This window comes from Kitasatospora sp. NPDC001683, from assembly GCF_053596495.1.
Genome location: NZ_JBSFGK010000017.1, coordinates 54,423 through 111,769, shown reverse-complemented (window position 1 = coordinate 111,769; position 57,347 = coordinate 54,423). Strand labels below are relative to the sequence as shown.

At 73.4% G+C, this 57,347-nt stretch carries 46 protein-coding genes, 5 pseudogenes and 2 riboswitches (1 of these 53 only partly in view); of the genes and pseudogenes, 30 read left to right on the top strand and 21 right to left on the bottom strand.

What is annotated here, in order from left to right; genetic code table 11:
- The 7 genes from ACWCYO_RS12340 to ACWCYO_RS12310 form a co-directional block, all read left to right on the top strand.
- On the top strand, positions 1-972 hold the 3' portion of the coding sequence (locus tag ACWCYO_RS12340) for a DUF881 domain-containing protein (protein WP_449784195.1). 168 nt of this gene lie to the left of the window's left edge; the window shows 972 of its 1,140 coding nt (coding positions 169-1,140); its start codon lies beyond the left edge, outside the window; the stop codon is at positions 970-972.
- Between the two features lie 226 nt (positions 973-1,198).
- A complete protein-coding gene (locus tag ACWCYO_RS12335; RefSeq protein ID WP_270141798.1) occupies positions 1,199-2,080 on the top strand; it encodes an FHA domain-containing protein in 882 nt (293 codons plus the stop codon).
- A gap of 182 nt (positions 2,081-2,262) precedes the next feature.
- Positions 2,263-2,958, top strand: coding sequence for a transcriptional regulator FtsR (ftsR, locus tag ACWCYO_RS12330; protein WP_270150807.1), 696 nt, complete (start codon positions 2,263-2,265; stop codon positions 2,956-2,958).
- A gap of 97 nt (positions 2,959-3,055) precedes the next feature.
- Positions 3,056-3,535, top strand: a complete 480-nt coding sequence (locus ACWCYO_RS12325) for a bifunctional nuclease family protein (RefSeq protein ID WP_449784194.1) — start codon at positions 3,056-3,058, stop codon at positions 3,533-3,535.
- A 224-nt stretch (positions 3,536-3,759) separates the two neighbouring features.
- The gene (locus tag ACWCYO_RS12320) at positions 3,760-4,404 is read left to right on the top strand and encodes a MerR family transcriptional regulator (protein WP_270141794.1); all 645 of its coding nucleotides are present in this window, start codon (positions 3,760-3,762) and stop codon (positions 4,402-4,404) included.
- Between the two features lie 96 nt (positions 4,405-4,500).
- Complete coding sequence (locus ACWCYO_RS12315; protein WP_449784193.1) at positions 4,501-5,223, top strand: SanA/YdcF family protein; 723 nt, start codon at positions 4,501-4,503, stop codon at positions 5,221-5,223.
- A 58-nt stretch (positions 5,224-5,281) separates the two neighbouring features.
- A complete protein-coding gene (locus ACWCYO_RS12310) occupies positions 5,282-6,667 on the top strand; it encodes a DNA polymerase IV (RefSeq protein ID WP_449784192.1) in 1,386 nt (461 codons plus the stop codon).
- Between the two features lie 162 nt (positions 6,668-6,829).
- Here ACWCYO_RS12310 and ACWCYO_RS12305 read toward each other — a convergent pair whose 3' ends face one another.
- The 3 genes and pseudogenes from ACWCYO_RS12305 to ACWCYO_RS12295 all read right to left on the bottom strand — a co-directional run.
- The gene (locus ACWCYO_RS12305) at positions 6,830-8,320 is read right to left on the bottom strand and encodes an MFS transporter (protein WP_270141790.1); all 1,491 of its coding nucleotides are present in this window, start codon (positions 8,318-8,320) and stop codon (positions 6,830-6,832) included.
- Positions 8,321-8,498: 178 nt separating this feature from the next.
- Positions 8,499-8,915 (bottom strand): annotated as a pseudogene (locus tag ACWCYO_RS12300) (DUF2382 domain-containing protein); the annotation flags it as partial.
- 399 nt (positions 8,916-9,314) lie between these two features.
- Positions 9,315-9,689, bottom strand: a pseudogene (locus ACWCYO_RS12295) (PRC-barrel domain-containing protein); the annotation flags it as partial.
- 223 nt (positions 9,690-9,912) lie between these two features.
- Positions 9,913-10,016: riboswitch (glycine riboswitch) on the top strand.
- A 238-nt stretch (positions 10,017-10,254) separates the two neighbouring features.
- On the opposite strand from ACWCYO_RS12295, the gene gcvP reads away from it, so the two are divergent.
- Complete coding sequence (gcvP, locus tag ACWCYO_RS12290; protein WP_270141787.1) at positions 10,255-13,155, top strand: aminomethyl-transferring glycine dehydrogenase; 2,901 nt, start codon at positions 10,255-10,257, stop codon at positions 13,153-13,155.
- Between the two features lie 157 nt (positions 13,156-13,312).
- On the opposite strand, the gene ACWCYO_RS12285 is transcribed toward gcvP, so the two are convergent.
- Both ACWCYO_RS12285 and ACWCYO_RS12280 read right to left on the bottom strand, forming a co-directional pair.
- Positions 13,313-13,504: a DUF5999 family protein gene (locus ACWCYO_RS12285; protein ID WP_270141785.1), complete on the bottom strand. Its 192-nt coding sequence runs from the start codon at positions 13,502-13,504 to the stop codon at positions 13,313-13,315.
- Between the two features lie 473 nt (positions 13,505-13,977).
- The gene (locus tag ACWCYO_RS12280) at positions 13,978-14,553 is read right to left on the bottom strand and encodes a hypothetical protein (protein ID WP_449784191.1); all 576 of its coding nucleotides are present in this window, start codon (positions 14,551-14,553) and stop codon (positions 13,978-13,980) included.
- Between the two features lie 378 nt (positions 14,554-14,931).
- On the opposite strand from ACWCYO_RS12280, the gene ACWCYO_RS12275 reads away from it, so the two are divergent.
- Positions 14,932-16,437 carry a glutamate--cysteine ligase gene (locus ACWCYO_RS12275; protein WP_449784190.1) on the top strand — a complete coding sequence of 502 codons (1,506 nt, stop codon included), beginning with the start codon at positions 14,932-14,934 and terminating at the stop codon, positions 16,435-16,437.
- Between the two features lie 80 nt (positions 16,438-16,517).
- Positions 16,518-17,306, top strand: coding sequence for a CPBP family intramembrane glutamic endopeptidase (locus ACWCYO_RS12270; RefSeq protein ID WP_449784189.1), 789 nt, complete (start codon positions 16,518-16,520; stop codon positions 17,304-17,306).
- Here the strand turns inward: ACWCYO_RS12270 and ACWCYO_RS12265 are convergent.
- The 6 genes from ACWCYO_RS12265 to ACWCYO_RS12240 form a co-directional block, all read right to left on the bottom strand.
- Positions 17,284-17,820: an HAD domain-containing protein gene (locus ACWCYO_RS12265; protein ID WP_449784188.1), complete on the bottom strand. Its 537-nt coding sequence runs from the start codon at positions 17,818-17,820 to the stop codon at positions 17,284-17,286. The two genes, ACWCYO_RS12270 and ACWCYO_RS12265, sit on opposite strands and share 23 nt — an antisense overlap.
- A 100-nt stretch (positions 17,821-17,920) precedes the next feature.
- On the bottom strand, positions 17,921-19,195 hold the full coding sequence (locus ACWCYO_RS12260) for an MFS transporter (RefSeq protein ID WP_449784187.1): 1,275 nt from the start codon (positions 19,193-19,195) through the stop codon (positions 17,921-17,923).
- A 69-nt stretch (positions 19,196-19,264) separates the two neighbouring features.
- A complete protein-coding gene (locus ACWCYO_RS12255; protein WP_270141774.1) occupies positions 19,265-19,966 on the bottom strand; it encodes a dienelactone hydrolase family protein in 702 nt (233 codons plus the stop codon).
- A gap of 54 nt (positions 19,967-20,020) precedes the next feature.
- Positions 20,021-21,433, bottom strand: coding sequence for a sugar porter family MFS transporter (locus tag ACWCYO_RS12250; RefSeq protein ID WP_449784186.1), 1,413 nt, complete (start codon positions 21,431-21,433; stop codon positions 20,021-20,023).
- A gap of 114 nt (positions 21,434-21,547) precedes the next feature.
- Entirely contained in the window at positions 21,548-22,252 is a 705-nt protein-coding gene (locus ACWCYO_RS12245) for an FMN-binding negative transcriptional regulator (RefSeq protein ID WP_449784185.1), read from the bottom strand.
- A 12-nt stretch (positions 22,253-22,264) separates the two neighbouring features.
- Positions 22,265-22,939: a pyridoxamine 5'-phosphate oxidase family protein gene (locus ACWCYO_RS12240; protein ID WP_270141766.1), complete on the bottom strand. Its 675-nt coding sequence runs from the start codon at positions 22,937-22,939 to the stop codon at positions 22,265-22,267.
- 34 nt (positions 22,940-22,973) lie between these two features.
- On the opposite strand from ACWCYO_RS12240, the gene ACWCYO_RS12235 reads away from it, so the two are divergent.
- Together ACWCYO_RS12235 and ACWCYO_RS12230 are read left to right on the top strand one after the other, a co-directional pair.
- Positions 22,974-24,308: an aminotransferase class I/II-fold pyridoxal phosphate-dependent enzyme gene (locus ACWCYO_RS12235; protein ID WP_449784184.1), complete on the top strand. Its 1,335-nt coding sequence runs from the start codon at positions 22,974-22,976 to the stop codon at positions 24,306-24,308.
- Between the two features lie 217 nt (positions 24,309-24,525).
- Entirely contained in the window at positions 24,526-25,728 is a 1,203-nt protein-coding gene (locus tag ACWCYO_RS12230; protein ID WP_270141763.1) for a GDSL-type esterase/lipase family protein, read from the top strand.
- 71 nt (positions 25,729-25,799) lie between these two features.
- Here ACWCYO_RS12230 and ACWCYO_RS12225 read toward each other — a convergent pair whose 3' ends face one another.
- Entirely contained in the window at positions 25,800-27,158 is a 1,359-nt protein-coding gene (locus ACWCYO_RS12225; protein ID WP_270141760.1) for an NAD(P)/FAD-dependent oxidoreductase, read from the bottom strand.
- A 308-nt stretch (positions 27,159-27,466) separates the two neighbouring features.
- On the opposite strand from ACWCYO_RS12225, the gene ACWCYO_RS12220 reads away from it, so the two are divergent.
- The 3 genes from ACWCYO_RS12220 to ACWCYO_RS12210 all read left to right on the top strand — a co-directional run bounded on the left by ACWCYO_RS12220 (position 27,467) and on the right by ACWCYO_RS12210 (position 29,191).
- A complete protein-coding gene (locus ACWCYO_RS12220; protein ID WP_449784183.1) occupies positions 27,467-28,222 on the top strand; it encodes a HipA family kinase in 756 nt (251 codons plus the stop codon).
- Entirely contained in the window at positions 28,219-28,635 is a 417-nt protein-coding gene (locus tag ACWCYO_RS12215; RefSeq protein WP_270141754.1) for a DUF3037 domain-containing protein, read from the top strand. The genes ACWCYO_RS12220 and ACWCYO_RS12215 overlap by 4 nt, the downstream gene beginning before the upstream one ends.
- 97 nt (positions 28,636-28,732) lie before the next feature.
- Entirely contained in the window at positions 28,733-29,191 is a 459-nt protein-coding gene (locus tag ACWCYO_RS12210) for a MarR family winged helix-turn-helix transcriptional regulator (RefSeq protein ID WP_270141752.1), read from the top strand.
- Between the two features lie 45 nt (positions 29,192-29,236).
- Here the strand turns inward: ACWCYO_RS12210 and ACWCYO_RS12205 are convergent, their stop codons facing one another.
- A complete protein-coding gene (locus ACWCYO_RS12205; protein ID WP_449784182.1) occupies positions 29,237-31,354 on the bottom strand; it encodes a HelD family protein in 2,118 nt (705 codons plus the stop codon).
- 109 nt (positions 31,355-31,463) lie between these two features.
- On the opposite strand from ACWCYO_RS12205, the gene purB reads away from it, so the two are divergent.
- Positions 31,464-32,903, top strand: coding sequence for an adenylosuccinate lyase (gene purB, locus ACWCYO_RS12200; RefSeq protein ID WP_270141748.1), 1,440 nt, complete (start codon positions 31,464-31,466; stop codon positions 32,901-32,903).
- 24 nt (positions 32,904-32,927) lie between these two features.
- On the opposite strand, the gene ACWCYO_RS12195 is transcribed toward purB, so the two are convergent.
- Positions 32,928-34,466, bottom strand: a complete 1,539-nt coding sequence (locus tag ACWCYO_RS12195) for an MFS transporter (RefSeq protein WP_270141747.1) — start codon at positions 34,464-34,466, stop codon at positions 32,928-32,930.
- Positions 34,467-34,784: 318 nt separating this feature from the next.
- A riboswitch (cyclic di-AMP (ydaO/yuaA leader) is annotated at positions 34,785-34,959 on the top strand.
- A gap of 265 nt (positions 34,960-35,224) precedes the next feature.
- Between ACWCYO_RS12195 and ACWCYO_RS12190 the strand changes: the two are divergent.
- Positions 35,225-35,590: pseudogene (locus ACWCYO_RS12190) on the top strand (M23 family metallopeptidase); the annotation flags it as partial.
- A 205-nt stretch (positions 35,591-35,795) separates the two neighbouring features.
- On the top strand, positions 35,796-35,936 hold the full coding sequence (locus ACWCYO_RS12185; protein WP_449784200.1) for a hypothetical protein: 141 nt from the start codon (positions 35,796-35,798) through the stop codon (positions 35,934-35,936).
- 61 nt (positions 35,937-35,997) lie between these two features.
- Here ACWCYO_RS12185 and ACWCYO_RS12180 read toward each other — a convergent pair.
- Positions 35,998-36,660 (bottom strand): annotated as a pseudogene (locus ACWCYO_RS12180) (hypothetical protein); the annotation flags it as partial.
- Between the two features lie 263 nt (positions 36,661-36,923).
- Here ACWCYO_RS12180 and ACWCYO_RS12175 point away from each other — a divergent pair.
- The 5 genes and pseudogenes from ACWCYO_RS12175 to ACWCYO_RS12155 all read left to right on the top strand — a co-directional run bounded on the left by ACWCYO_RS12175 (position 36,924) and on the right by ACWCYO_RS12155 (position 42,745).
- A complete protein-coding gene (locus tag ACWCYO_RS12175; RefSeq protein WP_449784181.1) occupies positions 36,924-38,261 on the top strand; it encodes an amino acid deaminase in 1,338 nt (445 codons plus the stop codon).
- Between the two features lie 70 nt (positions 38,262-38,331).
- A pseudogene (locus ACWCYO_RS12170) lies at positions 38,332-39,129 on the top strand (N-acyl-D-amino-acid deacylase family protein); the annotation flags it as partial.
- Between the two features lie 116 nt (positions 39,130-39,245).
- Positions 39,246-39,671 (top strand): bifunctional 4-hydroxy-2-oxoglutarate aldolase/2-dehydro-3-deoxy-phosphogluconate aldolase, encoded by a 426-nt coding sequence (locus ACWCYO_RS12165; protein ID WP_449784180.1) that lies wholly within the window; start codon positions 39,246-39,248, stop codon positions 39,669-39,671.
- 174 nt (positions 39,672-39,845) lie between these two features.
- Positions 39,846-41,465, top strand: a complete 1,620-nt coding sequence (locus ACWCYO_RS12160) for an alpha-amylase family glycosyl hydrolase (RefSeq protein WP_449784179.1) — start codon at positions 39,846-39,848, stop codon at positions 41,463-41,465.
- Between the two features lie 227 nt (positions 41,466-41,692).
- A complete protein-coding gene (locus tag ACWCYO_RS12155) occupies positions 41,693-42,745 on the top strand; it encodes a hypothetical protein (RefSeq protein ID WP_449784178.1) in 1,053 nt (350 codons plus the stop codon).
- A gap of 131 nt (positions 42,746-42,876) precedes the next feature.
- Here ACWCYO_RS12155 and ACWCYO_RS12150 read toward each other — a convergent pair whose 3' ends face one another.
- Positions 42,877-43,635: a (2Fe-2S)-binding protein gene (locus tag ACWCYO_RS12150; RefSeq protein ID WP_449784177.1), complete on the bottom strand. Its 759-nt coding sequence runs from the start codon at positions 43,633-43,635 to the stop codon at positions 42,877-42,879.
- Positions 43,636-43,796: 161 nt separating this feature from the next.
- Entirely contained in the window at positions 43,797-44,393 is a 597-nt protein-coding gene (locus ACWCYO_RS12145; RefSeq protein ID WP_449784176.1) for a hypothetical protein, read from the bottom strand.
- A gap of 151 nt (positions 44,394-44,544) precedes the next feature.
- Between ACWCYO_RS12145 and ACWCYO_RS12140 the strand changes: the two genes are divergently transcribed.
- From ACWCYO_RS12140 to ACWCYO_RS12130, 3 genes are all read left to right on the top strand, one after another.
- Complete coding sequence (locus ACWCYO_RS12140) at positions 44,545-45,798, top strand: sensor histidine kinase (protein WP_449784175.1); 1,254 nt, start codon at positions 44,545-44,547, stop codon at positions 45,796-45,798.
- A 54-nt stretch (positions 45,799-45,852) separates the two neighbouring features.
- Positions 45,853-46,335: a hypothetical protein gene (locus tag ACWCYO_RS12135; RefSeq protein ID WP_449784174.1), complete on the top strand. Its 483-nt coding sequence runs from the start codon at positions 45,853-45,855 to the stop codon at positions 46,333-46,335.
- A gap of 182 nt (positions 46,336-46,517) precedes the next feature.
- Positions 46,518-47,189 carry a response regulator gene (locus ACWCYO_RS12130; RefSeq protein WP_270141732.1) on the top strand — a complete coding sequence of 224 codons (672 nt, stop codon included), beginning with the start codon at positions 46,518-46,520 and terminating at the stop codon, positions 47,187-47,189.
- Between the two features lie 339 nt (positions 47,190-47,528).
- Here the strand turns inward: ACWCYO_RS12130 and ACWCYO_RS12125 are convergent, their stop codons facing one another.
- Both ACWCYO_RS12125 and ACWCYO_RS12120 read right to left on the bottom strand, forming a co-directional pair.
- Complete coding sequence (locus tag ACWCYO_RS12125) at positions 47,529-49,223, bottom strand: peptide-N4-asparagine amidase (protein ID WP_449784173.1); 1,695 nt, start codon at positions 49,221-49,223, stop codon at positions 47,529-47,531.
- Positions 49,224-49,405: 182 nt separating this feature from the next.
- Positions 49,406-50,308, bottom strand: coding sequence for a LysR family transcriptional regulator (locus ACWCYO_RS12120; RefSeq protein ID WP_449784172.1), 903 nt, complete (start codon positions 50,306-50,308; stop codon positions 49,406-49,408).
- A gap of 138 nt (positions 50,309-50,446) precedes the next feature.
- On the opposite strand from ACWCYO_RS12120, the gene ACWCYO_RS12115 reads away from it, so the two are divergent.
- Together ACWCYO_RS12115 and ACWCYO_RS12110 are read left to right on the top strand one after the other, a co-directional pair.
- A complete protein-coding gene (locus ACWCYO_RS12115; RefSeq protein ID WP_449784171.1) occupies positions 50,447-51,460 on the top strand; it encodes a pseudouridine-5'-phosphate glycosidase in 1,014 nt (337 codons plus the stop codon).
- Positions 51,461-51,463: 3 nt separating this feature from the next.
- The gene (locus tag ACWCYO_RS12110; RefSeq protein ID WP_270141727.1) at positions 51,464-52,342 is read left to right on the top strand and encodes a carbohydrate kinase family protein; all 879 of its coding nucleotides are present in this window, start codon (positions 51,464-51,466) and stop codon (positions 52,340-52,342) included.
- Between the two features lie 50 nt (positions 52,343-52,392).
- Here ACWCYO_RS12110 and ACWCYO_RS12105 read toward each other — a convergent pair whose 3' ends face one another.
- Positions 52,393-54,237 (bottom strand): helix-hairpin-helix domain-containing protein, encoded by a 1,845-nt coding sequence (locus ACWCYO_RS12105; RefSeq protein WP_449784170.1) that lies wholly within the window; start codon positions 54,235-54,237, stop codon positions 52,393-52,395.
- 91 nt (positions 54,238-54,328) lie between these two features.
- A complete protein-coding gene (locus ACWCYO_RS12100) occupies positions 54,329-55,036 on the bottom strand; it encodes an ATP-binding protein (RefSeq protein WP_270141723.1) in 708 nt (235 codons plus the stop codon).
- A 330-nt stretch (positions 55,037-55,366) separates the two neighbouring features.
- On the opposite strand from ACWCYO_RS12100, the gene ACWCYO_RS12095 reads away from it, so the two are divergent.
- Complete coding sequence (locus ACWCYO_RS12095) at positions 55,367-55,990, top strand: ArsR/SmtB family transcription factor (RefSeq protein ID WP_270141721.1); 624 nt, start codon at positions 55,367-55,369, stop codon at positions 55,988-55,990.
- Positions 55,987-57,339, top strand: coding sequence for an MFS transporter (locus ACWCYO_RS12090; protein ID WP_449784169.1), 1,353 nt, complete (start codon positions 55,987-55,989; stop codon positions 57,337-57,339). The genes ACWCYO_RS12095 and ACWCYO_RS12090 overlap by 4 nt, the downstream gene beginning before the upstream one ends.
- Positions 57,340-57,347 lie beyond the last annotated feature (8 nt).

The window sequence follows — 57,347 nt, the reverse complement described above, 5'->3', positions numbered from 1 at the left end:
GGGGCCGAGGAGGCCGCCGAAGCCGGGGCCGAGGAGCGGGAGCCGGCGGAGTCGGACGCTGCGGCCGAGCTCGAGGCCGGGGCGGAGGAGCCGGAGCCGTCGGTGCGCTTGGTGAAGGCGGTCGAGCCGGAGCCGGTGCGCGAGGCCGTGGCTGAACCGGAGGCCGAGCCCGAGCCGGTCGACGCCGCCGAACCGTCGGAAACCGCCGAGCCGGAGGCCGTCGAGGAGTCGCCCGCCGTGGACCGGAACGCCGGTCGGCGGCGGCTGCGGGCCGCGCTGTGGCCGCCGCGGCTGTCGCGCGGGCAGCTGGTGGTGGCGCTGCTGCTGTTCTCGCTCGGCCTGGCGCTGGCGATCCAGGTGCGCTCGACCAACGACCACCACAACCAGCTGCGCGGGGCCCGGCAGGAGGACCTGGTCCGGATCCTCGACGAACTGGACAGCCGTCAGCAGCGTCTCCAGCAGGAGAAGGCGGAGCTCGAACAGTCCCTGGCGAAGTTGGAGAACAGCTCCAACCAGGCCAAGGAGGCCCAGGAGCAGACCAGGAAGAAGATGACCGAACTGGGTGTGCTGGCCGGTACGGTCAAAGCCACCGGGCCGGGCATCGTACTCACGGTCGATGATCCCCAAGGGCTGGTGAAGGCAGATATGCTGCTGGACACCCTGCAGGAACTTCGAGCGGCGGGGGCGGAGGCGATTCAGATCAACGATGTGCGCGTGGTGGTCAACACGAACTTCACCGACCTGTCGGGCGGTGGGGTGCAGATCGACGGGAAGAAGGTCTCGCAGCCCTATCGGTTCACCGTCGTGGGGAACCCGCAGGACCTGACGCCCGCGCTGAACATTCCGGGAGGCGTCGTCCGTACCCTGGAGAGCCACCAGGCGCGGGCGACGATCACCCAGCAGCAGAAGGTGGTCGTCGACGCCGTCGTGGACCTGAAGACGCCGCAGTACGCCAAGCCGGCTTCGAAGTGACGGGGCGCTCGACGAACGGCCCGTCACGGGCGGGCGGCACCCGGTGCGGGGGGCCGTCGTCGCGTGGGAGAGACTGGTTCGCACCAGTACGCTCCGTAGCACCAACCGCAGCAACAACCGTCGGAGTACCACTCCAGCAGGCCCGGACCGCAACCGGGCCCGCAGCCTGTCCGAGGTTCTCACCCTGCCCCGCGGGCGGGTCTGTCACACGCAAGGGGATTCGCCCGTGAGTTTCTTCTCGAAGTTGTTCGGTCGCAACAAGGGCCGTGACGCCGCCGCCGTCGAGGCGCCGACCGCGCGGCACCGCCGGGCGGAGGACGAGCCCGCGGTGCCGGGCATGCGTCCCGCCCCCGAGGCCGGGCCGTACGCCGGACAGCAGCTGTACCGGGACGGCGCCGCCCCCCAGTACGCGGGTAATCCGGCGGGCTACGGCGCGTCGGTTGACCCCTCCGGCGACCCGCGCATAGGTTTCCCGTCAGGACCCTCAACCTCGGGTGGAGGGTTTGCCCCGGACCCGTACGCCGGGCACAACCCGTCGGGTGTGCCGCGCCAGGAGGCTGTGAACATGGCTGGCCCCACTCCGTGCCCCAGGTGCGGCAACCAGAACCCGGCCGCGGCCCGCTTCTGTTCCAACTGCGGTACGGCGCTGCGCGGCGGCCTGCTGCCCGAGGGGGCGGCGGAGACCACGTCGACCATCTCGATCTCCGGTCTGGAGTCCTACGACCCCTCCGCCACGACCGGCACCGGCGCCACGCCGGCCCTGTCGGCCGAGGTGCTGTCGGCGATCGACGCGCTGCCGCCGGGCTCGGCGCTGCTGATCGTCCAGCGCGGCCCGAACTCGGGCAGCCGGTTCCTGCTGGACTCGGACGTCACCACGGCGGGTCGTCACCCGCAGGGTGACATCTTCCTGGACGACGTCACGGTCTCCCGGCGCCACGTGGAGTTCCGTCGCACCCCGGCCGGCTTCAGCGTCGCGGACGTGGGCAGCCTGAACGGCACCTACGTCAACCGGGAGCGGATCGACGAGGTGCCGCTGAACAACGGCGACGAGGTGCAGATCGGGAAGTACCGGCTGGTGTTCTTCGCCGGCCACAACCGGGGGTACTGAAACCAACATCGGCAGGAGCCCGAGTGAATACGAATACCCCTTCCTTTTCTCTCGGGGCGGCCAACCCTGCGTCATCGTCCGGTCCGCAGGCGGACCGGGGCGGGCGCGGGGTGGTCGCGGGCCCCAGGCAGCCGGTCCGGCCGGACCGGCCGGCCGGGCGGCGGCGCGGCGGTGACGACCTGCTGAGCATCGGTGCGGTGCTGGCCTTCCTGCGGGACGACTTCCCCGAGGTGACCATCTCCAAGATCCGCTTCCTGGAGGCGGAGGGGCTGGTCGAGCCGCAGCGCACCCCGTCGGGGTACCGCAAGTTCAGCCCGGCCGACGTCGAGCGGCTGGCCTACGTCCTGCGGATGCAGCGGGACCACTACCTGCCGCTGCGGGTGATCCGCGAGCACCTGGACGCGATCGAGCGCGGTGAGGCTCCGCCCGCGCTGCCGTCCGCGGCAGACACCCGGCCCGGGCCGCTGGAGGAGGCCGACCGCGAACTGGTGGCCTCGGCCGACGTCGCCTCCGGGGTCCGCCTGGGGCGGGCCGAGCTGCTGGCCGCGGCCGAGGCCGACGAGCGGGAGCTGGCCGAGTGGGAGTCGTACGGGCTGGTCGCGCCGGGCCCGGACGGCGGGTACGACGGGGAGGCGCTGCAGGTCGCCCGGCTGGTCGCCGAGCTCGGCCGGTACGGGCTGGAGCCGCGGCACCTGAGAGCCATGAAGGCGGCGGCGGACCGCGAGATCGCGCTGGTGGAGCAGGTGGTGGCGCCGCTGCGGCGGCACCGCAACCCGCAGACCCGGGCGCACGCGGAGGCCACCGCGCGGGAGCTGGCGACGCTGTCCGTACGGCTGCACGCGGCCATGGTCCAGGCCGGTCTGCGGACCCGCGGATAGTCGGCGAAGCGTTCCTGGCGCGACGGCTGCGCCGCGCTGACCAGCGGCGTCGGCCCTGCGCTTTCATATCCGGGGTCGGAGCCATAGGGTTGCCTGTGTGAATGAGCTCGACGTCGTGGGTGTCCGAGTGGAGATGCCTTCCAACCAGCCGATCGTGCTGCTGCGGGAGGTCGGGGGAGATCGATACCTGCCGATCTGGATCGGCCCCGGCGAGGCGACCGCGATCGCCTTCGCCCAGCAGGGCATGACTCCGGTGCGCCCGCTGACGCACGACCTGTTCAAGGACGTCCTGGAAGCGCTCGGTCAGCAGCTCACCGAGGTCCGGATCACCGACCTGCGGGAGGGCGTGTTCTACGCCGAGCTGGTGTTCGACGGCGGGGTCGAGGTGAGTGCCCGGCCGTCCGACGCGATAGCGCTGGCCCTGCGCACCGGCACGCCGATCTACGGGAGCGAGGAGGTGCTCGCCGAGGCGGGCATCGCGATCCCGGACGAGCAGGAGGACGAGGTCGAGAAGTTCCGCGAGTTCCTCGACCAGGTCTCGCCCGAGGACTTCGGCGGCGGCGGCGGTCCGCAGTAGTACGGACGGGTCCGGTCAGCTTTTCAGCGTGGCGTTTTGCCAAAAACCGTCCATCTACCCACACTAGGGGCACGAAAAACCACTCTCCTGAGTGATGTGGTTTGTCTGGCCCGGCGTGGCGATCGTTGACGGGTCATAGGGGACTGCCTACCGTCAGGAGTGGCTGTCCGGGTGGCCGATGCCCGCAGTCGGGTTGCCCGCAGCACGAGCGGACGGAGGTAGGCATGAGCAGCACCGGCGATGACGCGGCCGTGGGAGGCCTGTGCGCCGTGCACATGCCGCGCACCGCTCGCACCGTGTCCGACCTGCCCAGGATGAGCAGGTTCCCGGCCGCGCAGCCGGGCCAGCCTGCGATCGAGCGGCTCGCCCCGACGTCCGAACTGCTCGGCTTCCGCGGCCCGACGGCCTGTGCGGCGGCCGGCATCACCTACCGCCAGCTTGACTACTGGGCCCGCACCGGACTGCTGGAGCCCAGCGTCCGGACCGCGTACCCGGCGACCAGCCAGCGGCTCTACAGCTTCCGCGACGTCCTGCTGCTGAAGATCGTGAAGCGGCTGCTCGACGCGGGCGTCTCGCTGCAGAACATCCGGGTGGCCGTCGCCCATCTGCAGTCCGCCGAGCAGGCCGACCTGACCGGGCTGACGCTGATGTGCGACGGTGCGACGGTGTACGAGTGCACCACGCCGCAGCAGGTGGTCGATCTGCTGAAGGGCGGTCAGGGGGTCTTCGGCATCGCGGTGGGAGCGGTCTGGCAGGAGCTGGAGCTGACCCTCGGTCGGCTGCACGCGGAGCGGACCGACACCGGCGAGACGCTGGTGGGCAACGATCCGGCGGACGAGCTGGCGCAGCGGCGCAACCGGGCGGTCTGACGGAGCAGGCGTTTCACGGGGCCGTGGGCCGGGACGGGGAACCGTTCCGGCCCACGGCCTCGTCGTGTTGCCTGGAAACGATCGAGGGAGGGGCACGTGGAGGTCGGCACCGGGATATCGGGGTTGCTGCGGCGTCGGGCCGGGGGGCTGCGGGCGCGACTGCGGGAGCGCCGGACGCAGCGCAGGGTCTTCCAGGCGGCCACGCTGCTGTGCTCGCTGGCGCTGGCGCCGAGCGCCTGGCTGTGGTTCGCGGCGGGGGACCGGGTGGGCACGGTGGAGAGCGCGCCGTCGGCGCCGGTGGCGGTGGTCTTCGGAGCCGGGCTGGACCAGGGCAAGCCGTCGCCGTACCTGGAGCACCGGCTGGTGGCCGCGCTGGACCTGTACCGGGCGGGCAAGGTGAAGGCCCTCCTGGTGACCGGGGACAACGGGCGGATCGAGTACGACGAGCCGGACGCGATGTACCGGTACCTGACCGAGCACGGGGTCCCGGGGGACCGGGTGGTCCGGGACTACGCGGGGTTCGACACCTGGAACTCCTGCACCCGGGCACACCGGATCTTCGGGGTGGACCGCGCGGTGCTGGTCAGCCAGGACTTCCACGTCCGGCGGGCGCTGGCGCTGTGCGAGGCGGCGGGCATCCGCTCGTACGCGGTCGGGGTGCCGGAGGTGCACGACAGCACCTGGTTGTACGGCGGGCTGCGGGAGGTCGCCGGGGCGGGCAAGGCGGCGGTGAACGTCTGGCTGCGGCCGGACCCGGTGTTCCTCGGGCCCCAGGAGGACGGGATCCCGAAGGCGCTGGCCCGGGCGGCGCAGCGGTAGCGCCGGGGCGTCGGCCGGGTTCGTACGCACTGTCGGACCCGTGCGCGATGATCGGCGGGTGCGATCTCTGCCGAGCATCATCCACCTCGACATGGACGCCTTCTTCGCGGCGGTGGAGCAGGCGGCCAAGCCCAGCCTGCGCGGCAAACCGGTGATCGTCGGCGGGCTCGGCGGGCGCGGGGTGGTCTCCACGGCCTCGTACGAGGCGCGGAAGTTCGGGGTGCACTCGGCGATGCCGATGGCGCAGGCGCGGCGGCTGTGCCCCAACGCGGCCTTCCTGACCGGGCGCTTCGAGGCGTACCGGCAGAACAGCGAGATCGTGATGGGGCTGCTGCGCGAGCTGTCGCCACTGGTGCAGCCGCTGAGCCTGGACGAGGCCTTCGTCGACCTGGAGGCCGGTCCGTACGGCCCGGTGCTGGCGGAGGCGGACCACGAGACCGGGGAGCGGCTGGTGCTCGCCCTGGCGGAGGACCTGCGGGCGGACATCCAGCGGCTCACCGGGCTGACCGGTTCGGTCGGGGCGGCGGGCTCCAAGCTGATGGCGAAGATCGCCTCCGAGCAGGCCAAGCCGGACGGACTGGTGCTGATCGAGCCGGGGGAGGAGCGGGCGGTGCTCGGCCCGATGCCGGTCCGGGCGCTGCCCGGGATCGGGCCGGCCACCGAGCAGGTGCTGCGCCGGGCGGGGCTGAGCACGGTGGCCGACCTGGCGGAGGCGGGGGAGGCGGAGCTGGTCCAGCTGCTGGGGCGGGCGCACGGCGCCGGGATCTTCCAGATGTCGATAGGGCTGGACGAGCGGCCGGTGGTGGCGGACCAGGACGCCAAGTCGGTCTCGGTGGAGGACACCTACGAGGTGGACCTGGCCGACCGGGACCGGGTGCTGCGCGAGGTGGAGGCGCTGGCCGGCCGGTGCGTACGGCGGCTGCGGGGGGCCGGGCGCTCGGGGCGGACGGTGGTGCTCAAGGTCCGGCGGTTCGACTTCTCGACGCTCACCCGCTCGGAGACCCTGGGCGGGCCGACCGACGACCTGGCGGTGATCACCGCGACGGCGCGGCGCCTGGCCGAGCAGGTGGACATCACCGGCGGGGTCCGGCTGCTCGGTGTGGGGGTGACCCAGCTGGCCGACTACACCCAGGAGGACCTGTTCGCGCAGGCGCTGCGGGAGGAGGCGGCCGAACACGCCGAGGCGGCCGAGGCGGCGGAGGCCGAGGAGGAGCCGGAGGAGGCCGTGGCGCGGCGCTGGCTGCCCGGGCAGGACGTCCACCACGCCGAGTTCGGGCCGGGGTGGGTGCAGGGCAGCGGGGTCGGGCGGGTGACCGTGCGGTTCGAGACGCCGTGGAGCGGGCCGGGGCGGGTGCGGACCTTCGGGGTGGACGATCCGGAGCTGGAGCCGGCCCGGGCGCTGCCGCTTCGGAAGCCCGGGGAACCCGGCGCGGAAGGGGTCTGAAGCGGGTGGAGGGGTGTGGAACGCGGAACGGTCCCACCCGGTAGGGAGTACCGGATGGGACCGCATACCGTGCCGGACTCCGGACGGTCGTGATGCCCTCGCGACCGAGCGGAGGCCGGGGCCCGCGCGTCCTGTCCCTGAGCGCGCGGGCCGGACGCCTCGTCAGGCGTCGGTCTTGGCCAGCTCGGGGCTGGAGGCCTGCTGTGCCGGGTCGCCGATGACGGCGGTGGCCGGCTTGACGGTGCGGATCAGGAAGGGGACGGCACCGGCGATGATGCAGACGACGGCCGTGGTCCAGAACGCGTGCTTGTAGGCGTCCAGGGTGGGCAGCACCACCGGAAGCTTGATCGGGAACTTCATGGTGTCGCCGGTCAGGATGGCGGTCATCACGGCGGTGCCGATCGCGCCACCGACGGTGCGGAGCACGGAGTTCATGCCGTTGGCGATGCCGCTCTGCTCGACCGGGACGGCGCCGTTGATGAAGGCCGGCATCGCGGCGAAGGCGAGGCCGATGCCGAGGCCGAAGATCGCGGAGGCGGTGTAGATGTCGCCCTCGTGGCTGTGCCGCAGGGCCAGGTAGGCCATCGCGATCGCGCCCAGGACGCCACCGAGGACCAGCGGCAGGCGCGGGCCGCGGCGGGCGATCAGCAGGGCGCCGACCGGGGCGGCCACCATCGAGCCGATGGCGGACGGCAGCAGCATCACACCGGCGTGCAGGACGGTCGCGGTGAAGCCGTAGTGGGCCAGCTTCTCCGGGGTCTGGGCGAAGTTGCTGATGACCATGAACGAGCCGTACATGCCGAAGCCGATGAGCAGGCCGGCCAGGTTGGTGAAGGCCACGGCCGGGCGGGACATCATCTTCAGGTCGACCAGCGGGTGCGAGACCTTGGTCTCGATGATGCCCCAGATCAGGGCCACCACGGCGGCGACGGCGAACAGGCCGAGGGTCTTGGTCGAGGTCCAGCCCCAGTGGTTGCCCTGGCTGACCGCGACCAGCAGGGCGGAGAGCCAGCCGGCCAGGGTGAGGGCACCGAGCGGGTCGGCGCCGCCCTCCTTGTCGGTCACCGGGTCGGACGGGACGCGGAAGGCGACCAGGGCGACCGCGATCAGGCCGAAGACCAGGCCCATCCAGAAGATCGACTTGTAGTTCCAGTGCTCCAGCAGCAGGCCGGTCGCGACCAGGCCGAGGCCGGAGCCGACGCCCATGGAGGCGCTGATGGCGGCGACGCCGCCGGTCACCTTCCGCTTGGGCAGCTCGTCGCGGACGATGCTGATCGCCAGTGGCATCACGCCACCGCCGGCGCCCTGCAGGACGCGGGCGACGACCAGCCAGGTGAAGGAGTGGGTGCTGACCGCCAGGGCCGAACCGGCGACCAGACCGGCCAGCGAGATCAGCAGCATGGGCTTGCGGCCCCGGAGGTCGCCGAAGCGGCCCAGCAGGGGAGTCAGCACGGCGGCGGACAGCAGGTTGGCGGTCATCAGCCAGGTGATGTTGGAGCCGGAGACGTCCAGTTCCTTGGCCAGCGACGGCAGGATCGGGACGACCGCGGTCTGCACCACGCTGAACGACAGCATCGCCAGGATGAGGGCCGGCAGGACCCGGGCGTTGCTCTGCTTCTCGGCCGCGGTGGTGGGCTGTGGTGCCTCACTCACGGTTGCTTCCTCCCGTACATAGTGAATGAACTGAAGTAACTGTGCCGGAAGATAGTTCAGAGTGTCAAATATCGAGTGGTTAAGGCTTGGCAAAGCTGAACGGTTCGCCTGCGGTGGACGGCACGCCGAGGGCCCCGGACGGGGTCCGGGGCCCTCGGGCAGGCCGTTGGGCGGGTGATCAGGTCAGGGGGCGCAGACTCGACCGGGAGCCGTTGGCGATCGGTTCGGCCGCCGAGCCGGGCGGGGTGGTGGCGGTGGGGGTGCTGTCGTGGACCTCGACGTGTTCGCGGCGGAGTTCGTCCCGGACCACCTCCTCCGCGGTGTAGCGCTCGACCACCAGGCGGACCCGCTCGATCGGGACGAGGTACTTGCGGACCACCGGTCGTTCCTCACGGAGGGCGACCTCCTCCACCGTCTCGGCGATCTCCTTCTCGGTGAGGGAGACGCGCTCGGCGTCGTTGACCGGCACCCGCTCCACCCGGACCCGTTCGCGGCGCACCGAGACGCGGCGCTCGACCTGCTCGCTGGTCACGTACTTGCGCAGCTTCGCGGTGCCCACGACGTGCCACTCGGAGGTGATGTCCAGCCGCTCCTCCCGGCAGGTGATCTCGACCGGGCCGGTGGGTGTCGAGGCGGCGGCGGTGCCGGCCGGGGCGGGGGCGGTCGTGGCCGGGGCGGGGGTGGTCGGGGCGGGGGCGGTTGTGGTCGGGGCGGGGGCGGGGGCGGGGGCGGTTGTGGTCGGGGCGGGGGTGGTCGGGGCGGGGGCGGTCGTGGCCGGGGCCGGGGCGGGTCGGCGATTCAGCTCGACGGTGGGTGTGGGGGACGGGGTGCCCGCGGTCGCCGTGTTGCCCGTGGCGGCGGGTGTGGGGGTGTTGGGGGTCCGCACGTTGGCCTCCGTGGCGGGGTCGGGGCTGGTGGCGGTGGTGGTCGTCGCCGGGCGGGGTTCGGGGGAGCGGAAGGCGGGCGGCTTGGTGGCTGCGGCGGCCGACGTGCTGCCGAAGTCGAGGTCGGGCTGGGTGGCCCGGCCGGGCTCCCCGGAGGCCGGGCGGCCGTCCGCCGGGGTGTCGAGGCCGTAGTAGCGGTAGAGCTGGAGCTCCTGGGCGGGCGACAGGTGTTGGCCCACGCCGAAGTCCGGCGAGTCCTTGACCAGCGACTTGTCGTAGGGCACCCGGAGTTCGTCGCCGGAGAACTCGCTCGTGGTGAGCGGGACGAAGGCGTCCCGGCCGAAGATGCCGGTCCGGACGGCCGCCCACTCCGGCTGCCCGGTGGCGTCGTCCAGGTACACCTCGTCGACCGTGCCGATCTTGTCTCCGTTGCGGTCCACCGCCTTGTGGCCGATGAGGTCGCGGGGGTCGATGTCGGTCTGCACGCTTTCCTCCAGTGCGCTGCGCCTGCGGAACTCCCGCAGATCGGCGGCCGGAGCACCCGTTCCGGGCGCCACTTCACACCAAAAGGCATGAATCGGACGGACGCGACCGGGGTGCGGCCGGACGGGTCCGCGCTGGGCCGTCCGGGGGACGCGCGTAGATCTCGAGTGACCGGACACACCCGTGATCGGAAGGCCTCCCGCTGGTACCCTGGGCGGCGACCGCCGAGCCCGCTCGGGAGAGTCCCCGACGGCGAAAACCGCTGGTCGGGGCGCCGAAGGAGCAACTCCTCCCCGGAATCTCTCAGGCATCCGTACCGTGCGGGATAGGTCACTCTGGAAAGCAGGGCAGGGGCGTCGGCGCGGGAGCCGGCGATCACCACCCTCACCGACGGTGCAAGCCGACGGAGCGCCACAGCGCGACGTGCGGGCGAAGCTCTCAGGTCCCGATGACAGAGGGGGAGGCCTTTCGGGTCCGCCCGCCCCAGGCCGGTCCGCTGTCCGCAGCGGGGTTGGCCGGCCGGCGTGCGCACCCCCGCCGGTCCGTGACCAGGAGGCCTCGACCACCATGAACGCCCAGCCGAACGCGGGACGCCCCACCGGCGCCTCGACCCTCACCGAGCTTGAGCTGGCCAGCCCCTTCGAGAACCGCCACATCGGCCCCGACGCCGCCGCGCAGGAGAAGATGCTGGCGTCCGTCGGTTACGGCTCGCTGGACGAGCTCGCCGCCACCGCCGTTCCCGAGGCCATCCGCTCCATCACCGCCCTGGACCTGCCCGCCGGCCGCAGCGAGGCCCAGGTCCTCGCCGAGCTGCGCGAGCTGGCCGGCCGCAACCAGGTGCTCCAGCCGATGATCGGCCTGGGCTACTACGGCACCTTCACCCCGCCGGTGATCCTGCGCAACGTCATGGAGAACCCGGCCTGGTACACCGCCTACACCCCGTACCAGCCGGAGATCTCGCAGGGCCGCCTGGAGGCGCTGCTCAACTTCCAGACCCTGGTCTCCGACCTGACCGGCCTGCCCACCTCCGGCTCCTCGCTGCTGGACGAGGGCACCGCGGCCGCCGAGGCGATGGCGCTGGCCCGCCGCGTCACCAAGGTCAAGGGCGGCGTCTTCCTGGTCGACGCCGAGACCCTGCCGCAGACCGTCGCGGTGATCAACACCCGCGCCGTGCCGACCGGTGTCGAGGTCGTCGTCGCCGACCTGTCCGAGGGCATCCCGGCCGAGATCGCCGAGCGCGGAGTCTTCGGCGTGCTGCTGCAGTACCCGGGCGCCACCGGTGTGGTCCGCGACCTCGCCCCGGTGATCGAGCAGGCGCACGGGCTGGGCGCGATCGTCGCCGTCGCCGCCGACCTGCTGGCGCTCACCCTGCTCAAGTCCCCGGGCTCGCTGGGTGCCGACATCGCCTGCGGCACCTCGCAGCGCTTCGGCGTGCCGATGGGCTTCGGCGGCCCGCACGCAGGCTACCTGTCGGTGCGCGCCGAGTACGCCCGCTCGCTGCCCGGCCGCCTGGTCGGCGTCTCCGTCGACGCCGACGGCAACCGCGCCTACCGCCTGGCGCTGCAGACCCGCGAGCAGCACATCCGCCGCGAGAAGGCCACCAGCAACATCTGCACCGCCCAGGTGCTGCTCGCCGTGATGGCCTCGATGTACGCCGTCTACCACGGCCCGGACGGCCTGGCCGACATCGCCCGCCGCACCCACCGCTATGCCGCCGCCCTCGCCGAGGGCCTGCGGGCCGGCGGCGTCGAGCTGCTGCACGGCGAGTTCTTCGACACCGTCACCGCCGTCGTCCCGGGCCGCGCCGCCGAGATCGCCGCCGCCGCCCGCGCCAACGGCATCAACCTGTACCAGGACGGCGCGGACCGGATCTCGGTCTCCACCGACGAGACCACCACCCGCGAGCACCTGGCCGGCGTCTGGGCCGCGTTCGGCGTCCCCGCGGTCGAGGTCGCCGAGGCCGCCGACGCGCTGCCGGCCGCTCTGCTGCGCGAGGACGAGTACCTGACCCACCCGGTCTTCCACAGCCACCGCTCGGAGACCGCCATGCTGCGCTACCTGCGCCGCCTGTCGGACCGGGACTACGCGCTGGACCGCGGCATGATCCCGCTGGGCTCCTGCACCATGAAGCTCAACGCCACCACCGAGATGGAGGCGGTGACCTGGCCGGAGTTCGGCCAGCTGCACCCCTTCGCGCCGGTCGACCAGGCCGCGGGCTACCTGACCCTGATCCGCCAGCTGGAGCAGCAGCTGGTCGAGGTCACCGGCTACGACGCCGTCTCGATCCAGCCGAACGCCGGCTCCCAGGGCGAGCTGGCCGGTCTGCTGGCCGTCCGCGCCTACCACCACGCCAACGGCGACGCCCAGCGCGACGTCTGCCTGATCCCGTCCTCGGCGCACGGCACCAACGCCGCCTCCGCGGTGATGGCCGGCATGCGCGTCGTCGTGGTGAAGACCCTGGTCGACGGCGACGTGGACGTCGAGGACCTCAAGGCCAAGATCGAGCAGCACCGCGACAACCTCGCCGTGCTGATGGTCACCTACCCGTCGACCCACGGCGTGTACGAGACCCAGATCACCGACATCTGCGCCCTGGTGCACGAGGCCGGCGGTCAGGTCTACGTGGACGGCGCCAACCTGAACGCGCTGGTCGGCCTCGCCAAGCCGGGCAAGTTCGGCGCGGACGTCTCGCACCTGAACCTGCACAAGACCTTCTGCATCCCGCACGGCGGCGGCGGCCCGGGCGTCGGCCCGGTCGCGGTGCGCGCCCACCTGGCGCCGTACCTGCCGAACCACCCGCTGCAGGAGGAGGCCGGCCCGGCCACCGGCGTCGGCCCGATCTCGGCCGCGCCGTGGGGCTCGGCGGCGATCCTGCCGATCTCCTGGGCGTACGTCCGGCTGATGGGCGGCGAGGGCCTCAAGCACGCGACCCAGGTCGCGGTGCTGAACGCCAACTACATCGCCAAGCGGCTGGCCCCGCACTTCCCGGTGCTCTACACCGGCCCGGGCGGGCTGGTCGCGCACGAGTGCATCATCGACCTGCGCCCGCTGACCAAGGAGACGGGCGTGACGGTGGACGACATCGCCAAGCGCCTGATCGACTACGGCTTCCACGCGCCGACGATGTCCTTCCCGGTGGCCGGCACGCTGATGATCGAGCCGACCGAGTCCGAGGACCTGCACGAGATCGACCGGTTCTGCGACGCGATGATCGAGATCCGCGGCGAGATCGACAAGGTCGGCTCGGGCGAGTGGGCGGCCGACGACAACCCGCTGCGCAACGCCCCGCACACCGCCGCCGCGCTGGCCGGTGACTGGGCGCACGGCTACTCGCGGCAGGAGGCGGTCTTCCCGGCGGGCGTGAACCCGGCGGACAAGTACTGGCCGCCGGTGAGCCGGATCGACGGCGCGTACGGCGACCGCAACCTGGTCTGCTCCTGCCCGCCGCTGGACGAGTACGGCGTCTGATCCCGATCGGACGGGCAAAGGGCAGGGCTCCGGCGGAACGATTCCGCTGGGGCCCTGCCCTTTGCGTCGCGCTTCGTGTCGTCAGGGGCGGCGGCTGCCCCGCGGGGCGGTCCCGGGGCCGTACGGTTCCGGCCGTACGGGTCGGGGCCGCGCGGGCTCAGGCCGCGTGGGCGACCGAGCGGCGCGGGGCGATCACCCGGCCGTCGGGCAGCAGCTCTCCGGTGTCCTCGAACAGGACGACGCCGTTGCAGAGCAGGCTCCAGCCCTGCTCCGGGTGGCAGGCCACCGGCACGGCCGCCTCGCGGTCCTCGGACTCGGCCGTCGGGCACTCAGGACGGTGCTGGCACATACGCGTACCCTCGCTTCGCTCTGCGATCCTCCCCGTGGTGCGGTCCCCGGAGGTCGAGCCGTCCGGAGCCGCCGCGGTGGTCGGATCCTGTCCGCGCGCCGACCAGGTGTGGAGCGGCGCTCAAGTGGGTAGGACAGGTGGTCCTTCCACGCTGGTTCCCAGTGTCGGCATCCGCGGACCCGCGCGCAGCGATTTCGTGACATGCGCCACAACTCCCGGGTAGAGATCACCCGTTCAGGTGGGGCCCGGCGGAAATCGCGCACCGGTGGGTCAGCCGGGGCATGGTCCGGTGGGGCCATGGCGGGTGACCCGTCCGGGTGGTGGCCGTTCGGGTGAGGCCGTCAGGGGGCGTCGGAGGATCGGGGGGTCGGGGCGTCGGGACGCACGGCGAAGGGCCGCCGGGCGTGCTGCCCGGCGGCGGGTGGGGATTTCGGCTTTTCGTGGGTGCCGTGGGTGCCGTCGGTTCCGTCGGATCAGGAGGAGCCGAGCAGCAGTGGTGGTCCGGCGAGCGGTGTGCGGGCGAGCAGCGGGAGCAGCTCGGCGGCCGGGTAGGCGCGGTGCGCGGTGACCCCGAGCGGGGCCGGGGCCAGCGGGATCAGCAGGTCGGCGGACGGGCCGGTGTCGGGGCTGTGCAGCCAGAGCGCGGTGGCGTACTGGCCCGGGAAGGTGAGCAGTCGGGGCTGGCAGCGGGAGCGGGAGCCCTGGGCGAGCTGCCAGGCCTCGCGCAGCGCCCGGACGGTGGAGGAGAGGTACGGGCCGGCGGTGAAGTGGGAGAAGGTGTGGCCCTCCGGGCCCTGCACCACCTCGGCGGCGGCGGCCACCTCGGGGCCGTCCTTGATCAGGAAGCGCCAGCCGGTCCGGCGGGCGGCGGGCAGCTCGGGATGGGGGCCGTCCAGGACGTGCACCGCGAGCGGGTGCGCGGGGAGCAGTGGACCGGTCGGGTGACGCAGCGCTGCGGCGGCGGGCTGGCGCAGCGCGGTCTCCGAGTCGAGCGCGCCCAGGACGGCTCGCAGGGCGCTCGGCGGGGGCTGGGGGGTCTGCAGGGTCATGGCGGGGTCCGCCTCTCCAAGCGAGATCGGCGTGCGAGTGCGGCATACCGGCGCGGCGCGGTGCGTCGACGGTGACGGGGCCCGGCCTTGTCCGGTTGTGCAGGATCGCGGCGCCGGCGCGGTCGCCATCCCCGACGGGGGGCCGCGGGGGCGGGAACGGACCGGCCGGAGCGCAGTGCGAACTCAGCGAACTCATCGAACAAATGCGCAGGGTGATCTGTTTATCACAGGCCGTGGTGTCGGGCAAGTCTGCAGATGGTCTGAATCTCCGTCAGTTGCCTTGCATTGCAAGCCAGTACAAGCATTCGGGTATCGATCTTCGAGGTGGGCATGATGCTGGCACGGTCGACCGGCCGGGTGTCTCAGGAGGAGGGGACCGTGGGCGAGAAGGTCGTGGCGACTCGGGCGGATCTCGCGGACCGGCAGCAGTACCGGCTCAAGCTCCAGGCCTGCCTGGACGCGCTCGGGCGGATGCTGCGCGAGGACCGCTTCGACCGGCCGCGGGCGGTGATGGGCCTGGAGATCGAGCTCAACCTGGCCGACGAGCAGGGCCTGCCGGTGATGCGCAACGCCCAGGTGCTGAGCGCGATCGGCTCCAGCGACTTCCAGACCGAGCTCGGCCAGTTCAACATCGAGGTCAACATCGTGCCGCACCGGCTGTGCGGGCACGTCTTCGAGGAACTGCGCGAGGAGATCGACACCGGACTGCGCTACGCCGACCGGCAGGCGGCCGAGGCCGGCGCCCGGATCGTCATGGTGGGCATCCTGCCGACCCTGGAGAACGACCACACCGGGCTCGACGCGATGAGCCACAACCAGCGGTACAGCCTGCTCAGCGACCAGATCCTGGCCGCCCGGGGGGAGGACATCGCGCTGGACATCGAGGGCGTCGAGCACCTCCAGCTGGAGTCGATCACCATGGTGGCCGAGGCCGCCGCGACCTCGCTGCAGCTGCACCTCCAGGTGACCCCGGAGCGGTTCTCCTCGGTGTGGAACGCCGCCCAGGCGATCTGCGGGCCGCAGCTCGCGCTCGGCGCCAACTCCCCGTTCCTGTTCGGACGGGAGCTGTGGCGGGAGACCCGTCCGGTGCTCTTCCAGCAGGCCTGTGACACCCGTTCGGCGGAGCTCAAGGCCCAGGGCGTGCGCCCGATCACCTGGTTCGGCGAGCGCTGGGTGGACTCGGCGTACGACCTGTTCGAGGAGAACCTGCGCTACTTCCCGGCGCTGCTGCCGATCTGCGACGACGAGGACCCGCTGAAGGTGCTGGCCTCCGGCGGCGCGCCCCGGCTCGCCGAGATGCGGCTGCACAACGGCACCATCTACCGCTGGAACCGGCCGGTGTACGACGTCGCCGGCGGGGTCCCGCACCTGCGGGTGGAGAACCGGGCGCTGCCGGCCGGGCCGACGGTGGCCGACACGCTGGCCAACGCCGCCTTCTACTACGGGCTGGTGCGGGTGCTCGCCGAGCAGCCCCGGCCGGTCTGGACCCGGCTGCCGTTCGAGCGGGCGGACGAGAACTTCCGGCAGGGCGCCCGGTACGGCATCGACGCCGTGTTCCAGTGGCCGCGCCCGGGCCGGGCGGGCCGCGGCGGCGGACTGCAGACCGTCTCGGCGGTCGACCTGGTCCTCAACGAGCTGCTGCCGATGGCCCACCAGGGGCTGGACGAGTGGGGCGTGGAGCCCGCCGACCGGGACCGCTACCTGGGGATCATCGAGCAGCGCTGCCTGCGCCGCACCAACGGCGCCGCCTGGCAGAGCGCGACCTTCCACCGGCTGCGCGAGCAGTACGGGATGGACCGCCCGGCCGCGCTCGCCGCGATGACCAGGCGCTACGCCGAGCACATGCGCGGTGGGGAGCCGGTGCACACCTGGCCGGTCGGCTGAGGGGTTCGCCCGCTGTGCCAGGATGATCGCTCCGGTCGTCGGCCGACCGCCGGAGCGATCGTCCGTTCGATGGAGCAGCCGTGACAACCCGCCCGACCGTGCCGGAGACCGCGGAGCCCACCCGACGGCTGCTCGGCGTGGAACTGCTGATCGTCCTCGGACTCTCCCTCGGGGCCAGCGGGATCAGCGCGCTGATCAGCTTCGCGGGCTCGCTCACCGAACCGCTCAAGCTCGGCCAGCAGGTCGCCACGCTGAACGGTTCGCGCGCGCCCGGGCGGCCCTGGCTGGACCTGGTGTGGCAGCTGTACTACATCGGCCGCGGGCTGATGCCGGTGGTGCTGGTCGGCTACCTGCTGGTGCGCGAGGGCGTCACGCTGCGGGTGCTGGGCTTCGACCTGCGGGAGAGGCTGCGCGACCTCGGCCGGGGCGCGGGCGTCGCGGCGGCGATCGGCGGGTGCGGGCTGGCGCTGTACCTGGCCTCGCAGGCGGCCGGGTACAACCTGACGGTGGCGCCCTCGGGGCTGCCGGACGTGTGGTGGCGGGTGCCGGTGCTGGTGCTGTCGGCCTGGCAGAACGCGATCCTCGAGGAGGTCGTGGTCCTCGGCTACCTGCTGCGCCGGCTGGGGCAGCGGGGGTGGTCCTGGCCGGCCGCGGTGGTGGCCAGCGCGGTGCTGCGCGGTTCGTACCACCTGTACCAGGGGGTCGGCGGTCTGATCGGCAACATGGTGATGGGGGCGGTGTTCTGCTTGCTGTACCGGCGCTGGGGGCGGGTGATGCCGCTGGTGGCGGCGCACGCGCTGATCGACACGGTGGCCTTCGTCGGGTACGCGCTGCTCGCCGGGCACGTCAGCTGGCTGCCGACCCCCTGACCTGGGCTCCCAGCAGCGGCCGGCTGCGCGGCGGGCGGGCCAGCAGCCGCTCGACGTGGTGGCGCTCCAGGCCCTGGCCGGGGTCGATCGGCAGCAGCAGCCGGTCGCGGCGCCAGAGGGAGCGGCGGACCAGCCGGGAGGGGATGACGTCGTCCACCCAGGCGAACGGCCGGCCCTCGGCGTAGCGCAGCAGCGGGGCCCACTTGGCGGCGGAGAACAGCTCCATCAGTCGGACGCGCGGGTCGCCGGGCTGGGGGACGTAGCCGGTGAAGCGGACGAAGGGGAGCGGGGCCAGGCCGATCGCCGGGGCGATGTGGGTGTTGGCGTGCTCCTCCCAGGTGCTGGCCCAGACCAGCTCGTACGTTCCGGCGAGCTCGCGCAGCCAGGCGCCGTGCTCGGCGGCGAGCAGGACGGCGCAGCCGAGCAGGGTGTGGGAGTCGAACCCGGCGTCGGGATGCGGACAGACCGGGTTCAGCACCCCGTCCACGTCCAGGAACAGCAGTGGCTTCGGCACCGGTGGGCCCCCCAGGTGGATGGTTTCTCCTACTCGGTCGGACGAACCACGCGTACCGGTGGTTGCTCCGCGGCGGGCGCACGCGGGGCGCACAGGGTGCTCACGGCGCGGGCGCTGGCTCGGGGGCGGGCACCGGTGCGTCCGGGGTGCTTCGCCGGGGTTCGCGGCGGGAGAGCCGGCGGACCTGCGGGTCGACCAGGACGGCTGCGCTGAGCAGCAGGCACAGCGCGGCGCAGGCCCAGAGCGCGCCGGACAGGCCGAGTGCGGCGGCCGCCGGGCCGGCCAGCGCGGTGCCGACCGGGGCCAGCGAGTAGGAGCCGAGCTCGTCGTACGCGGTGACCCGGGAGAACATCTCCTCCGGGACCTCCTGCTGGAGCGCGATCATCCAGTTGACGGCGAAGACGGTGACGCCGACCCCGGAGAGGAACATCGCGGCGATCAGCAGCGGCAGCGGGGCTTCGAGGGCCAGCGCGAGGGCGGGGACGCCGAACAGGAAGACGCCCCAGTTGCCGACCAGCAGGATCCGGCGGGGGCGCCAGCGCGCCATCAGCAGACCGGTGACCACCAGGCCGACCCCGTAGGCGGACATCGCCAGGCCCCAGGCGCTCGCGCCGCCGAGCCGCTGGTCGGCCACGGCCGGCCCGTACACCGACTCGACCGCGTTGATGCAGGCGACCAGGACGGCGAACTGGGCCACGATCACCCAGAGCCAGCGGCGGGAGGAGAACTCCCGCCAGCCCTCGCGCAGGTCGCGCAGCATGCTGCCGCCGGAGGGCGCGGGGGCGGACTCGGGCTCCAGGAAGACGCGCAGGGCGGCGGCGACCAGGAAGCAGAGGGCGTCCAGGGCGAGCACCCAGCCGGGGCCGAAGGCGGCGGTGAGCGCTCCGCCGAGGGCGGCGCCGCCGATCTGGGAGGCGTTCTGGCCCATCCGGAAGGCCGAGAAGGCGCGGGCGGCGTGCTCCTGGGGCACGGCCTGCATGATCATGCCGCCGGCGGCCGGGGAGTAGAGGGCGTACCCGGCGCCGCCGGCGGCGGAGAGCACCAGCAACTGCCACAGCTGGACGTTCCCGGCCAGGACCAGGACGGCCAGGACGGCCTGGGCGGCGGCGCTGAACAGGTTGGCGGCCACCATGATGCGGTGGCGCGGCAGCCGGTCGGCGAGGGTGCCGCCGACCACCAGGAGCAGGACGGTGGGCAGCAGCCGGGCGGCGGTGACGTAGCCGACCTCGGCGGTGGTGCCGCCGTTGCCGAGGACGGCGAAGGCGGTGGCGATGGGGGCGCCGGCGTTGCCGAGGCCGCTGACCACGGTGGCGGCGGTCTGGATGCGGAAGTTGCGGCTCGCCCAGGCGAAGCGGCGGGGGAGTGGGGTCGGCACCCCGTGACTATGGCCGGAGTTCGTACAGGTGTCATCTGGATTTCGGGCCGGTTCCGGCCCGTTGGTGCGTCAGCCGAGATGGCCCCGGAGGAAGGTGAGGGTGCGCCGCCAGGCGATCCGGGCCTGGAGGGCGTCGTAGGTGCCGAGCGGGTTCTCGTCGTTCATGAAGGCGTGCCCGGCCGGGTAGAAGTGGATCTCGGGGCGGATGTCGGTGGCCTCGCCGATCCGGATCGCGGCCTCGTCCACGGCGGCCATCGGGTTGGAGCGGTCGAGTTCGCCGAAGTGGCCGAGGACGTGGGCGGTCAGGCCGCGGTAGTCGAAGTCCGGGTCGGGCGGCAGGCCGTAGAACGGGACCACGGCGGCGACCCGGTCACCGGCCCGGGCGGCCAGCATCAGGGCGAAGCCGCCGCCCATGCAGAAGCCGACCGCGCCGACCGCGTCGCCGACCACGCCGTCCAGCGAGAGCAGGAAGTCGACGGCACCGGAGAGGTCCTCGACGGCCCGCTCGACCGGGAGTGCGCGTTTGAGCCGGGCGGCCTCGGCGCCGTCGTGGGTGGTGGCGCCGCCGAACAGGTCGGGCGCGAGGACGGTGAACCCCTCGGCGGCGAAGCGGTCGGCCATGTCGGCGATGTGCGAGGTGAGCCCCCACCACTCCTGCACCACCACCAGGCCGGGGCCGACCCCCTGCGGAGGGCGGGCCAGGTACCCGTGCGCGGTGCGGCCGTTGCTCGGGAAGCTGACGTTCTGCCGGGAGCCGCCCTGGTCAGGCATGGCTTCCTCTCGGGGGGTCGGGCCGCGTGCGGCGTGGTGTGCGGGAGCGGTCACTCAGCCCATCTCCTCCAGGGCGCGGCCCTTGGTCTCCCTGATGCAGAAGGCCACGAACGGGATGGAGAGCAGCGCGAAGGCCGCGTAGATCACGTACGTCGCGGAGAGGTTCCAGTCGGCGAGGTCCGGGAAGCTGACGGTGATCGCCCAGTTGGCGATCCACTGGGCCGAGGCGGCGACCGACAGGGCCAGGGCCCGGATCCGGTTGGGGAACATCTCGCCGAGCAGCACCCAGACCACCACGCCCCAGGAGAAGGCGAAGCAGAGCACGAAGACGTGCGCGGCGATCAGGGCGACCGTGGCGTGGGTGGTGTCGAGGGTGGCGGTGCCGCCGGTGCCGCTGCGGTAGGAGAACGCCCAGGCGGCCGTGGCCAGGGCGGCCGCCATGCCGGTGGAGCCCGCCAGGGCCAGCGGCTTGCGGCCGATCCGGTCCACCAGGACCATCGCGATCACCGTGCCGATCACGTTGATGATCGAGGTGGAGAGGCTGATCAGCAGCGAGTTGGACTCGTTGATGCCGACCGACTGCCAGAGGAAGGACGAGTAGTAGAAGATCACGTTGATTCCGACGAACTGCTGGAACACCGAGGCGCCGATGCCGACCCAGACGATCGGCAGCAGGCCGAAGCGGCCGCCGAGCAGGTCCCCCAGCCGGGGTTTGTGGGTGGACTCCAGCACCGCGCGGATCTCCGCCACCCGGGCGTCCAGGTCGACGTCCTCCCCCTCGACCTCGACCAGCACCTTGCGGGCCTGCACCTCGCGGTGGTCGGCGATCAGGTAGCGCGGCGACTCCGGGATGGCCAGCGCCATCAGGCCGTACACCAGGGCCGGGATGGTCTCGACGCCGAGCATCCACTGCCAGGCCTGGATGCCGCCGATGTGACCGGTGGACTCGCCGCCGGCGGCCTGGTTGAGCGCCCAGTTGGCGAGCTGGGAGACGGTGATGCCGAGCACGATCGCCATCTGCTGGAAGGACGCGAGCCGGCCGCGGTAGGCGGTGGGGGCGACCTCGGCGATGTAGGTGGGGGCGATCACCGAGGCGATGCCGATCGCGATGCCGCCGACCACGCGCCAGGAGGCGAGCGCCTCGATGTTCGGCGGGAACATCGAGCCGAGGCCGCTGGCCGCGAACAGCACGGCGGCCAGCAGCATCGTGCGCACCCGGCCGAGGCGGTCCGCCAGCCGGCCGGCGACCACCGCGCCGAGGGCCGAGCCCAGCAGCGCGATGGCCACCACGAAGGCGGTGGTGCCGTGGCCCACCGCGAAGTGCTTCTGGATGCCCGTCACCGCGCCGTTGATCACGGCGCTGTCGTAACCGAACAGGAAGCCGCCCATCGCGGCGGCCGCCGAGATGAAGATCACGTGGCCGAGGTGGGCCTCGCCGGACGCCCGCTGACTGTGGACTGTGGACACGCGCGCTCCCCGAGGTGGACGGGCCCGTTCTGACGGCCGGACAGGACTCGTCTCACATTCGAGCAGCGCGGCGACCGACCTGCCCGCCTTGGGAACCGATCGGGTGAAACGGGGTCAGTCGGCGGCGCGCCGCGGTGCCGCGCGCCGGGCGCGGGCCGTTCCGGCGGCGCCGCCCGTTCCGGCGCTGCGCCGCTGGTGACGGCGGAGCAACTGGGCGCGGGCGGCGGCGTCCTGGTCGCGTCCGTGCCGGGGGTCGTCGGCGCGCTCGGCGAGCCGGTCGGCGATCGCGTACTGGGCCTCGGCCGGCTTCTTGTCGTCGTACTTGAACTTGGCACGCACCTCGCGGACCGTCAGGCGGAGCCCGCGCAGGCCGGGCAGCAGCCGGCCGAGCTCGTTCGCGCCGGGGAGCACCCGAAAGTCCGGGGTCTCCGGCTGGAAGTGCGCCAGCTGGCGGTTGAGGATCTCCGCCTTGCCCTCGGCGGACTCGACCACCTCGGCGGTGCAGTGGAAGTGGACCGAGGCGTAGTAGCTGGTGGGCGTGCCGGGCTCACCGCGCCAGTGGCCGGGGGCGAAGGCGTAGCCGTCAGTGACCGCCAGGGTGACGTTCGGGTCGGCCCGGACGGCGGCCAGCAGCGGGTTGGGGGTGGCGAGGTGGAGCAGGATCTCGCCGCGGTCGGCGTCCAGCAGGAAGTGCGTCGGGACGAGCACCGGACCCTGCTCGGGGCCGCCGTTGGCGGCGAGCAGGCCGAAGTCGCGGCCCTCGGCCAGCCAGGCGCGCCATTCGTCCTCGTCGCCGCGGTCCCAGGACCTGATGAGCATCGGGGGCCTCCCTCAGCGGGGGAAGACGCGCATGTGCGCGGGGAGCGGGACGTTCTGGTCGTACGGCTCGGGCGTGCCGTGCACGGTGGTGACCGGGACGATCCCGGACCAGTGGGGCAGGTCGGCGTCCTCCGGGTCGTCGTCGGCGCCGTCCGCGCGGGTCTTGGCCGAGACCTCGTCCAGCTCCAGCCGGAGCACGGCGGTGGCGGCGAGCTCCTTGGGGTTGGCCGGGCGGATCTCGCCGGAGCGGCCGGGGACGACGTGGTCGACCAGGGCGGCCAGCGCGACGTCCAGCTCCTCGGGGTCGCTGACCTGGTACGCGGTGCCGTGGGCGACCACCGAGCGGAAGTTCACCGAGTGGTTGAACGCGGACTTGGTCAGCACCAGGGCGTCGACGTGGGTGACGGTGACGCAGACCTGCATGCCCTGCTCGCCGGAGGCGCCGCGCATCGGGCGGCTGCCGGTGGAGCCGTGGACGTAGAGCCGGCTGCCGACCCGGGCGAAGATCGTCGGCAGGACCACGGGGGCGCCATCGGCGACGAAGCCGAGGTGGCAGACGTAGGCCTCGTCGAGGATGGCGTGGATGGCGTCCTGCTCCCAGGTGGCGCGGTCCTTGTAGCGGGTGGGGGTGGTGCGCGGGGTCCGGGAGTAGGTGGCGTCACCGGCGTTCGTCGGCGTGGTCGACATGACAACCTCTATGTACTAGTGCATAATCTTCTTTGTGCTAGGAGACTATCCGCTGAAAGGGCGACGCGCCAGCGAAATCGCGGCCCACATCGAACAGGGCGTGAGCAGCGGGCAGCTCGCACCCGGAACCGCGCTGCCCCCGCTGCGCGACCTCGCCGCCGAACTCGGCGTCAACCCCAACACCGTGGCCGCCGCCTACCGGCTGCTGCGCGACCGCGGCGTGATCGAGACGGCCGGCCGCAAGGGCAGCCGGATCCTCCCCCGGCCCGCACTCACCCCCCGCGACCAGATCCGCGTCCCCGTCCCCGCCGACGCCCGCGACCTGTCCACCGGCAACCCCGACCCGGCCCTGCTGCCCGACCTCGCCCCGGCCCTCGCGGCCGCCGCCGAGGCCGCCCGGGCCGAGCCCGTGCTCTACGGGCACCCGCGCATCGACGCCGGACTGCTCGAGCTCGCCCGCACCTCCTTCGCGGCCGACGGGCTGCACGGCCCGATCGCCGTCGCCTCCGGCGCGCTGGACACCGTCGAGCGCACCCTCGGGGCCTGGCTGCGCCCCGGCGACGCGGTGGCGGTCGAGGACCCGGGCTGGGGCAGCCTGCTCGACCTGCTGCCCGCGATGGGGCTGCGGCCCGCGCCGGTCCGGCTGGACGACGAGGGCCTGCTGCCGGACTCACTGGCCGCCGCGCTGGCCGAGGGCGCCCGGGCGGTGGTGGTGACCAGCCGGGCGCAGAACCCGACCGGTGCGGCACTCACCGCGCGCCGGGCCGCGGCGCTGCGGGCCGTCCTGGCCGGGCACCCCGGGGTGCTGCTGATCGAGGACGACCACGGGCACGGCATGGTCGACCAGCCGTACCACCCGCTGGTCGGCGCCGGGCCCCGGCACTGGGCGGTGGTGCGTTCGGCGGCCAAGGCGTACGGGCCGGACCTGCGGGTGTCGGTGATGGTCGGCGACGAGGAGACGGTCGGCCGGGTGGCCGGACGGCTGCGGCTGGGTGCGGGCTGGGTCAGCCACGTGCTGCAGCGCACCGTCGTCGAGCTGTGGCGCGCCGACGCGGCACCGGCCGCGACCGTGGCCGCCGCCTACCGGGCGCGACGCGACGCGCTGTTGGGGGAGTTGGCGGCGCGCGGCATCGAGGCGCACGGGGAGAGCGGGCTGAACGTCTGGGTGCCGGTGCCGGACGAGACCTCGGCGCTGGCGGCGCTGGTGCAGCGCGGGTGGGTGGCGGCGCCCGGCGCGCGGTACCGGATCCAGTCGCCGCCCGGGCTGCGGTTCACCACGGCGCGGCTGGAGGCCGCGCAGTCGCGGCGGTTGGCGGAGGACCTGGCGGAGGTGCTGGGCTCGGGCGGGGGAGGGTCCCGGCTGGTGTGAATCCCGCTGGCGTGAGCCCCGCCGGGTGTGAGCCCGGTTGGGCCGGGGCCCGCTGTTCGCTCCGAACCCGTTGGTAACAAAGCGGAAACCCGGTGCAGATACCTAGCGGTAACCAAGGCGTGCATGTCATCTTCATCGCGCCACCGGCCGGCGGTCCACCCCCACACGCGTCTTCCCGCCCCCACACGCGGGGAGACCGAGCCGCAGGAGTTCCGCCGTGCCCGAAAACGGTTCGAGCATCATCAGCAGCACCCCTGGACTCGTCCGACGGCTGCTCAGCGCAGCCCTCGCCCTCCCGCTCGCCACCGGCGGTCTGCTGGCCGGTGATCTGCTGGCCGCGACGCCCGCCCGGGCCGCCACCATCCCGAGCGGACCGACCGCCAGCGTGACGCTCGGAGACAGCTACATCTCCGGTGAGGCCGGCCGCTGGAAGGGCAACTCCGCCGACTCCGGCGGCAGTCGGACCGGCACCGACCGGGCCTGGACCGGCAGTTCGTACGACCCCGGTCTGATCTACGGCGCGACGGCCGCCAACGGGTGCGACCGCTCGGACGTCGCCGAGGTGCTCGGGGCCTCGACCGTCGCGCAGAAGCAGATCAACCTGGCCTGCTCCGGGGCCGTCACCACGAACATCTTCCGCGCCTCCAACGGTGGCCAGGCGTACAAGGGCGAGGCCCCGCAGGCCGACCAACTGGCCACCGTGGCAGCACAGAACAACATCAAGCTGATCACGTTGTCGATCGGGGGCAACGACCTCGGCTTCGCCAGCGTCATCTCGAACTGCGTCCAGGACTACCTGATCTGGTACAGCTACTGCCACGACTCGCAGCAGTCGGCGATCGATTCGAAGATGCCGACCGCGATGGCGGGCGTCGGCAAGGCGATCGACGAGATCCGCGCGGTCATGTCCGACGCCGGCTACGCGCAGTCGGACTACCGGCTGGTCCTGCAGTCGTACCCGTCGCCGATCCCGCGCAGCGCCGAGATGCGCTATCCGGAGAGCGGCTGGAGCCGTTCCAACACCGGCGGCTGCCCGTTCTGGGACGCGGACGCCGACTGGGCGCGCGACTCGATGGTGCCGCAGATCTCCACGGCGCTCGCCGGGGTCGCGGCCAGCAAGGGCGTGCAGTTCCTGGACCTCTCCAACATGTTGCAGGGCCGCGAGGTCTGCTCCACGGCCACCCAGCAGCCGACCGCGAGCACCGGTCCGTCCGCGACCACCAGTGAGTGGGCGCGGTTCCTGGACGGCGGCTTCAACACCACCCAGGGAGTGTTGCAGGAGTCGATGCACCCCGACTACTACGGGCAGTTGGCGCTCGGGCGCTGCCTGACCCTGCTGTGGGGGCAGAGCAGCGGCGACTACGCCTGCCGGAACACGGCGGGGCGGGACGCGAGTGGGATGTACCTGGTCGCGCGCTGACGGCCGCACAGGTGATGGCGCCCCGCTGCGGTGTTCCTCCGCGGCGGGGCGCCCAAGTGCCCTGCGTCCGCTCAGCCCTTGGCGAGCAGGGACTGGGCGTGGGCGCGCACCTGGTCCCGGGTCAGGTAGGCGTCGGTGTACTCGAAGTCCTGCAGTCGGGCGGGCTGGCGGGCGAGGAAGCCGATGCGGACGAAGTCGTCTCCGGCGGTCGCGTTCATCAGCCAGTTCGCGCCCACCCGGAGCTTGGCCACATTGGTGCGCATCGCCATCAGGTGGTAGCCGCGGGCCACCAACTGGGCTGTCACGCCGCGCAGTTCGACGCCGACCGGCTTGGAGACCGCGTCCTTGCCGCCGAGGTCGACCACCAGGCCCAGGTCCTTGTGGTAGTACGGCTCCAGGGGCTGGTTGTGGAGCGAGGCGATCACGTTGTCGGCCACCGCGCGGCCCTGGCGGGCCGAGTGCTGGGCGGTGGGCGGGCAGACCGCGCCGTCGCCCTTGGCGAGGTCCGGGACGGCGGCCGCGTCACCGAGCGCGAACACGCCCTCGAACTGCGGCACCCGCATCTCCGCCGTCACGGCGAGCCGGCCGCGGACCGTCTCCGCGTCCAGGGTGCCGATCAGCGGACTCGCGGCCACGCCGGCCGTCCAGATCAGGGTGCGGCAGGGAAGCACCCGGCCGTCGGTGAACTTGACCGTCTCGGCGCCGACTTCGGCCACCGAGACGCCCAGCGACACCTCGATGCCGCGCTCGCGCAGCACCTCCAGGGCGGCGGTGCCCAGCGCCTCGCCGAGCTCGGGCATCAGCTTGGGGGCGATGTCGATCAGGTGCCACTTGATCTGGCTGGCGTCCAGACGCGGGTAGCGGCGGGCCGCGGCGGTGGTGAGGCGCTGCAGGCAGGCGGCCGTCTCGGTGCCCGCGTAGCCGCCGCCGACCACCACGAACTGCAGCCGGGACTCGCGCTCCCGCTGGTCCAAGGTGGCCGAGGCGAGGTCGAGTTGGGCGATGACGTGGTCGCGGACGTAGGCCGCCTCGGCGAGCGTCTTCATGCCGCGGGCGTAGTCGGTGAGGCCGGGGATGTCGAAGGTGCGGGTGACGCTGCCGGGGGCGAGCACCAGGATGTCGTACTTCAGGGCGATCACCTCGTCGGTGACCTTGCGGACCACGCACACCCGGGAGGCCGGGTCCACCCCGATGGCGCCGCCGGGGACGATGTGGGTGCGGCGCAGGGTCCGGCGCAGGGAGACGGCCACGGACTGGGGGGTGAGGACGCCGGCGGCGACGTGGGGGAGGAGGGGGAGGTAGAGCTGGTAGCTGAACGGCGTGACCAGCGTGATCTCGGCCTCCGACGGCGAGAGCTTGCGTTCGAGGCGGCGGGCGCACTCCAGGCCTGCGAAGCCGCCGCCCACGATCAGGATCCGAGGTCGTTCCATCGCTCATCCCTTATGTCGTGCAGGTCGTACCGGAAGGTCCCCATTACTGTCCGCCACACTCGCACGGAGCAGCGGGGGCTGCCACTGGGGCGGGGCGGTGGGAGGAGTGGGAGGGGAGGGGTGCAGGTGGGGTGCGAGGGGGAGTGGGGGCCGGGCGGAGTGGGGGGCAGCGGGGGCTGCCACTGGGGCGGGGCGGTGCGAGGAGCCGGAGGGGAGGGGAGGGGTGCAGGTGGGGTGCGAGGGGTGGGCATTCGGCGCGGGGGCCTGGTGCGTACGTTGATGGGTGGTGCACCGATAAGCTGTCGGGCGTGCTCCCCGAGGTGACGGCGGTCCGGTATGTGACGCCACTGCGAGAAGGCGGCTCGATGCCGGGCCTGGTCGAGGCCGACGACCGGCGGCTGTACGCGCTGAAATGGGTCGGCGCGGCGCAGGGCCGGAAGGCGTTGGTCGCGGAGGTGCTGGCCGGTGAGTTGGGGCGGCGGCTCGGGCTGCCGGTGCCTGAGCTGGTGACGATCGACCTGGACCCGGTGCTCGCGCGCAGTGAGCCGGACCACCAGATCCAGGACCAGATGCGGGCCAGCGGCGGGACCAACCTGGGAATGGCCTTCGTCAGCGGCGCGCTCAACTTCGATCCGCTCTGCTTCGAGGTGGACCCCGAACTCGCCGGGCAGGTCCTCTGGTTCGACGCGCTGATCGGCAACGTCGACCGTTCCTGGCGCAACCCCAACCTGCTGGTGGCGACCGGCGGGCTGCGACTGATCGACCACGGCGCGAGCCTGATCTTCCACCACAACTGGGCCGGCGCCGCCGGCTGGGTGCGCCGCCCGTACGACGCGTCCGACCACGCGCTGCTGCGGGCCCAGCCGGACCTGGCGGCCGCGGACAAGGCGCTCGCGCCGCTCGCGGAGGCGGCCGTGGAGGCTGCCGTGGCGCAGATTCCCGAGGTGTGGCTGGTGGACGAGTTCGGTTTCGACTCGCCCGACGAGGTGCGCGCCGCGTACCGCACCCAGCTGACCGAGCGACTGGCCGGTCCGCGGGACTGGCTGCCGGAGGTGCCCGCATGACCGAGCCGCTGTCGGCCGCGCTGCCGGCCGTCGTCGAGCTGTACGACTACGAGTACGCCGTGATCCGGGCGGTGCCGCGGGTCGAGCGGGGCGAGTGCGTCAACGTCGGGGTGCTGCTGTACTGCCGGCAGAGCGCGCACCTGGCGGCGCGCACCCATCTGGACCAGGCCCGGCTGCTGGCGCTGGACCCGGTGGCGGACGTGCAGGGGGTGCGCCGGGCGCTGCAGGGGATCGAGGCGGTCTGCCTGGGCGGTCCGCACGCCGGTCCGGCGGCCGCGGACAGCCCCGGGCAGCGGTTCCGCTGGCTGACCGCGCCGCGCAGCGCGATCATCCAGCCGGGTCCGGTGCACACCGGGCTGACCGCGGACCCGGACACCGAGCTGCGGCGGTTGTTCGACCAGCTGGTGCTCTGACCGCGGACGTGCTCCGGGCGGAAGTGTGAGGTGGCTCGCGGACGGTTGCCGTGGTCAAAGCTTGAGTTACTGAAGCACTCGGTCGTACGCTGGCCCCATGGGTTCGACCTCGACGACGACCGTACCGACCAACGCCGAGCTGATGGAGGCGTTGGCCGCCGTCGGCGCCGCGTACTTCCAGGACTTCGCGGCGGCCGCGGCCCGGCACGGGCTGTCCTCCTCGCAGGCCAAGGCGCTGGGTGCGGTGCAGGAGCCGGTGCCGATGCGGGCGCTGGCCGGGCGGCTGGGCTGCGACGCGTCGAACGTGACCGGGATCGTGGACCGGCTGGAGTCGCTGGGCCTGGCCAACCGGGAGGCGGCCGCCGGTGACCGCCGGGTGAAGATCGTGGTGATCACGGCCGAGGGCCGGGAGATCCTGGGCCGCATCCGCAGCGAGATGGCCCGTACCCACCAGGCCTTCGAGGCGATGACCGACGAGCAGCGGATCGCCCTGCACTCGATCTGCGGGCAGGTCCTGCCGGTGCTGGCCGGCCGGACGGGCGGCGCGCAGCAGTAGGCCCTGGCGGGCCGCCCGTTCGCCCGTGCTCGGAGTGCCCCGGCCTCAGAGTGCCCCGGCGAGTTCCGGTGGCAGCGGCCGGTGGTGCAGCAGGGTGAGCGTGCGGGTGGCGCGGGTGAGCGCGACGTACAGGTCCCGCGGGGCGAGCGCGGCCGGCTCGACCACCACGACGTTGTCGAACTCCAGGCCCTTGGCCGCCGCGACCGTCAGCGCGCCCAGTTCCGGTGCCGTGCCGTCCGCCGCGATGACGCCCAAGGTGCCGACGGGCGTGGGCAGTTCGGCCAGCGCGGCGGCGAAGTCGCGGTCCGGGACGGGGATGGCGCGGGGCCGCTCGGTGCCCGGGCGGACGGACTCGGGGGGCTGCTGCCCGGGGGCGGCCGTGCGCAGCACGGCGGTGGCGAGGGCCATGATCGGCGCCGGCGTCCGGTAGTTCACGGTGAGCCGCTCCTCGCGCCAGCGGCCGGGCAGGTGCGGGTCGAGCATCTGGGCCCAACTGCGGGCGCCGGCGGGCGATCCGGTCTGGGCGAGGTCGCCGACGATGGTGAGCGAGTTGGTCGGGATGCGTCGCAGGACGGTGCGCCAGGCCATCGCGGAGAGCTCCTGCGCCTCGTCCACCACGACGTGGCCGTACGCCCAGGTGCGGTCGGCGCCGGCGCGTTCGGCGGTGGAGCGGTACGGGCCGTCCTCCTGGAACCGGTCGGCCAGGGCGGCGGCGTCCAGCAGGGCGTCGTCGGTCTGCCCGGTGATGGTCAACACGCCCTGCGCGAAGGCGATTTCTTTCGGGTCCCGGGCCTCGGTGCGGTCCGCCGGGCGGAGTTCACCGAGGAGTTCGGCGGCCTCGTCCAGCAGCGGGACGTCCTCGACCGTCCAGGGCGATCCGGGCGGGCGGAGCAGGGCGGCCGCGTGCTCGGGGGCGATCTCGGTGAGCAACTCCCGGTCGGTGAGCAGCCGTTCGACGAGTTGCTGCGGGGTGAGCGCGGGCCAGAGCGGGTCGAGCGCGGCGCGGACGTCCTTCCGGGCCCACAGCTCGCGGGGTGCGTAGTGCGCCTCCTCCTCGTCGTACGGGCGGCCGAGGGAGAGCGCCTGGGCGATGGCCAGGGCGTCCAGCAGGGTGCGCAGGTAGTGGGTGCGGGCCCGGTTGTGCGGCGCCCGTAGGCCGCGGGCGGCGTCCCGGGCCTGGGCGCAGGCACGGGCGGAGAGGCGCAGCCCCTCGCCCAGGTCGATGCCCTCGGTGGGCGCCGACTGGTGGGCGGCGACGGCCAGTTGGAGCACCTCTGCCATCCACGGGCCGCCCTTGGCGACGGCCGTGGCGGGGGTGTCGCGGTGGGTCGCGGTGACGTCGGGGAAGAGCTCGCCGACCGTGCGCAGCACCACTTCGGTCTCGCCGAGGGCGGGCAGCACCTCCTCGATGTAGCGCAGGAAGCCCGCGGTGGGGCCGATGACCAGCACGCCGCGGCGCTCCAGCGCGGCGCGGTGGGTGAACAGCAGGTAGGCGGCGCGGTGCAGGGCGGCGAGGGTCTTGCCCGTCCCGGGCCCGCCCTGGACGACCAGGGCGCCGGGCAACGGGGAGCGGATCACCCGGTCCTGCTCGACCTGGATGGTGGCGACGGCGGTGCCCATCCGGCCGGTGCGCTCGCGGGCGAGCGCGGCGAGCAGGGCGGCCTCGCCGACCAGGGCGCGGCGGTCGGACTCGTCCAGCCCGGCGAGGTCGAGCGCCTCGTCGTCCAGGCCGGTGACGGTGCGGCCCTCGGTGTGCAGGTGGCGGCGGCGCACCACGGCGCCCGGGGCGGCGGGGGTCGCGGTGTAGAACGGGCGGGCGGCGGGGGCGCGCCAGTCGAGCAGCAGCGGTTCGTACGCCTCGTCGGTCAGGCCGGTGCGGCCGATGTAGTGGACGGTGCCGTCGCGTTCGTCGAGGCGGCCGAAGCAGAGGCCGCGTTCCACCGCGTCGAGCCGGGCGGCGTGGCGCTCGGCCTCGCGGGCGCGGACCTCGCGCTCCAGCCGGGCCTGGTGCGTGCCGCCCGCCGCCGCGCCGACGTGGGCGCCGTCGCTGGTGCGGCGGGCCCGCTCCCGGGCGGCGTCCAGGTGGGTGTAGAGCCGGTCGAGGTGGGCCTGTTCGGTGCGCAGCGCTTCGGCGAGTGGGGCTTCCGCTGGTGTTCCGTTCATCGGTGTGGTATCCTTGCGGTGAGAAGTTTGCGGGGCGCATTCCGATGGGCGTTGAACCGGCCCAGCGTACCCCATCCGCCGACGTTCGGCGTGACCTCGGCTGTTAGGCTTGCGAAGCGTGAGCGCGAAGCCCCAGATCCCCAATGTCCTGGCCTCCCGGTACGCCTCGGCGACCCTGGCCCAGCTGTGGTCCCCCGAGCACAAGGTGGTCCTCGAGCGCCACCTGTGGCTCGCCGTCCTGAAGGCCCAGCAGGACCTCGGTGTCGAGGTGCCGGCCGACGCCGTCGCCGACTACGAGCGGGTGATCGACCAGGTCGACCTCGGCTCGATCGCCGCCCGTGAGCGGATCACCCGCCACGACGTGAAGGCCCGGATCGAGGAGTTCAGCGAGCTCGCCGGCCACGAGCAGATCCACAAGGGCATGACCTCCCGGGATCTGACCGAGAACGTCGAGCAGCTGCAGATCCGCCAGTCCCTGGAGCACGTCCGGGACCGCACGGTCGCCGTCCTGGTGCGCCTGGCCGGCCTGGCCGCCCAGCACTCCGAGCTGGTCATGGCCGGCCGCTCGCACAACGTGGCCGCGCAGGCCACCACCCTGGGCAAGCGCTTCGCGTCGATCACGGACGAGCTGCTGGTCGCCTTCCGCCGCCTGGAGGAGCTGATCGCCCGCTACCCGCTGCGCGGGATCAAGGGCCCGGTCGGCACCGCCCAGGACATGCTGGACCTGCTGGGTGGGGACACCGACAAGCTGGCCGAGCTGGAGCGCCGGGTCGCCGCGCACCTCGGCTTCGACAACGTGCTGACCAGCGTCGGCCAGGTCTACCCCCGCTCGCTGGACTTCGAGGTGCTCACCGCCCTCGTACAGCTGGCCGCCGCGCCGTCCAGCCTGGCCAAGACCATCCGCCTGATGGCCGGCCACGAGCTGGTCACGGAGGGCTTCAAGGAGGGCCAGGTCGGCTCCTCCGCGATGCCGCACAAGATGAACACCCGCTCCTGCGAGCGCGTCAACGGACTGGCCGTCATCCTGCGCGGCTACGCCTCGATGACCGGCGAGCTGGCCGGCGACCAGTGGAACGAGGGCGACGTCTCCTGCTCGGTGGTGCGCCGGGTCGCGCTGCCGGACGCCTTCTTCGCCTTCGACGGCCTGCTGGAGACCTTCCTGACCGTCCTGGACGAGTTCGGCGCCTTCCCGGCCGTGATCGAGGCCGAGCTGGACCGTTACCTGCCGTTCCTGGCCACCACCAAGGTGCTGATGGGTGCGGTGCGCGCGGGGGTCGGCCGGGAGACCGGCCACGAGGTGATCAAGGAGCACGCCGTCGCCTCCGCGCTGGCGATGCGCGCGGGCGGCCGGGAGAACGAGCTGCTGGACCGCCTCGCCGCCGACGAGCGGATCCCGCTGGACCGGGCCGCGCTGGACGCGCTGCTGGCCGACAAGCTGTCCTTCACCGGGGCGGCCGGGGCCCAGGTCGCCGAGATCGTCCGCCAGGTGGAGGACGTCGCGGCGGCCTACCCGGAGGCGGCCAAGTACGCGCCGGGCGCCATCCTCTAAACAGGAGCAGTCTCTGACGCGGCCTCAGATTTCCGACGAGGGCCCTGCCGCCGTTCCGGTGGCGGGGCCCTCGGGCGTCCGGGAGTGGCCGGGGTCGAGCGGCGGGGTGGTGGTGGCGCAGGACCAGTCGCAGTTCGGCTCGGCCACCGGTTGTTCCTCGGGGGCGAGCACGTTGCCCCGGACGGTGACGAAGGCGATCAGTCCGCCACCGGCCAGCAGGCCCGCGCAGATCAGCATCGCGGTGTGGAAGGCGGAGTCCACCGAGGACGGCACCCGGTAGGCGTTGCCGCTCAGTCCGGCCATCGCCGGGAGGGCGGCGACCGCGAGCAGGCCGGCCGCCCGGGCGGCGGCGTTGTTGACGCCGCTGGCGATGCCCGCGTGCCGCACCTCGACGGCGGCCAGCACGGTGGCGGTCAGCGGCGCGACCAGCAGCGTCATCCCGCAGCCCATCACCGCGACCGCGGGCAGCACGTCCACCCAGTAGGAGGAGCCGGGGCCGGTGCGCAGCATCAGCAGCACCCCGGCGGCGCACAGCAGCGGTCCGACGGTGAGCGGGATGCGCGGGCCGATCCGCTTGCCGAGGCGCCCGGCGCGCGCGGACAGGGTCAGCATCAACAGCGTGATCGGCACCAGGGCGAAGCCGGAGACCAGCGGCGAGAAGCCGGAGACGATCTGCAGCTGCACCACCAGCAGGAAGAACACCCCGCTGAACGCCGCGTACACGCACAGGGTGACCAGGTTCACGGCGGTGAACAGCCGGGAGGAGAACAGCCCGAGCGGCAGCATCGGATCGGGCGCCCGCCGTTCGACGGCCACGAAGGCGGCGGCGAGCAGCAGGCCGAGCGCGCCGCTGACCCAGACACCGGGGGACAGGCCCTCCCCGGCGGCGGTGAGCGCGTAGGTGATCGCGCCGAGGGCGAGCGCGGCGAGCAGGGCGCCGGGCACGTCGAAGCGGCCGGTGGCGGACTCGTCCCGGCTCTCCGGGACGTACCGGGAGGTGACCGCGATCACGGCGGCGGCCAGCGGCAGGTTCAGCAGGAAGATCCAGCGCCAGCCGGGCCCGTCCACCAGCCAGCCGCCGAGGAAGGGGCCGACGGCCGCCGACACCCCGCCCAGGCCGGACCACAGGCCCACCGCCGCCGAGCGGTCGTCCGGGTGGAAGACGGCCTGGAGCATGGCGAGCGAGCCCGGGGTGAGCAGCGCGCCGCCGATGCCCTGGACGGCGCGGGCGGCGATCAGCACGTGGATGGTCGGGGCGGCGGCGCAGGCCGCCGAGGCGGCGGCGAACCAGACCACGCCGATCAGGAAGACCCGGCGCCGCCCGTAGCGGTCGCCGAGCGCCCCGCCGAGCAGGATCAGGCCCGCGAGGGTGAGCAGATAGGCGTTCAGGGTCCATTGCAGGGAGGCGAGGGAGGCGCCGAGGTCGGTGCCGATCCGGGGCAGGGCGACGTTCACCACGGTGCCGTCGAGCATCGCCATGCTGGAGCCGAGCACCGTCGCGAGCAGTACCCAGCGTCCCTGCGCGGTGCCCAGGCGCAGGGAGCCGGCTTCAGAGGTGGCCACGAGCCCGATCCTGCGCCCGTTGCGGCATACGTGACAAGGGTCACCGGACGGTGTGTCGACCGGTGGCGGGGAGTGCACGGACGGTCGCGCAGTGGGGTCGGGATCGGCGCAGGGTCGTGGATCAGTGGCACCGGGTGAATGGATTGTGCACGTACGGTGTAGCGGATCATTCGGACGGTCACCGGGTTCCGGGGATCGGCCGCCGGTTCGAGAGATCGACATTGCTTCACCCGAACGGATGAGTTTTAGTTCAGCGACCGCCCGGCCAGTCCGGACGGACCCGCCGGGTGGAACGCCGAGTCCTGCCGCTGCCCGGTGGTTCGAACTGAGCTCTGTACGGCAGGAGCGGGGGACCCACAGGTAAGTCGCCGGACCGGAGTTCGCGCTTTCAGCGCGGACGTCCAGGACCGGCTCGGGGTGAAGCCGCGCATGCGGCCGGGCAACTCCAGCCCGAACCCGACAGCTCACCTCGCAGGCGTCGGAGAGGAAATCCCATGCCTGCACAGGCTCGCCGTTTCGTCCTGCCCCGTGTCGCCGTGCCCCGTGCCGCCCGCATCGGCCTCGCCACCGCCGTGGCCGGTGCCTCCTTCGTCCTGCCGCTGGTGACCGCGATGAGCGGGCAGGCCACGGCCGCTCCGGCCGTCCAGGTCGTCGCCGCCGCGCCGGTCGCCCAGGTCGTCGCCGCCGCTCCCGCGGCCGCTCCGGCCGCCGTCACCGCCGGCTTCGTCGCCCCGCTGGCCAAGCCGGTGCTGGGCGAGGCCTACGGCGTGGCCGGCACGATGTGGGCCTCCGGCCACCACACCGGCCAGGACTTCGTCTGCTCCACCGGCACCCCGGTGCGCGCGGTCGCCAACGGCGTCGTGGTGCAGGCCGGCAACGGCGGCGCCTACGGCAACCAGGTCGAGATCAAGCTCGCCGACGGCAAGTACGCGCAGTACGCGCACCTGTCCGTGATCCGCGTGAAGGTCGGTCAGGCCGTCACCGTCGGCCAGCAGCTCGGCCTCTCCGGCGCCACCGGCAACGTGACCGGCCCGCACCTGCACTTCGAGATCCGCACCGGTCCGAACTACGGCTCGGACATCAACCCGGTCACCTACCTGCGGGCGCACGGCGTCGCGCTCTGACCCCACCGGGTTCCAGGGACCACCGCTGCCGCGGGGCGAATCGATCCTCCGGGATGGTCATGTCGGGTGACCGCTCGACCGGGTGATCGCCGCGGCGGTGGACATGGGCGCGGGACACGCCCACGGCCGGCCCGGCTGCACGGGACACCTCCCTCGTGCAGCCGGGCCGGCCACTGCCGTCTTCCGGCGCCTTCCCCTGGCGACCGTGGTGCTCACGGTGTCCTCGCTCGGGTACGTGGCGATGAACCGGCACGTCACGGCGGCCGGGGCGTTCTACGGGTACGTCTCACACGGGCTGGGCCGGGTGGTCGGGATGGCGCCGGTGGGCCGTGCTGGGCGGCGGTGAGCAGCTCGTGCATCCGGTGGCCGAAGTCCTCGGTGTCGCAGGCGGGTTCGGGGAAGACCAGGCGGACGTCGCGGTGGCTGTGCGGGTGGTCCAGACGCAACACCACGCCGTGGCGGTTCAGGGCGAGCGGGCGGACGTCCGGGTGGTGGGTGAGCAGGGCCGGGTCGAGCAGGCCGGTGAGCAGGCCGAGGGCGTCGGCGTGGCCGTCGGCCAGGTGGGGTGAGCAGCGCGGCCTCGTGGCGGGCCAGCGGGTCGGGGGTGGCGCGGGCGAGGTCGGCGGGGGCGGTGACCACCAAGGCGGCGTCCTTGACCACCACGGTGGCGGGGGAGGGGAAACGGCGGCGCAGCGCGGCGGGCTCGTCGGTGCCGAGCAGCAGCAGATCGGCGGCGTCCAGCAGCGACGGCAGCACGGCCGGGTCGCGTTCCTGCCAGAGCGCGGGGCGCCAGTTGAGGTCGAAGCTGACCAGCCGACCCGGGCGGCGGTCGGCCAGCAGGGCACGCAGCAGGGCCAGGCAGCCGTCGGAGAGCGCGGCGGTGATGCCGGACAGGTGCAGCAGGCGGGCGCCGGCCAGCAGCGCGGCGGCGGCCGGATCGGTGAGCAGGGCGGGGGAGAGCGCGGCGGCCGCGGAGCCGCGCCGGTGGTAGTGCAGCCGGCTGCGGCCGGGACCCAGGTCGTCTCCACGGCCTCCAGCGGGCCCGGGCGGTCGGGCAGCAGGACGGCCATCGACTCGCCCACGCACACGGCCGTCGGGGGAGGGCCGGGGCGATCGCGCTCCCGGGTGTCCTGTCGCGGCGTCTGCCGGCCTCCTCGTCCGCGTTCCGTGGGGTGCGGCCGTTCCGTGGGTGCGGCCGTTCGCTGGCGTGCGGTCCGACTCGGTTCGACCGTCCATGGGGTCCGTTGACCGTGATCCGGCGCCGAAGCTAGAACCGTGCTGCCAGCATGTGCAACCCTCGTTGCGCATGTTGCAACACGGATGGAGGAAGACGGTGGAGCAGACCTTCGCGGGCGACAGTGCCTTCTCGGGCGGAAGGGTCTTCGCGAGCAGCGCGGCCGGGCCGGGGATCGCCGAGGGGGCGGTGGCGGCCCTGGCCGACGAGACCCTCGACTGGCGGTTCAAGGCCGCCCCGCCGGAGAGCTGGGGGCGCACCGTCCGGGAGTGGCTCGCCACCGGGCCCACCCTCTCCTCGCTCGGCACCCCGCTGCTCACCCTCGACGGCGCCGCGCTCGACCACAACGTCCGCACCATGGCCGACTGGTGCGCCAAGGCGGGCGTCGCCCTCGCCCCGCACGGCAAGACCACCATGGCGCCCGCGCTCTGGCAGGCCCAACTCGCCGCCGGCAGCCACGGCATCACCCTCGCCAACCTGCCGCAGGTGCGCGTCGCCCGGGCCTTCGGCGTCCAGCGGATCCTGCTCGCCAACACCCTGCTGGACCCGGCCGGACTCGCCTGGCTCGCCGCCGAGTTGACCGCCGACCCTTACTTCGCCTTCCTCTGCTGGACCGACTCCACCGAGGGCGTACGGCTGATGGACGAGGCGCTGCGCGCCGCCGGGGCCGAACGGCCGGTCGAGGTGCTGGTCGAACTCGGCGGCCCGGGCGGGCGGACCGGCGCGCGGGGCGTGGACGCGGCCGTCGAGGTCGCCGCCGCCGTGCTGCGCGCGCCGACCCTGCGGCTGGCCGGCGTCGGCGGGTACGAGGGCGCCCTCGCGCACGACGCCACGGCGGAGGGGCTGGCCACCGTGCGCGGCTACCTCAAGGCGCTCGGGGAGCTGCACGGCCGGCTCGCCGACGCCTATCCGGACGGTGTGCCACCGGTGGTGTCGGCCGGCGGCAGTGCCTACTTCGACCTGGTGGTCGAGGAGTTGGCCGCCCTGCCGGAGGCCTTCGTGGTGCTGCGCTCGGGGGCGTACATCGCCCACGACGACGGCTTCTACCGGGGCATCTCGCCGCTCGCCCGGGGTGGCGCGGACGCCCCGTTCCGCGGTGCGCTGCACGGCTGGGCCCGGGTGGCCTCCCGGCCGGAGCCGCAACTGGCGCTGCTGGACGCGGGAAAGCGCGACCTGCCCTTCGACGACGGCCTGCCCGAGCCGCAACGCGTACGCGACGGAGCCGAGTTGACGGGCACGACGGCACGGATCACGGCGCTCAACGACCAGCACGCCTTCCTCCGCGACGCAGGCGACCTCGCGCCGATCGGCGCGGTGCTGCGGCTCGGCGTCTCGCACCCGTGCACGGCCTTCGACAAGTGGACGGCGATCCCGGTGCTGGACTCCGCGGACGCCGCCGAGCCGAAGGTCACCGGGCTGGTCAGGACCTTCTTCTGATGCCGGAAGGCCGGACAGTGCGCCGGCGGGAGGCAACGCCTTCGGAGGAACCGTCTTCGAGGGGGCGACGGTGGTCGACGGGACCGGCGCCGAGCGCTACCGCGCGGACGTCCGGATCGCCGACGGGCTGATCGCCGAGATCGGCGCGGGCCTGGGCGGGCCGTCGACGGTGGACGCCGACGGGCTGGTGCTCACCCCCGGCTTCATCGACATGCACGCCCACTCCGACCTCGCCCTGCTGCTCGAGCCCGAGCACCCGGCCAAGGTCACCCAGGGCGTCACCTGCGAGGTCCTCGGCCGGGACGGCCTGTCCTACGCCCCGGTGGAGGACACCACCCTGCCCGCGCTGCGCCGCCAACTCGCGGGCTGGAACGGCGATCCGGCGGACCTCGGCTGGGACTGGCGGGACGTCGCCGGCTACCTGGACCGGATCGACCGCACCCGGCCCGCCGTCAACGCCTGCTACCTGGTCCCGCGCGGCTCGCTGCGGATGCTCGTCATGGGCTGGCAGAACCGCCCGGCCACCCCGGTCGAACTCGACCGGATGCGGCAGGTGTTGGCGCGGAGCCTGCTGCAGGGAGCGGTCGGCACGTCCAGCGGTCTCAGCTACACCCCCGGGATGTACGCGGACACCGCCGAGCTGGTCGAGCTGTGCCCGGTGGTCGCGGCCTACGGCGGCTTCCACGCACCGCACCAACGCTCCTACGGGCGCGGGGCGTTGGAGGGATACGCCGAGATGGTGGAGATCGCCCGGCGCTCCGGCTGCGCGCTGCACCTGACCCACGCCACGATGAACTTCGGCGTCAACCGGGGCCGGGCCGGCGAGCCGCTGGAGCTGGTCGACCGGGCGCTCGCGGACGGCATCGACCGGGGCACTCGCCGAGGGCGGCATCAACTTCACCGAATTCACCCACACCACACCGGAGGTGTCGGATTCATCTGGTACGGGCGGCTGAGGCCGGTTGGCGGGTCGGGGTCGGGACGGTGCTGACCGCCGAGCAGGCCGAGCGGGGGATCGACGCCGGGGCGTCCTTCCTGGTCACCCCGGGCTGCCGGCCCGAGGTCGCGCAGGCTGCGCGGACCCGCGGGGTGCCGGTGGTGCTGGGAGCCCTCACCCCGACCGAGGTGGCCCGGGCGGTCGACCTGGGCGCCGCGGCCGTCAAGATCTTCCCCGCCCGGTCGTTCGGCCCGGGTTACTTCAAGGACCTGCGCGGCCCGTACCCGGACGTGCCGCTGGTGGCCTCCGGCGGGGTGAACGCGGGCACCGCGGCCGAGTTCCTGGCGCATGGGGCGCTCGCCGTGTGCGCGGGGACGGACGTGGTGCCGCCGTCGGCGGTCGAGGCGGGGGACTGGGCGGAGATCACCCGGCGGGCCCGGGCGTTCACCCGGGCCTGCGCGGCGGGGGCGTAGCGGGTCGGGGGAGTTCGGCGCGCGGGTACGGCGGCGGTTCCGTGAAGGTGTGCGGCGGGCTGTCGGGGCGGCCGGGATTGGACGAGAATCGGTGGCACCCGGCTCAGCCCGGCTCAGCCGGCCGCTCGGCTCTCGGCCCGCACGGCCCCCGGACCCGGTAGGAGGACCCACCCCATGACCTCGACCCGCCCCGGCCCCGACTGGCTGGCCGACGCCGTCCTCTACCAGATCTACCCGCAGACCTTCGCGGACTCCGACGGCGACGGCATCGGCGACTTCGCCGGCATCGCCGAGCACCTCGATCACCTCTGCTGGCTCGGCGTGAACACGGTCTGGCTCACCCCCTGCTTCGCCTCGCCGTTCCGCGACGCCGGATACGACGTCACCGACTACCTCACCCCCGCCCCGCGCTACGGCCGCACCGAGGACCTCGTCGCGCTGGTCGAGGCCGCCCGCCGCAAGGGCATCCGGATCCTGTTGGACCTGGTCGCCGGGCACACCTCCGACCGCCACCCCTGGTTCCTGGCCGCCGCCGAGGATCCGGCCGACCACCGCTACATCTGGTCGGACCGGCAGGTGGACGGCTTCGTCGCCTCGCCCGGGAGCCGCCCGGGCTGGTACCGACCGAACTTCTTCGACTGTCAGCCCGCCCTCAACTTCGGCTATGCACGCGGCAGTTCCGAGGAGCCCTGGCGCCAGCCGGTGGACGCCGAGGGGCCGCGGGCCAACCGGGCGGCGCTGCGCGGGATCATGGCGCACTGGCTCGGCCTGGGCGTGGCCGGCTTCCGGGTGGACATGGCGTACTCCCTGGTCAAGGACGACCCGGGCCGGGTCGAGACCGCCAAACTCTGGACCGAACTGCGCGACTGGCTGGACCGCACCCACCCCGAGGCCGCGCTGTTCGCCGAGTGGGGCGAGCCCGCCGCCGCCGTCGCGGCCGGGTTCCACGCGGACTTCTTCCTGCACTTCGGCGGGGAGGACCAGGGCCTTCCGCTGCGCTCGCTCTGGAACAACGGCGCCGGAACGGTCGAGGAGTTCTGGCAGCAGGGCCCGTGCTACTTCGAGGCCGAGGGGCGCGGCACCCCGCGGACCTTCCTGGACGCCTGGCGCTGCGCCGCCGAACTCACCGAGGGCAACGGGCACATCGTCCTGCCCACCGCCAACCACGACTTCTCCCGGCTCGCCACCGGCCCGCGCTCCGGCGAGCAACTCGCCCCCGCCTTCGCCTTCCTGTTCACCTGGCCGACCCTGCCCGCCGTGTACTACGGCGACGAGATCGGGATGCGCTACCTGCCCGGGCTGCCGGACGTCGAGGGCAGCGTGCTCGGGCCGCGCTACAACCGGGCGGGCTCGCGGACCCCGATGCAGTGGACGCCGGGCCCCTCGGCCGGGTTCTCCGCCGCGCCGCCCGAGCGGCTCTACCCGCCGCTGGACCCGGACCCGCGGCGCCCGGACGTGCTCTCCCAGCGCGCCGACCCGACGTCGCTGCTGCACACCGTCCGGCGGCTGATCGCGCTGCGCCGCGCCCACCCGGGGCTGGGCGCGTCCGGCGGGGTGGAGGTGCGGCACGCCGGCTACCCGCTGGTGTACACCCGGTCCGGGCGGTACCTGGTGGCCGTGAACCCGCGTCGGGAGCCGGGGGCGGTCCGGCTGACGGGCGCCGTGGGCGCGGTGGGCGCGGTGCGGCCGCTGGAGGTGGACGGCGCGCGGCCGCTGGAGGTGCGGGGCGTCCGGATCGTGGACGGCGAACTGCGGGCGGACGGGTTCTCGTACGGGGTGTTCGAGCTGGGCTGAGCGGCCGTTCGGTGGGTGCCGGACCGGCTGGGTGGCCTGTGCTGGGCCTGATGGGGGCCGTGCCGGACCGGCCGGGGGCCGGTGCTGCACCGGATGAGGCAGGCCCCGGCTTCCGGTCGCTGTCGGATAGTTGTAAGCTACATCCATAGATGGTTGCATTTGCCACCTGAATTGGTTGCATTTGCCACCTTGATCGGAAGAGTTTGCCGGAGGACGGTACGAACGCCATGAGCACACCCCAGACCCCCGCCGCAGCGCCCACCCTGGGGCACTCGCTCAAGCACCTCGCCGTCCACCTGCTCACCCCGCTGCTGATGTGCCTCGGCATGGCCCTCGCCTACCAGGGCGCCTTCCACCAGCCGGAGCCCCACCACCTCAAGGTCGCCGTGGTCGGAGCCGGCCCCCAGGCGCACGGGCTGGCCCAGACGATCCAGGGCAAGGCCGGTGACGCGCTCGACGTCCGCACCGTCGACGACCGCGCCGCCGCCGAGCGGCTACTGCGCGACCGCGACCTGGTCGGCGCCTTCGTGTCCGACGCCAGGAACCCCGAACTGATCGTGGCCAAGGGCAACTCGGACACCTCGGTGGTGGCCGCCACGGCGGTGTTCACCAACGTCACCGACAAGCAGGGCGTCCCGCTGCACGTCACCGACCTCACCACCCTCGCCAAGGGTGACCCGACCGGTCAGGGCCTGTTCTTCCTGCTGGTCGCGCTGAGCATCGGCTCCTACGCCAGCGTCGCGGCGATCGGCGCCGCCGGTGCCGGGCTGAGCCTGTGGATCAGGGCACTGGTCGGCCTGGCGGTCTCGCTGGTGGTCAGCGTGATCGGGATCGTCACGGCCGGGCCGCTCTTCCACGTCGTCGACCACGACCAGGCCGCGATCTGGGCGCTCGGCTGGCTCTACTCCGCGGGCATCGTGCTGATCGGCATCGGCCTGCACGGCTTCCTGAAGAAGTGGACCACGCTCGCGCTGATGGTGCTTTTCGTGATGCTCAACTTCACCTCCTCCGGTGGCGTCTACCGGCCCGAGCTGCAGAACGGCTTCTTCGGAACCCTGCACGGCTTCTGGACCGGCGCCGGCTACCTGGAGGGCGCCCGCAGCATCCTGTACTTCGACGGCGGCGCCGGCCTCGGCGGGCACGTAGTGACCCTGCTGGTCTGGCTGCTCCTGGGCGGGGCGGCCCTGGTGGCGGCGGCGATGCACGAGGGCCGCGGACGCCGTCCGGTGGAGACGCCGGCGGAGGCCGAGGAGGAGATGGAGGAGGCGGTCGCGGTCTGAGGACCGTTCGACGGCGGGACCTCGGAGGCTTCACCCGGCGCGATGGGCATCGGCGCCGGGTGGGGATCGGCGGCCCGCGCCCGGCCTTGGACAAGCCGGGCGCGGGCCCGTTCGTGCAGGGTCTCGGCTGCTCAGCTGCTCGGCTGCCGCCGGGCCGGCGGCCGGGTGAAGCAGCAGTCCCCGCAGAGCCCCGCGCCCGGCCCGATCCGGTAGTAGAGGCAACAGCTCGTCCGTCGGAACGCCGCCCCGCGCGAGCCGGTGAGCAGCGTGCCGGAGCCCGTCAACGGCGGACGGTCCAGCAGCTGTGCGACCAACTCCGAGGCTGGGAGCGAGGCTTGGGAGCCCAGGACCCGGAGCACCCCGGCCAGCGCGGAGGCGGCGTTGCCGCGCAGCAGGCGCGCCGAGAGCGGTACGGCGGCGCGCACTGCTGCGGCCAGTGGCTCCAACTGGCCGATCAGGACGGCCTGGTGGAGCTGATCGACGAGCGGACCGGCGGCGGGGCGGACCGGTTCCGGTGGCGTCCAGAGATCGATCGGCCCCTGGTCCGGGATCCGTACCCAGGCGTGCTCCAAGGACGGGACCGTCCCCAGCAGGACGGCCGAGCCGACGCCCACCGACCAGAACCGGGCGGCCAGTCCGAGGTGCAGGATCGAGGCGGCGACCCGCAGTTCGGCCGTGCCCAGGCGCTGTGCCACCACCCGGACCCGGGCCGCGAGCGGGGCGTCCGGGCCGGTGCCGTAGAGCTCCGGCAGTGGGCGGAAGCCGGGCGGCGGGGTCCCGGTGGCGGAGGTGTCGAGCGCGAAGTACGGGCCGACGGCGGCGAGTCGGGCGTAGTCGGGGTGCGGGAGTTCGGGCGAGGGGGGCGGCGGTTGCTCGGGCGCGGGGTTCAACGGCCGTCCCCTGTGCGGTCGTTGGACCCCGCGCCGGCTTCGGTCGGCCCTGGTGTGGTCGGGCGGTCGAGGAGCATCGGGGCCTCCGTGGCGTCCGGGGATCGGGCGGGTGGTGACACCCCGGCCCGGTCGGACACCGGAAGTCCCTGGTCGGGCGGTGGTCAGCCGCGCACGGTGAAGTCGCCACCGGTCGTGCGGATGAACGGTACCGTGCCCTGGCAGTCCGAGACCGGTGCGCCGAAGAAGCCCCAGACCCAGCCGATCCGGTCCCCGTGCCGGCCGTCGTCCTCCACGGAGAGCGCCACCTTCTGGCCGACGACGGGTCGGCCCGGGAACCACGGCGCCTCGCCCTTGGTGACCACGCCGGTGGCGATGGCCTCCCGGCCGCCGACGGCCAGGCAGGTGATGTCCCCCTCGAAGTCGGCGACCAGCCGGCCGTCGGTGTGTACGTGGCGGACGTGGAAGTGGCCGCGGGTGGTCTCCAGGGGTTTGAGGGTGTCGGCGCGGGCGTCGATCGTGAGCTGGACCGGGTCGCCCTCGAAGGTGCTGAACCTGGAGTCGAGGACGGTGTTGCCACTTCCGTGCAGGCCCACCGACGCGTTGCCGGCGGCGACCGCTTCCGGCGAAGCGGCCGGTGCCCCCGAAACGGCCGGTGCCCCCGAAGCGGCCGGTTCACCGGCGGAGGCCGGGGCGGCGGTGGCGACCGTCGCCGCGAGGAGACAGAGCGCGGCCGCGGTGGTGGCGAGACGGCGGTTCATGCTGATTCGTCCTCCCGTGCGGGTGGTTGTTCCGACGGCATCGAGTCTGGCGCGGACGGCCCGGGCAAACCTCCCGCTGCGGAGGGGAGTTGCCTCCTCCACGGGGAGGAGCCCCGCCTCCCCCGGGAGAGCTGCCCGTAGGCTCGGCGGTGTGCGTACCGACCCGCTGACCCGCCCCGACCGGGCTCGATCCCGATCCCGGCGTTGGCCCGCCCTCGCCGCCGCCCTACTGCTGCTCGCGCCCGTCGCGCTCGCGCACCCGGGGGACCACGGCGCGGCCCTGCTGCTCGCCCTGACGGCCGCACTCGCCGCGGTGGTGGCGCTGCTGCCCTGGCCGCTCGGCCGGGTCACGCTCACCGCTGCGGCCGTCGCCGCCGCCGGAGCCTCGCTGTCGGTGGACCTGTGCTACCCGGGGCCCTACCGGCTGCCCGCGTTCTGGCTGCCGTTCGAATGGCTCGCGCTGCTCGGCGTGCTGTTCCGGGCCGTGCGCAGGCTGCCCGACCGCTGGGCCGGGCCGATCGGCGGACTGGTCGGGCTCGCCGCCGCGGTGCTGCCGCTGCGGTTCGCGCTCCGGACGCCGCACGGCGGAGCGGCCGGGCCGGTGACCGGCGTGCTGTTCTCCCTGCTGCCGGTGCTCGGGATCGCCGGGGCGAGCCTCTACCTGCGCGTCCTGGACGCCCGTCGGGAACGGGCCGTGGCCCGGGCGAGGCGCGAGCAGCGGCTCGAAGTCGCCCGGGGATTGCACTACTTCGTCGCCCACGAGATCACCGGCATCGTGCTGGAGGCCCAGGCCGGTCAACTCCCGGGCCAGGAAGCGGAGGAGACCACGGCACTGCTGCGCCGGCTGGAGGAGGCGGGGCTGCGCGCCCTCGACTCGATGGACGAGATGGTCGGCGCCCTGCGCGAGCAGCAGGAGGCGGCCGGAACCACCCGCCGCCTCGGCCTGGCCGACCTGCCGGACCTGGTGACCCGCTTCGCCGCGATGGGCGGCCCGCGGGCCACCGTCGACCTCGCCCCGGAGGCCGTCGAACTGCTCGGCGCCGAGGCCCAAACCACCGCGTACGCCGTCGTCCTGGAGGCCCTGACGAACGTCCGTCGCCATGCCCCGCAGGCCACCGCGGTGACGGTCCGGGTGGCCCCCGAGCCGGACGGCCGCGCGGTGCGGGTGACCGTCGGCGACAACGGCGGACCGGCCACCCGCGGGCCCCGGCTGCGCCGCCGCCCAGGCGCGGGCGGTACCGGTCTGGCCGGCCTGGCGGCCCGGGCCACCGCCCACGGCGGCACCTTGACCTCGGGCCCGCTCGGTCCGTCCGGCTGGCAGGTGTGCTGCACCCTGCCGGGACGGGAGGGCCCGTCCGGCGACGACCCGCACCCCGGGCTTTCGCCGGGACGGTCGGAGCGCTAGGTTGAACGCGTTCAAGTCGTTGAACGCGTTCAAATCCTGCTCGGGGGGAATCGGATGAGCGAGTCACTGCCGGCTCGGCCCGGCTATGCGGTCGAGGCCGAGGCCGTCAGGCGGTCGGATGCACCGCGTGCCGAGCCCGTGCGGGGCCCGGTCAGGCCCAGCGGACGGGTGCTCGTCGCGCTGGCCGGTGTCGCGTGGCTGCCGTGGGCCGTTGCCGGACGGGGGGAGACCGGGTGGTACTGGGTGCTGGTCGGCGGGTTCTTCGGGCTGACCGTGCTGCCCCTGGCCGTACCGCGCGAGCCGGTGTTCCGACGCGCCTGCCTGACCGTCGGCTGGCTGCAGTTCGGGATCGAGGCCGTGTTCTCGATTCCGTACGTCCTGATCCCGCTGCCGGTGTTCGTCTTCGCCCTCCCGTCCGGCGTCATGCTGCTGCTCACGGGCCGGCGGAACCGCGGCTGGGTGGGGACGGTGACTGCCGCACTGCTCGTGGCGGGCCCCATCGGACTCCTCGCCGATGGCGGGTGGACGCGCATCTAGGGGCGCCCCCGGGGGCGCGCGTCGGCGCCACCGGGCGCGGGCGTGGCTCAGCGCCCCGGCCGGTGCCGCGGGCGCCGCGCGGGCGGGTGGGGGTGACGCGGTCGACCGGGACGAGGCCGCCGTGCGGGCCGCAGACGGCGGGAACTTTCCCGCGCGCCGGGTGGTGCGGGAGACTGCCCGGCGTGACGAGTGCGAACGGTGGGTGTCCGCGGGTGATCCGGGTGTTGATCGCGGACGACCAGGAGGCCGTGCGGCGCGGCGTGCGGCGGATCCTCGAGGCGCAGCCGGACATCGAGGTGGTGGGCGAGGCCGTCGACGGGCTGGCCGCACTGGAGCTGGCGGCCGAACTGCGGCCCGACGTCGCGCTGGTGGACATCCGGATGCCGAGGTTGGACGGGCTGGAGGTGACCAGACGGCTGTCCGGCTCGGTGCGGGTGGTGGTGCTGACCACCTTCGATCTGGACGAGTACGTCTATCCGGCGCTGCGGCACGGCGCGTCCGGGTTCCTGCTGAAGCGTTCCGGCCCGTCGCTGCTGGTCGAGGCGGTGCGGGCGGCGGCGGACGGTGAGAGCCTGATCAGTCCGTCGGTCACGGTGCGGCTGCTGAAGCACGTGACCGCGCCGCGCCGGCCGGCGCGCCCGGCGGTGCCGGTGGTGCCGCTGACCGAGCGGGAGGTGGAGATCGCCGGGCACGTCGCGGCGGGCCGGACCAATGCCGACATCGCTGCCGAACTGTTCATCTCCGCGGGGACGGTGAAGACCCACGTGGCCAGCATCCAGCGCAAGCTGGGCGTGTCGAACCGGGTCGGGATCGCCGTGCACGCCTGGGAGATGGGCTACCCGGTGCCGCAGTAGCGCTTCGTGGCGGCCGGGGACAGTTCGTGGAAGAGCGCGTCCACGGAGCCGAGGGGATGCTCCGTGGACGCGCGGAACCTGCGAGGCGGGGGTGGCCTCCGGACATTGCGTCCTCCGGCCGGTAGTTCGATCGTCGACCGAGGTAGTTCCAGCGGCAGACCCTGATCCGTCTCGATCTGTCGCCACTGCCTCCTGCGGTCGAACTTCCTTCAGCTACCTCGCAGGTCCATTTCCCATCATGCGCCTCCTACGACGTGTGCACCAGGGGTGAACGGGCCGAATTCGGGCAATTTTCGCAAGTCGGGGCCGGACCGGGGTCGGTGGGTCCGGCCTCAGCCCTCACGGCTTCGGCCACCCGTCCACGAAGCTCAGCGTCCGGTGGTACGGCCCGTCCGGCCCGGTGCTGCGGTAGTCCTCGGTGCTGGTACCGGTACGGACGGTGCGGTCGCCGTCGTGGCGCTGGGCGGTCGGTCGCAGGGTGTGGTCGATCGTGGTGCGCTCGGTGACGTGGCCGCCGGTCGCCGTGGTGGCCTCACGGTGGTAGCCGAGGTCCATCGCGGTGTTCTGGTCGGTGTTCCCGGCCGCGTCGTGGGTCACCCTGTAGGTGACATCCAGCGGTTCGCCCTCGTGCACGGTGGTGGTGCGGTGCGGTCCGCCGCCCCAGGTGGCGGTGGTGCGGGTGAGGTCGGTGCCGTTGTGCAGCGTCACGTCGTTGCCGCTGTCGCGCAGTCGCTGGGCGGAGCTGAACGCGAGGTCGTCGCGGACCTCGGTGGTGATCCGGCCGTGCGAGGTCTGCACCCAGCCGCGGGCGAGGTCGTGCCGGGCGGCGGTGACGGCCCAGTCGCCGCTGCCGCCGCCGTGGTCGGTGAGCTCGGTGCCGACGGTCGCCTCGGGGGCGACCCGGTAGTCGGTGAGCTGCCCGGAGGTGCGGGCGGTGCCGTGGTCGACCTCGGCGAAGAGGTTGACCTGGCCGGTCCAGACGTCGTTGCTCTGCGCCTCGGTCGCGTTGATCGTGATGCCGACGCTGTGCGGGCGCCCGTCGAGCAGCAGGCCGACGTACGGGGTGAGGTCGACCCGGTAGGCGGGCAGGTCGAAGGCGAAGACGCCCGGTATCGGCCGCCACAGCAGCGGGTCCCAACCCCCGGTGTAGATCACCGGGTACGGCCAGACCGCGCCGACCACCCGGCCGTCCACGGTGAGCCGCAGCTCGCGGAACGGGCCCTTGCCGCAGGCGCCGATCGACGGGTTGGCGGCGACGAAGGCGTCCGGTGCGGAGGCGTACGCGAACTCCTCGCAGGCGCCGCCGCCGCGGGCGTAGACCTCGGCGGTCAGGCGCTCCAGGTTCTGCGGGAAGGTGAGGTCCTTCGCGGTGGCCGGGGCGGCCTGGGTGAGGGCGAACGGGCCGGTGGTGAGGACCTGGTCGGCGCCGTGGGCGGTCGGCCAGCGGTCGTTCGCGGTGTAGAAGGTCAGGCTCGCCGAGATCTTGTAGACGCCGGTGTAGGTGGCGTCGGTGACGTTGGCGAGGTCGAAGGAGAACGGCAGCGGTCCGGCGGTGAACAGCGGGGCGTAGCGGGTGAGATCGCGCTCGACGTTCCACCGGATGCCGTCCCTGGACGGTTCCGGGGTGGAGGACAGCAGCACCTGGACGCCGCCGATGCGGACGCTGAAGATCCGGTCGAACTGCCGTCCGGCGACCTGCCCGTGGAGGTCCAGGACCACGGCGGACCAGGGGCCGGCGCAGTCGGCGGGCGGGGTGAGGGTGGCGGTGTACGGGGTGTCGGGCGGGTTGCCGTAGCCGTTGCGGAACTCGCGGTCGTGCATCACGTCGACGGTGCAGGAGCGGGTGTCGGGGCGGGTGAGCGGCTTGGTGGCGGTGATCGGGTCGTGGTAGCCGCTGCCGAAGTCGGCGTGGGCGGGCGCGGCGGCGGTGAGGGTGCCGGCCAGGGTGAGGGCGGCGGCGCCGATCAGTCCGGCGGCGCGGCGGAGCAGGGGCGTTCGGGACTCGGTTCGGCGGAGCAGGGAGCGCAGGGCCAAGGTGGATCCCCGGGGTCGGGCGGCCCGTCGGCGCGCGACGGGTCGGGTGGGTGATCCGGGCATCCTTCCGGCGGTGGCATGTGAGCGTCAAGGGTCGCTGCCGGAGGGCGGCGGCTTTCACAACTCCGGTGGTTCCGGCGGGAACTGTGGCTCGCTCGGGTCCTGCGGGGTCCCGTGGTGCCCTACCACTCCTCCAGCGCCGCCGCCTCCTGACGGATCAGGTTGCGCAGCGTCGCCAGCGGCGGCCGGCGGTCGTCCGTGCGCCACTGCATCTCCAGCGGCAGGGTGGCCCGCCCCTCCAGCCGTACGGTGGCCACGTCCTCGGTGAGGTGGCCGGTCATCGAGCCGGGCACCAGCGAGAAGGCGCGGTTGCGGGCGAGCAGGTAGAGCCGGGAGCCGACGATCCGCGGCGGGCTGACCAGCACGGGCGGGTCGACACCGTGCTCCGCACACAAACCGAGCACGTGGTCGTAGTACCGGGGGTGCTGCTCGCGCGGCCACAACAGCAGTGGCAGGTCGCGCAGTTCGGTCAGCCGCAGGCTCGCCCGCCGGGCCAGCGGGTGGTCCCGGCCGAGGGCGACCCGGACCGGCTCGTCGGCGATCCGTTCCAGCCGGTAGCCGGGTACGTCCTCCAGGAAGCGGCCGAGGCCGATGTCGGCGAGCTCGCCGGCCAGTGTCGCGGAGACCTGCCCGGTGTCGACGGCGAGTTCGGCGGTGTCGAGCGCGGGCAGCTCCTGCTCGGCGCGGCTGACCACGGCGGGCAGCAGCCGGTTCACCACGCTCGGCGAGGCGACGATCCGGGCCGTCCCCAGCCGGGACTCCTCGTGCAGCCGGACCCGGGTCAGCAGTGCCCCCGCCTGCTCGAGCAGGCGCGCGCTCTCGGCCGCCATCACCTCGCCGGCCTCGGTCAGCGCGACCGAGCGGCGGCTGCGGTCGAACAGCTCGACGCCGACGGTCCGCTCCAGCCGGGCGACCTCCTGGCTGACCGTCGGCTGCGAGATGTGCAGCCGTTCGGCGGCCCGGCCGAAGTGCAGCGTCTCGGCGACGGTGAGGAAGACCTCCAGCTGACGCAAGGTGAAGCCCATGCCGATCATCCTAGTGCGAACCGATAGGTGATCACCTATCAGAAACCCCAGGACTCATTCTGGTTTCCGATCCGAACCGTCCCTACGCTGATCGTCACGTTGCCCCGTCGCAGTGGCATCTCACAGGGAGCTCGCATCATGACCGGACTGTCCGCCAGCACTGCCAGCACTGCCAGCACTGTCAGCACCGCCGGTATCGCCGGTACCGGCGCTCCCGCCATCCGGATCTCCGAGGAGGTCGCGCGGGCCGTCGCCGACGGTCGTCCGGTGGTCGCCCTGGAGTCGACGATCTTCACCCACGGCCTGCCGCGGCCCCGCAACCTGGCCGTCGCGCTGGAGGCCGAGCAGCAGCTGCGCGAGGCGGGCGTCGTCCCGGCGACCATCGGCGTGCACGCGGGCGTCCCCACGGTCGGTCTGAGCACCGAGCAGATCACCGAACTGGCCGCCACCGACGGCCTGGACAAGGTCAGCCTGCGCGACCTGCCCGTGGTCGCCGCGCTCGGCCGCCACGGCGGCACCACCGTCGCCGCCACCGCCTTCCTCGCCCACCGCGCGGGCGTGCGGGTCTTCTCCACCGGCGGCCTCGGCGGCGTCCACTTCGGCGCCTCGGAGAGCTTCGACGAGTCCGCCGACATGACCACCCTGGCCGCCACCCCGGTCACCGTGATCAGCGCCGGCGTGAAGTCCATCCTCGACATCCGGGCCACCCTGGAGCGCTTCGAGACCCTCAACATCCCGGTCATCGGCTACCGCACCACCAAGTACCCCGGCTTCTACGTCACCGACTCCGGCCACGAGATCAACTTCGCCGTCCAGTCGCCCGAGGAGGCCGCCAGGGTCATCGACGCCCGCGACCGGCTCGACCTGCCGCAGGCCGTCCTGATCGCCAACCCGGTCGACCCGGCCAAGCAGCTGCCGCCGCAGGAGCTGGACGGCATCCTGGCCCGCGCCCGTGCCGAGGCCGAGCGCCGGGGCATCACCGGCAACGCCTCCACCCCCTTCCTGCTCGACCACATCCAGCGCGACACCGGCGGGCGCAGCCTGGAGGTCAACGTTGAGGTCTACCGCGGCAACGTCCGCCTCGGCGGCGAGATCGCCACCGCGCTGGCCGCCCGGGCCGGTGGGTCCGCCGCCGCGTCCACCGGAGCCTGAGCCGTGCTCGGGGTGCTCGGCGACCTCGTCGAGGACATCGTGGTCTGGGTCGACGGCCCGCTGCGCCACGGCACCGATTCCGGTGCCCAGGTGTTCCGGCGGCGCGGCGGCAGCGCGGCGAACGTCGCCCGTTTCGCCGCCGGGCAGTGCCCGGTCCGCTTCCTCGGCTGCGTCGGCGCGGACGCCGTCGGGGACGGCATCGTCGCCGAACTCGGCGGCCACGGCGTGGACGTACGGGTGCAGCGGCACGGTCAGACCGGCAGCATCGTGGTGCTGATCGACCAGGACGGCGAGCGCACCATGCTGCCCGACCGAGGTGCCGCCAAGCTCCTGGAACGCGTCCCGGACGAATGGCTGACCGGCCTGACCCACCTGCACGTGCCCGGCTACTCCTTCGACGGCGAGCCGGTCGGCCGGACGGCGGTCGACGCGCTCGCCCGGGTCCGGCTGGCGGGCGGCAGCACCTCGGTGGACGCCTCCTCCACCGGCATGCTGGAGCAGTTCGGACGGGAGCGGTTTCTCGCCTTGCTGGCCGAGTTGGCGCCCACCTTCGTGTTCGCCAACCGCTCCGAGTCCGCCTTCCTGGGGCTGCTGGTGGACGGCCTGCCGGGGCCGGAGCGCGCCCGGCTGGCGGCCACCACGGTGGTCACCAAGTCGGGTGCCGAGGCGACCACCGTCGACGTGCCGGACGAGGGGCTGTTCACCGTACCGGTGCCGCCGGTCGCCGAGGTGCGCGACCTCACCGGGGCCGGGGACGCCTTCGCGGCGGGCTTCCTGGCGGGGTTCCTGGACACCGGGGAGCTGCGGCTGGCGGCCGGGCTCGGGCACCGCAGCGCGGCCCGGGTGCTGGGCTCGCCGGGGGCTTCGCTCGGCGGGTGCTAGCGGGCGTACTACGGACGTAGTACTACGTCCGTAGTACTGCTTCTGTAGTGCTAGATCTGTAGTGCGTCCTTACGGAGGAAGCGCTTCAGCTTCTGCCACGTCCAGGCGTTGATCACGTCCTCGGTGGTGAGCCAGCCGCGCTGCGCCGTACCGATGCCGAAGCGCGGGTAGGCGAGGTGGCCGGTGGCGTGCGCGTCGCTGTCGATCGAGAAGCGCACGCCGTGGCGCTTGGCCCGCAGGATGTCCTCGTCGCGCAGGTCGAGCCGCTGCGGGGAGCTGTTGATCTCGATCGCGGTGCCGGTGCGGGCGGCGGCCTCGAACACCGCGTCCAGGTCGACGTCGATCGGCCCGCGCAGGCCGATCCGTCGGGTGGTGAGGTGGCCGATGATGTGGACGTACGGGTTCTCGCAGGCGCGGATCAACCGCCGGGTCTGAGCGGCCCGGTCGAGGTTGAAGTGCGAGTGCACGGAGGCCACGCAGACGTCGAAGCCGGCCAGGAACTCGGGCGGCCAGTCCACACCGCCGTCCGGGCCGATGTTCAGCTCGGTGCCGTGCAGCAGGCGCAGCTTCCTGTGGCGGTCCGCGAGTCCGCGCAGCTCCTCGCGCTGGGCGAGCATCTTCTCGGCGGTCATCCGCTGCATCACCAGGTCCGGTGCGTGGTCGGTGACGGCGTAGTAGGAGTAGCCGCGGGCAGCGGCCGTGTCGATCATCTCGGTGAGGGTGGCCAGGCCGTCGGTCAGGTCGGTGTGGGTGTGCAGGTCGCCGCGCAGGTCCGACTCCTCGATGAGGTCCGGGAGTTCACCGTTCAGCGCGGCCTCGATCTCGCCGCGGTCCTCGCGCAGCGTCGGCGGGATCCAGGGCAGGCCGAGGGCGGCGTACACCTCGTCCTCGGTCTCGGACACCACCTTGACGCCCTCCGTCCGGGCGTCTGCTCCGCCGTCCTTCTTCGCTCCCGTCGTGCCCGTCGTGCCCGCCGCGCTCTTCGCTTCTTTCGCGGCCTTCGTGCCCTTCGCGGCCTTCTTGGCGGTGCCGTCGACCTCGAACAGGCCGTACTCGGACAGCTTCAGTCCGGCCCGCACCGCCATCGTGCGGAGCTTGATGTTGTGCGCCTTCGACCCGGTGAAGTAGACCAGCGCGGCGCCCCAGTCCTCCTCGGGGACGACCCGCAGGTCCACCTGGATCCCCTGGGTGGTGCGGACCGAGGTCTTGGTCGGCCCGCTGCCGATCACCTCGGCCACGTAAGGGAGTTCGGTGAGCGCGGCCATCAGCGGAGCGGAGTCGTCGGCGGTCGCCAGCACGTCGATGTCGCCCACCGTCTCGCGCATCCGGCGCAGCGAGCCCGCGTACGCGCAGCGGGTGCAGCCGGGGACGGCGGAGAGCGCCGCGACCAGTTGCTCGGCCAGCTCGGTGGCGACGTCGAGCAGGGTCCGTCCGCCGGACTGCCGCATCAGCTCGATGCCGTGCAGGATCTTCTCGCCGCTGCGCTCGCCGAGGCCGGCCACGCCGGACAGCCTGTCGGCGCGGATCGCCCCGGCGAGTTCGTCCACGGACGCGATGCCGAGGTCGCGGTAGAGGGCGAGGGCGCGCTTGGGGCCGACGCTGGGAACGGCCATCATCTCCCGTACGCCGGACGGGATCCTGGCCCGCAGGGACTCCAGCGCGGGGATCCGTCCGGTGGCGAGGTACTCGGCGATCTTCGCCGCCGTGGACTTGCCGACGCCGGGGATCTGCTGCAGTCCCTTGAGGTCCAGATCGGCCAGGTCCTCGGGGTAGCCGCCGACCGCTCGGGCGGCCTTCTCGTAGGCGCGGGCCCGGAAGGCGTCCCCGCCGGTGATGTTGATCAGGTCGGCGTACTCCTGGAGCAGCTCCCTGACCTGGTCGTTGAGCCGGGGCATGGGGCAAGTCTAGGTTCGGTGGCCGTCGTTCGCCGCGCGGTCGCGGCCGTGCGGGTCGCCGCCGTGCGGGTCGCTCGCCGTGGGCGACCTACTAGTCGTAGGCGACCGCCAGCAGCAGCACGACGGTCAGGCCGCCGCCGGGCGTCGGCTCGACCGCGAGCCGTCCGCCCGCGGCCAGCACCAGGCTGTGCAGCGCCGGGCCGACCGGTCCGGTGGCCCGCACTCCTGCCAGCAGCCACTCGCGGGTCTGCGGTGGCTCGTACGCTCCGCGATCGGAGATCCGTATCTCCACCCGCTCCCGGCCGCGCGCGGACGTGCCCCGCCCGGCCGCGGTCCGGGGCGCCGCCGGGCCGGCACGCCCGACGTCCGCGCGGACCAGCACTCGGCCGCCCAGCGGGCTGCGCCGGATCGCGTGGTCGACCAGCCCGGCCACCGCGGCCTCCATCCGTCGGGCGTCCCCCGCCACCACCGGCAGCCCGGGCGCCAGCCGGACCGTGACGGCCGCCGCCCGGCCGCCGCCGCGCACCACCCGGCGCACCACCTCGGAGACTTGGACGTGCCGCGCCTGCGGCTCGCACCCGGCCTGCCGGCCGGTCCAGCGCAGTTGGTCGAGCTCCGTCCGGGACAGCGTCCTGGGCCCCGCCATCGCGATCGGCGGGTACGGCCCGAGGCCGTTCGACGCGCCCGCGCCGTCCTTGCGTCCGGCACCGCCGCCACCGACCCCGCCGCCCGCGCCGCCGAGCGCGCCGAGCGCCCGGGCCCCCGAAGCGACGTAGCCCCAGAGCTTCCCGCGTGCCATTGCCCTGCCCCTCGTGCCTGACCGGCGGCCGTCATCGGATCCGCGGCCGACCGGGGCGGGCCGCTTCCCGGGCCCTCCTGCCAGCCTGCGCCTCCTCCGCCCGGGTGACAATCCGGCTCCGGGACGCGAAGTGGGCCCCGGCCCCCGCCGAGCGGCGGGTGGGCGGTCCGCCGACCGGCGGGGCGCGTCCCGCCGGGGGCCTGCTCGGGAGCCCCGGCCGGAGTCGTTCGGGCGTTGAGGAGTGCCCGGTCTGCCGGCGGGCGATGACCACAGAGAAGTCTTCGCAAAAAACTCTTTGCGAAGGATTCTTTGCGGTCCTAGACTTCTGGCATGACCGAAGACCGTGGCTGGATGCACAGTGACGACCCGCACGTCGTCCTCACTGCCAAGGGCATGAAAGCGATGGCCCACCCCGTGCGGATGCAACTGGTCGGGCTGCTGCGAAGGCATGGCCCGTCCACAGCGACGAGGCTCGCCGAGCAGCTGGGGCTCAACTCCGGAGCCACCAGCTACCACCTGCGCCAGCTCGCCGCCGCGGGCTTCGTAGAGGAGGACGCGGAGCGCGGCAACGCCCGGGAGCGCTGGTGGCGTTCGGCGCACCGCGTGACGGTCTGGACGGGGGAGGACATGGCGGACGAGGAGCCCGAGACGGCCGTCGGCTTCCTGAGGGCCGTGCTGGCCGGCCACACCCTGACCGGGCAGCGCGTGCTCGACGCCTTCGAGACGATGCCCAGGGAGTGGCGCAAGGCGGTCGACTTCAGCGACATGCTGCTGCAGCTCACGCCGGGCGAGGCCGAGCAGCTGACCGCCGAGCTGACGGCGGTCCTCCGGCGCTACCGCCCGGTCGGCGCCGCCGGGCCGGTGCCGGAGGGCAGTGAGCAGGTCTCCGTGGTGGTCCACGTGTTGCCCGACGCGCAGGGTCTGTCCGGCTCGGGGGAGGGGGGAGCCGAATGACCGCCACCGTCACCGATTCGCCGGTGCGCAGTCTGCGGCCGCTGGTCGGGGTGCTCGCCGCCACGGCGGTCTCCCTGACCGGGACCCGGATCTCGGCCATCGCACTGCCCTGGTTCGTGCTGGCCACCACTGGCAGCGCCACCCTGACCGGTCTGGTCGCCTTCGCCGAGATGACGCCGTACGTGCTGGTCAAGGCGCTGACCGGGCCGCTGGTCGACCGGCTCGGGCCGCGCGTGGTGTCCTGGACGACGGACGCGGTGAGCGCCGTCGCGGCCGGGCTGGTCCCACTGCTGCACGCCCGGGGGCTACTGCCGTTCTGGACGCTGTTGGCGATGGTCGCGGTGATCGGTGCGATGCGCGGGCCGGGTGACCTGGCCAAGTCGGTCATGGTCCCGGAGGCGGCCGACCACGCCCGGGTACCGATGGAACGGGCCACCGGGCTCTCGGGTGTCACCGAACGGCTGGCCTCCACGATCGGACCGGCCGTCGGCGGCGGGCTGGTCGCGCTGGTGGGGCCACTGGCCGGGCTGGCGATCAACGCAGTCACCTTCGCGCTCGGGTCGCTGATCGTCGCCCTGGCGCTGCCACCGGGCATGGGGCGCTCGTCGGTTCCGGGCCCGGCGGCGGTTCCGGGCCCGGTCGTGGTCCAGGACGAGCCCGAGCAGCGTGGCGGCGGCTACTGGCGGATGTTCCGGGAGGGTTTCGGCTTCCTCCGGGCGGAGCCGCTGCTGCTCACCGTGACCGTCATGGTCGGCGTCACCAACCTGCTAGACGCCGGGTTCACGACCGTCCTGGTCCCGGTCTGGGCCCGGGAGTCCGGCAACGGGCCGGCCGTGATCGGGCTGATCGGCAGCGTCCTGGGGGTCACGGCGGTGGCCGGCAGCCTGATCGCGGCGGCGCTCGCCCACCGGTTGCCCCGCCGTACGGTCTTCTTCGTCGGCTTCCTGCTCGCCGGGGCGCCGCGCTACCTGGTGCTCGCGCTGGACGCGCCGGTGTGGGTGGTGGTCACGGTCTTCGCGGTGGGCGGTTTCGGCTCCGGGTTCCTCAACCCGATCCTCGGCGCGGTCCTCTTCGAACGGGTTCCCCGCCACCTCCTCGGCCGCGTCCACGCCCTCAGCGACTCCCTGGCCTGGGCCGGCATCCCCCTCGGCGGGCTCCTCGCGGGTGCGGCCGTTGCTCTGGTCGGCCTGATACCCGGGCTGCTCACGGCCGGCGTCCTGTACTTCGCCACCACCACGCTGACCGGCCTGCGGCCGGAATGGCGGGAGATGGACCGAACGCGCGGGCACGGGGGTGCCGAGGCCGATGAGCAGGTGACGGCAGTCGTGGTGGAGGCGGCACGGCCGTAGCGGTCGGG

Bases quoted from the DNA above. Each gene is read 5' to 3' on its own strand.
- ACWCYO_RS12320 (WP_270141794.1), top strand. From the start codon at position 3,760: ATGAGCAGCACCGGCGATGACGCGGCCGTGGGAGGCCTGTGCGCCGTG.
- gcvP (WP_270141787.1), top strand. From the start codon at position 10,255: ATGAACGCCCAGCCGAACGCGGGACGCCCCACCGGCGCCTCGACCCTC.
- ACWCYO_RS12285 (WP_270141785.1), bottom strand. From the start codon at position 13,504: ATGTGCCAGCACCGTCCTGAGTGCCCGACGGCCGAGTCCGAGGACCGC.
- ACWCYO_RS12280 (WP_449784191.1), bottom strand. From the start codon at position 14,553: ATGACCCTGCAGACCCCCCAGCCCCCGCCGAGCGCCCTGCGAGCCGTC.
- ACWCYO_RS12255 (WP_270141774.1), bottom strand. From the start codon at position 19,966: ATGCCTGACCAGGGCGGCTCCCGGCAGAACGTCAGCTTCCCGAGCAAC.
- ACWCYO_RS12245 (WP_449784185.1), bottom strand. From the start codon at position 22,252: ATGCTCATCAGGTCCTGGGACCGCGGCGACGAGGACGAATGGCGCGCC.
- ACWCYO_RS12240 (WP_270141766.1), bottom strand. From the start codon at position 22,939: ATGTCGACCACGCCGACGAACGCCGGTGACGCCACCTACTCCCGGACC.
- ACWCYO_RS12225 (WP_270141760.1), bottom strand. From the start codon at position 27,158: ATGGAACGACCTCGGATCCTGATCGTGGGCGGCGGCTTCGCAGGCCTG.
- ACWCYO_RS12215 (WP_270141754.1), top strand. From the start codon at position 28,219: ATGACCGAGCCGCTGTCGGCCGCGCTGCCGGCCGTCGTCGAGCTGTAC.
- ACWCYO_RS12210 (WP_270141752.1), top strand. From the start codon at position 28,733: ATGGGTTCGACCTCGACGACGACCGTACCGACCAACGCCGAGCTGATG.
- ACWCYO_RS12205 (WP_449784182.1), bottom strand. From the start codon at position 31,354: ATGAACGGAACACCAGCGGAAGCCCCACTCGCCGAAGCGCTGCGCACC.
- ACWCYO_RS12160 (WP_449784179.1), top strand. From the start codon at position 39,846: ATGACCTCGACCCGCCCCGGCCCCGACTGGCTGGCCGACGCCGTCCTC.
- ACWCYO_RS12155 (WP_449784178.1), top strand. From the start codon at position 41,693: ATGAGCACACCCCAGACCCCCGCCGCAGCGCCCACCCTGGGGCACTCG.
- ACWCYO_RS12145 (WP_449784176.1), bottom strand. From the start codon at position 44,393: ATGAACCGCCGTCTCGCCACCACCGCGGCCGCGCTCTGTCTCCTCGCG.
- ACWCYO_RS12135 (WP_449784174.1), top strand. From the start codon at position 45,853: ATGAGCGAGTCACTGCCGGCTCGGCCCGGCTATGCGGTCGAGGCCGAG.
- ACWCYO_RS12120 (WP_449784172.1), bottom strand. From the start codon at position 50,308: ATGGGCTTCACCTTGCGTCAGCTGGAGGTCTTCCTCACCGTCGCCGAG.
- ACWCYO_RS12115 (WP_449784171.1), top strand. From the start codon at position 50,447: ATGACCGGACTGTCCGCCAGCACTGCCAGCACTGCCAGCACTGTCAGC.
- ACWCYO_RS12105 (WP_449784170.1), bottom strand. From the start codon at position 54,237: ATGCCCCGGCTCAACGACCAGGTCAGGGAGCTGCTCCAGGAGTACGCC.
- ACWCYO_RS12100 (WP_270141723.1), bottom strand. From the start codon at position 55,036: ATGGCACGCGGGAAGCTCTGGGGCTACGTCGCTTCGGGGGCCCGGGCG.
- ACWCYO_RS12095 (WP_270141721.1), top strand. From the start codon at position 55,367: ATGACCGAAGACCGTGGCTGGATGCACAGTGACGACCCGCACGTCGTC.
- ACWCYO_RS12090 (WP_449784169.1), top strand. From the start codon at position 55,987: ATGACCGCCACCGTCACCGATTCGCCGGTGCGCAGTCTGCGGCCGCTG.